Annotated in this window: 49 protein-coding genes and 2 pseudogenes (1 of these 51 cut by a window edge); 8 read left to right on the forward strand and 43 right to left on the reverse strand. The window is 51.6% G+C overall.

The window, feature by feature from the left end:
• Positions 1-160: 160 nt before the first annotated feature.
• The 8 genes from BQ7364_RS03805 to BQ7364_RS03840 all read right to left on the reverse strand — a co-directional run bounded on the left by BQ7364_RS03805 (position 161) and on the right by BQ7364_RS03840 (position 6,672).
• On the reverse strand, positions 161-1,474 hold the full coding sequence (locus BQ7364_RS03805; protein ID WP_072683488.1) for a sensor histidine kinase: 1,314 nt from the start codon (positions 1,472-1,474) through the stop codon (positions 161-163).
• 15 nt (positions 1,475-1,489) lie between these two features.
• Entirely contained in the window at positions 1,490-2,161 is a 672-nt protein-coding gene (locus BQ7364_RS03810) for a response regulator transcription factor (protein ID WP_072683489.1), read from the reverse strand.
• A 3-nt stretch (positions 2,162-2,164) separates the two neighbouring features.
• The gene (locus BQ7364_RS03815; protein ID WP_072683490.1) at positions 2,165-3,112 is read right to left on the reverse strand and encodes a PhoH family protein; all 948 of its coding nucleotides are present in this window, start codon (positions 3,110-3,112) and stop codon (positions 2,165-2,167) included.
• A 17-nt stretch (positions 3,113-3,129) separates the two neighbouring features.
• Positions 3,130-4,080 carry a sporulation protein YqfD gene (locus tag BQ7364_RS03820; protein WP_072683491.1) on the reverse strand — a complete coding sequence of 317 codons (951 nt, stop codon included), beginning with the start codon at positions 4,078-4,080 and terminating at the stop codon, positions 3,130-3,132.
• On the reverse strand, positions 4,070-4,267 hold the full coding sequence (locus BQ7364_RS03825) for a YabP/YqfC family sporulation protein (RefSeq protein ID WP_006060198.1): 198 nt from the start codon (positions 4,265-4,267) through the stop codon (positions 4,070-4,072). Before BQ7364_RS03825 ends, BQ7364_RS03820 begins: the two co-directional genes overlap by 11 nt.
• A gap of 126 nt (positions 4,268-4,393) precedes the next feature.
• Positions 4,394-5,359, reverse strand: coding sequence for a DUF6930 domain-containing protein (locus BQ7364_RS03830; protein WP_139248548.1), 966 nt, complete (start codon positions 5,357-5,359; stop codon positions 4,394-4,396).
• A 221-nt stretch (positions 5,360-5,580) separates the two neighbouring features.
• Positions 5,581-5,760, reverse strand: coding sequence for a 30S ribosomal protein S21 (gene rpsU / locus BQ7364_RS03835; RefSeq protein WP_020223152.1), 180 nt, complete (start codon positions 5,758-5,760; stop codon positions 5,581-5,583).
• Between the two features lie 258 nt (positions 5,761-6,018).
• Positions 6,019-6,672 carry a cyclic nucleotide-binding domain-containing protein gene (locus tag BQ7364_RS03840; protein ID WP_072683493.1) on the reverse strand — a complete coding sequence of 218 codons (654 nt, stop codon included), beginning with the start codon at positions 6,670-6,672 and terminating at the stop codon, positions 6,019-6,021.
• Positions 6,673-6,732: 60 nt separating this feature from the next.
• Between BQ7364_RS03840 and BQ7364_RS03845 the strand changes: the two genes are divergently transcribed.
• The gene (locus BQ7364_RS03845) at positions 6,733-7,701 is read left to right on the forward strand and encodes a DMT family transporter (RefSeq protein ID WP_200798756.1); all 969 of its coding nucleotides are present in this window, start codon (positions 6,733-6,735) and stop codon (positions 7,699-7,701) included.
• A 206-nt stretch (positions 7,702-7,907) separates the two neighbouring features.
• Here the strand turns inward: BQ7364_RS03845 and deoC are convergent, their stop codons facing one another.
• The 6 genes from deoC to BQ7364_RS03875 form a co-directional block, all read right to left on the reverse strand.
• Positions 7,908-8,576, reverse strand: coding sequence for a deoxyribose-phosphate aldolase (deoC, locus tag BQ7364_RS03850; protein WP_139248550.1), 669 nt, complete (start codon positions 8,574-8,576; stop codon positions 7,908-7,910).
• On the reverse strand, positions 8,554-10,029 hold the full coding sequence (locus BQ7364_RS03855) for a UDP-N-acetylmuramoyl-L-alanyl-D-glutamate--2,6-diaminopimelate ligase (RefSeq protein WP_072683496.1): 1,476 nt from the start codon (positions 10,027-10,029) through the stop codon (positions 8,554-8,556). The genes deoC and BQ7364_RS03855 overlap by 23 nt, the downstream gene beginning before the upstream one ends.
• Positions 10,026-11,327, reverse strand: coding sequence for a tRNA (N(6)-L-threonylcarbamoyladenosine(37)-C(2))-methylthiotransferase MtaB (gene mtaB / locus BQ7364_RS03860; protein ID WP_229100638.1), 1,302 nt, complete (start codon positions 11,325-11,327; stop codon positions 10,026-10,028). Before mtaB ends, BQ7364_RS03855 begins: the two co-directional genes overlap by 4 nt.
• Before the next feature lie 95 nt (positions 11,328-11,422).
• Positions 11,423-12,187 carry a hypothetical protein gene (locus tag BQ7364_RS03865; protein ID WP_139248551.1) on the reverse strand — a complete coding sequence of 255 codons (765 nt, stop codon included), beginning with the start codon at positions 12,185-12,187 and terminating at the stop codon, positions 11,423-11,425.
• Between the two features lie 3 nt (positions 12,188-12,190).
• Positions 12,191-12,904, reverse strand: a complete 714-nt coding sequence (locus BQ7364_RS03870; protein ID WP_072683499.1) for a 16S rRNA (uracil(1498)-N(3))-methyltransferase — start codon at positions 12,902-12,904, stop codon at positions 12,191-12,193.
• A gap of 200 nt (positions 12,905-13,104) precedes the next feature.
• The gene (locus tag BQ7364_RS03875; protein WP_072683500.1) at positions 13,105-14,409 is read right to left on the reverse strand and encodes a uracil-xanthine permease family protein; all 1,305 of its coding nucleotides are present in this window, start codon (positions 14,407-14,409) and stop codon (positions 13,105-13,107) included.
• 173 nt (positions 14,410-14,582) lie between these two features.
• Here BQ7364_RS03875 and BQ7364_RS17920 point away from each other — a divergent pair, with 173 nt between their 5' ends.
• The gene (locus BQ7364_RS17920; protein WP_159432750.1) at positions 14,583-14,729 is read left to right on the forward strand and encodes a hypothetical protein; all 147 of its coding nucleotides are present in this window, start codon (positions 14,583-14,585) and stop codon (positions 14,727-14,729) included.
• On the opposite strand, the gene BQ7364_RS03880 is transcribed toward BQ7364_RS17920, so the two are convergent.
• The 6 genes from BQ7364_RS03880 to BQ7364_RS03905 all read right to left on the reverse strand — a co-directional run bounded on the left by BQ7364_RS03880 (position 14,723) and on the right by BQ7364_RS03905 (position 22,442).
• A complete protein-coding gene (locus BQ7364_RS03880; protein ID WP_072683501.1) occupies positions 14,723-17,308 on the reverse strand; it encodes a M56 family metallopeptidase in 2,586 nt (861 codons plus the stop codon). The two genes, BQ7364_RS17920 and BQ7364_RS03880, sit on opposite strands and share 7 nt — an antisense overlap.
• Entirely contained in the window at positions 17,305-17,685 is a 381-nt protein-coding gene (locus tag BQ7364_RS03885) for a BlaI/MecI/CopY family transcriptional regulator (protein WP_072683502.1), read from the reverse strand. Before BQ7364_RS03885 ends, BQ7364_RS03880 begins: the two co-directional genes overlap by 4 nt.
• A 239-nt stretch (positions 17,686-17,924) precedes the next feature.
• The gene (locus tag BQ7364_RS03890) at positions 17,925-18,473 is read right to left on the reverse strand and encodes a hypothetical protein (protein WP_072683503.1); all 549 of its coding nucleotides are present in this window, start codon (positions 18,471-18,473) and stop codon (positions 17,925-17,927) included.
• 76 nt (positions 18,474-18,549) lie between these two features.
• A complete protein-coding gene (locus BQ7364_RS03895) occupies positions 18,550-19,227 on the reverse strand; it encodes a GNAT family N-acetyltransferase (RefSeq protein WP_072683504.1) in 678 nt (225 codons plus the stop codon).
• 46 nt (positions 19,228-19,273) lie between these two features.
• A complete protein-coding gene (locus tag BQ7364_RS18565) occupies positions 19,274-20,173 on the reverse strand; it encodes a GGDEF domain-containing protein (RefSeq protein ID WP_072683505.1) in 900 nt (299 codons plus the stop codon).
• 283 nt (positions 20,174-20,456) lie between these two features.
• Positions 20,457-22,442, reverse strand: coding sequence for a PASTA domain-containing protein (locus BQ7364_RS03905; RefSeq protein WP_072683506.1), 1,986 nt, complete (start codon positions 22,440-22,442; stop codon positions 20,457-20,459).
• Positions 22,443-22,597: 155 nt separating this feature from the next.
• Between BQ7364_RS03905 and BQ7364_RS03910 the strand changes: the two are divergent.
• Positions 22,598-23,296, forward strand: a pseudogene (locus tag BQ7364_RS03910) (Tex-like N-terminal domain-containing protein); the annotation flags it as partial.
• 123 nt (positions 23,297-23,419) lie between these two features.
• Here the strand turns inward: BQ7364_RS03910 and BQ7364_RS03915 are convergent.
• The gene (locus BQ7364_RS03915; RefSeq protein WP_072683000.1) at positions 23,420-24,622 is read right to left on the reverse strand and encodes an IS110 family RNA-guided transposase; all 1,203 of its coding nucleotides are present in this window, start codon (positions 24,620-24,622) and stop codon (positions 23,420-23,422) included.
• Positions 24,623-25,012: 390 nt separating this feature from the next.
• Between BQ7364_RS03915 and BQ7364_RS03920 the strand changes: the two are divergent.
• The 3 genes and pseudogenes from BQ7364_RS03920 to BQ7364_RS03930 form a co-directional block, all read left to right on the forward strand.
• Positions 25,013-26,473, forward strand: a pseudogene (locus BQ7364_RS03920) (helix-hairpin-helix domain-containing protein); the annotation flags it as partial.
• Positions 26,474-26,654: 181 nt separating this feature from the next.
• Positions 26,655-27,287 (forward strand): TetR/AcrR family transcriptional regulator, encoded by a 633-nt coding sequence (locus BQ7364_RS03925; protein WP_072683508.1) that lies wholly within the window; start codon positions 26,655-26,657, stop codon positions 27,285-27,287.
• A 175-nt stretch (positions 27,288-27,462) separates the two neighbouring features.
• Positions 27,463-27,801, forward strand: a complete 339-nt coding sequence (locus tag BQ7364_RS03930) for a hypothetical protein (RefSeq protein WP_072683509.1) — start codon at positions 27,463-27,465, stop codon at positions 27,799-27,801.
• Positions 27,802-27,924: 123 nt separating this feature from the next.
• On the opposite strand, the gene BQ7364_RS03935 is transcribed toward BQ7364_RS03930, so the two are convergent.
• From BQ7364_RS03935 to BQ7364_RS03945, 3 genes are all read right to left on the reverse strand, one after another.
• Complete coding sequence (locus tag BQ7364_RS03935; RefSeq protein WP_072683510.1) at positions 27,925-31,176, reverse strand: glucosaminidase domain-containing protein; 3,252 nt, start codon at positions 31,174-31,176, stop codon at positions 27,925-27,927.
• A gap of 15 nt (positions 31,177-31,191) precedes the next feature.
• Complete coding sequence (locus BQ7364_RS03940) at positions 31,192-32,196, reverse strand: hypothetical protein (protein WP_072683511.1); 1,005 nt, start codon at positions 32,194-32,196, stop codon at positions 31,192-31,194.
• A gap of 75 nt (positions 32,197-32,271) precedes the next feature.
• Entirely contained in the window at positions 32,272-33,630 is a 1,359-nt protein-coding gene (locus BQ7364_RS03945) for an MATE family efflux transporter (protein WP_072683512.1), read from the reverse strand.
• A gap of 185 nt (positions 33,631-33,815) precedes the next feature.
• Here BQ7364_RS03945 and BQ7364_RS03950 point away from each other — a divergent pair, with 185 nt between their 5' ends.
• Both BQ7364_RS03950 and BQ7364_RS17665 read left to right on the forward strand, forming a co-directional pair.
• Complete coding sequence (locus tag BQ7364_RS03950) at positions 33,816-35,693, forward strand: FAD-binding protein (RefSeq protein ID WP_072683513.1); 1,878 nt, start codon at positions 33,816-33,818, stop codon at positions 35,691-35,693.
• Complete coding sequence (locus BQ7364_RS17665; protein ID WP_139248552.1) at positions 35,656-35,868, forward strand: hypothetical protein; 213 nt, start codon at positions 35,656-35,658, stop codon at positions 35,866-35,868. The genes BQ7364_RS03950 and BQ7364_RS17665 overlap by 38 nt, the downstream gene beginning before the upstream one ends.
• On the opposite strand, the gene BQ7364_RS03955 is transcribed toward BQ7364_RS17665, so the two are convergent.
• The 19 genes from BQ7364_RS03955 to ylqF form a co-directional block, all read right to left on the reverse strand.
• Complete coding sequence (locus tag BQ7364_RS03955) at positions 35,865-37,130, reverse strand: S41 family peptidase (protein ID WP_072683514.1); 1,266 nt, start codon at positions 37,128-37,130, stop codon at positions 35,865-35,867. The two genes, BQ7364_RS17665 and BQ7364_RS03955, sit on opposite strands and share 4 nt — an antisense overlap.
• A gap of 369 nt (positions 37,131-37,499) precedes the next feature.
• The gene (locus BQ7364_RS03960; protein ID WP_072683515.1) at positions 37,500-38,402 is read right to left on the reverse strand and encodes a LysR family transcriptional regulator; all 903 of its coding nucleotides are present in this window, start codon (positions 38,400-38,402) and stop codon (positions 37,500-37,502) included.
• Positions 38,403-38,451: 49 nt separating this feature from the next.
• Positions 38,452-40,479: an FAD-dependent oxidoreductase gene (locus BQ7364_RS03965; protein WP_159432751.1), complete on the reverse strand. Its 2,028-nt coding sequence runs from the start codon at positions 40,477-40,479 to the stop codon at positions 38,452-38,454.
• Between the two features lie 220 nt (positions 40,480-40,699).
• Positions 40,700-41,713 carry a UDP-glucose 4-epimerase GalE gene (galE, locus tag BQ7364_RS03970; RefSeq protein ID WP_072683517.1) on the reverse strand — a complete coding sequence of 338 codons (1,014 nt, stop codon included), beginning with the start codon at positions 41,711-41,713 and terminating at the stop codon, positions 40,700-40,702.
• 55 nt (positions 41,714-41,768) lie between these two features.
• Complete coding sequence (rseP, locus tag BQ7364_RS03975) at positions 41,769-42,815, reverse strand: RIP metalloprotease RseP (protein WP_072683518.1); 1,047 nt, start codon at positions 42,813-42,815, stop codon at positions 41,769-41,771.
• 3 nt (positions 42,816-42,818) lie between these two features.
• Positions 42,819-43,973, reverse strand: a complete 1,155-nt coding sequence (locus BQ7364_RS03980; RefSeq protein ID WP_072683519.1) for a 1-deoxy-D-xylulose-5-phosphate reductoisomerase — start codon at positions 43,971-43,973, stop codon at positions 42,819-42,821.
• Between the two features lies 1 nt (position 43,974).
• The gene (locus BQ7364_RS03985; protein ID WP_072683520.1) at positions 43,975-44,739 is read right to left on the reverse strand and encodes a phosphatidate cytidylyltransferase; all 765 of its coding nucleotides are present in this window, start codon (positions 44,737-44,739) and stop codon (positions 43,975-43,977) included.
• Positions 44,736-45,437 (reverse strand): isoprenyl transferase, encoded by a 702-nt coding sequence (locus tag BQ7364_RS03990; RefSeq protein ID WP_072683521.1) that lies wholly within the window; start codon positions 45,435-45,437, stop codon positions 44,736-44,738. Before BQ7364_RS03990 ends, BQ7364_RS03985 begins: the two co-directional genes overlap by 4 nt.
• Positions 45,438-45,484: 47 nt before the next feature.
• The gene (gene frr / locus BQ7364_RS03995) at positions 45,485-46,033 is read right to left on the reverse strand and encodes a ribosome recycling factor (protein WP_072683522.1); all 549 of its coding nucleotides are present in this window, start codon (positions 46,031-46,033) and stop codon (positions 45,485-45,487) included.
• An 18-nt stretch (positions 46,034-46,051) separates the two neighbouring features.
• Positions 46,052-46,753, reverse strand: a complete 702-nt coding sequence (gene pyrH, locus BQ7364_RS04000; protein ID WP_006060154.1) for a UMP kinase — start codon at positions 46,751-46,753, stop codon at positions 46,052-46,054.
• Positions 46,754-47,115: 362 nt separating this feature from the next.
• Positions 47,116-48,726 carry a carbohydrate-binding domain-containing protein gene (locus tag BQ7364_RS04010; protein WP_072683524.1) on the reverse strand — a complete coding sequence of 537 codons (1,611 nt, stop codon included), beginning with the start codon at positions 48,724-48,726 and terminating at the stop codon, positions 47,116-47,118.
• Between the two features lie 172 nt (positions 48,727-48,898).
• The gene (tsf, locus tag BQ7364_RS04015) at positions 48,899-49,789 is read right to left on the reverse strand and encodes a translation elongation factor Ts (protein WP_072683525.1); all 891 of its coding nucleotides are present in this window, start codon (positions 49,787-49,789) and stop codon (positions 48,899-48,901) included.
• A gap of 2 nt (positions 49,790-49,791) precedes the next feature.
• Positions 49,792-50,733: a 30S ribosomal protein S2 gene (gene rpsB, locus BQ7364_RS04020; RefSeq protein ID WP_039865011.1), complete on the reverse strand. Its 942-nt coding sequence runs from the start codon at positions 50,731-50,733 to the stop codon at positions 49,792-49,794.
• A 182-nt stretch (positions 50,734-50,915) separates the two neighbouring features.
• Positions 50,916-51,896 carry a site-specific tyrosine recombinase/integron integrase gene (xerA, locus tag BQ7364_RS04025; protein WP_083538424.1) on the reverse strand — a complete coding sequence of 327 codons (981 nt, stop codon included), beginning with the start codon at positions 51,894-51,896 and terminating at the stop codon, positions 50,916-50,918.
• The gene (trmFO, locus tag BQ7364_RS04030) at positions 51,881-53,191 is read right to left on the reverse strand and encodes a methylenetetrahydrofolate--tRNA-(uracil(54)-C(5))-methyltransferase (FADH(2)-oxidizing) TrmFO (RefSeq protein ID WP_072683526.1); all 1,311 of its coding nucleotides are present in this window, start codon (positions 53,189-53,191) and stop codon (positions 51,881-51,883) included. The genes xerA and trmFO overlap by 16 nt, the downstream gene beginning before the upstream one ends.
• A complete protein-coding gene (gene topA, locus BQ7364_RS04035; protein WP_039865010.1) occupies positions 53,181-55,208 on the reverse strand; it encodes a type I DNA topoisomerase in 2,028 nt (675 codons plus the stop codon). Before topA ends, trmFO begins: the two co-directional genes overlap by 11 nt.
• A gap of 81 nt (positions 55,209-55,289) precedes the next feature.
• Entirely contained in the window at positions 55,290-56,072 is a 783-nt protein-coding gene (gene dprA, locus BQ7364_RS04040; RefSeq protein WP_072683527.1) for a DNA-processing protein DprA, read from the reverse strand.
• Between the two features lie 263 nt (positions 56,073-56,335).
• Complete coding sequence (locus BQ7364_RS04045) at positions 56,336-56,959, reverse strand: ribonuclease HII (protein ID WP_072683528.1); 624 nt, start codon at positions 56,957-56,959, stop codon at positions 56,336-56,338.
• Positions 56,956-57,671: the 3' portion of a ribosome biogenesis GTPase YlqF gene (gene ylqF, locus BQ7364_RS04050; protein ID WP_072683529.1), read on the reverse strand. Its footprint extends 130 nt past the window's final position; 716 of the gene's 846 nt are visible here — the last part of the coding sequence; the start codon falls outside the window, past its right edge — the gene reads right to left on this strand; its stop codon occupies positions 56,956-56,958. The genes BQ7364_RS04045 and ylqF overlap by 4 nt, the downstream gene beginning before the upstream one ends.

The raw sequence follows: 57,671 nt of genomic DNA on the forward strand, positions 1-57,671 counted from the left end.
TTCAGCCGGCAGGCTGGCTGCCAAATCATGAATCAAGGCTGAAAAACGGAGGCTTCCTGTCAGGACATTCCTTTTTTTCCCATCCACCGCTCCCAACGAAAAACAAGCACAAAAAAAAGCCAGGGAATCCCTGACTGAGGACGATCTTTCTGGCTGGCTTTCAGCTTGAAGCGCCGGCGTTTGTATTCTGCGGCGAAGGTTCTGGAGGGCGTGAGGAATGTTCCGCAGGCGAAGGGTGATCCGCCGCGTCAGAACGAACCGGCAGCCGGATGACGAAGCGGCTTCCGCGGCCAACCTCGCTGTCAACCTCAATCTCGCCCTGATGCGCGCTCACGATTGCCTTGACGATCGCCAACCCCAAACCGCTGCCCCCGCTGGCTCGGGACCGGGATTTATCTACCCGGTAAAAACGCTCAAAAATCCGATCCAGATGTTTGGCGTCGATCCCGCAGCCGTCATCGCTGACCATCAGCACCAGCCAACTGTCCTGACGCCGCGCCTGCATGCGGATATGCTCTGGCTGGCTGTGCGCCAGCGCATTGTTCAATAAATTCGCCAGCGCCTGATGGATTTTCTGTTCATCCAGCCAGAACGTTTCGTGCGTTTGATCCTCCGCCTCCACGATCACACCCTGACTTTTTGCCTGCGGCGCAGCCTCCTTGATCAGACTGTCAAACAGTCCGCTGATCTCACAGGGCGACAGCTCCAGCGCCAGCGTGCTCATGGATAAGCGCGACAGCTTTAACAGATCGGCGACAATCATTTCCAGCCGTTTTGTTTCCTTTTCAATCTGGATATGAAAGTCCTTCATCGTCTTGGGATCATCAAAATCATCCCGGTTCAGAATTTCAATCATTCCCTTGATCGCCGCAATCGGTGTTTTCAGCTCATGCGACGCGTCGGCGATGAAGCGTTTCTGCATCCGTTCCTTTTCCATCGCCTGCGTAATATCCTGAAACACCAACAGACATCCGGTAAACCGACCGTTCTCCTGAATCGGCACGGACAGGCACTGGAAGTCGACATTGTTATAGCACAGATTGCGCACGATCGCATTCTCGCTCAAATACGCTTCCTTCAGAAACAACTGCACCTCAGGAGCAATCCGCTCGTCGCGATACGTGAATTCTTCCTCACCCTCTTCGCTCAGAAACCGGCTGAATCCTTCATTGTATAAAATCAGATGACCATAGGAATCCATCATGGCTAAGGGGGAGGGGATATTCGTCAGGATCGTCATGATCTGCTGCTGCTTCAGCGAAGCATCCTTGGCCGAGCTGCGAACCTGCGTTTTTAACGTCTGTTCTTTCGTCCGCATCGTTTCGCGCAATGTGTCCTGACTGTGCCACAGCAGCGCCATCGCGACCAGTCCGAGCAAGACCAGCGCGCTCCAGGCTTCCAATAAGCCCTGGGCGCAGAACAGCGCCAGACCCGCGACGGTGACAATCAGAATTAGAGCTTCACTCGTTTTCATGCCTGTCCCCGCCGTTTATGCCTGGACTTCAAGTTTATAGCCGACCCCGCGCAGGGAGGCAATCTTCACACCGCTGCCCTGCAGCTTATTGCGCAGCTTGAAAATGTGGACGTCAACGATCCGGGTATCCCCGTCGTAATCAAAATCCCAGATCTCGTTGAGAATGTTATCGCGGGATAAGACGATCTGCGGATTGCGAAGCAGATATTCCAGCAGCTCAAATTCCTTTTTCGTCAGGCTGACCGGCTGACCGTTGACCGACACTTCCCGGCTTCCCAGATCCATCGTCAGACCACCCATTTCCAGCACCCGCCGGCTTGTCTTGACGATCCGTTTGACATGGGCCTGGATCCGCGCCAGAAGCTCGCGCGGGGAAAATGGTTTAGTGATGTAATCGTCGACGCCGGCCTCGAAGGCTTCCAGAATGTCTTCTTCCTCATCCTTCGCCGTCAGCATCATCATGACGCTGTCAATACCTTTGCCGCGGAACAGCCGCACCAGCTCAATCCCGCTGATTTCCGGCAGCATCCAGTCGATGATCATGATATCAAAGCTTTCGTTCAGCCCCTTTTCCCGGGCGCTGGCGCCGTCTGAGCAGCCGGTGACGTCAAACCCGGCGTTTTTCAAATCGTAGCTGATCAGGTGGCGGATGCTGTCCTCATCCTCAATTAAAAGAATCCGCGGCATGCTCTATTCCCCCTTTTCACCATAGCGGTCAATGATTTTCTGCACCAGCGGATGCCGTACGACATCGTCGCTGGACAGCTGCAGTACGCCGATTTCCTCAATTCCTTTCAACAGGCCGACGGCGTCCATCAGACCGCTGCGCTGGGATTTCGGCAGATCCACCTGCGTCACATCGCCGGTGATGATCATCCGCGACTGAAAGCCCAGCCGGGTTAAAAACATTTTCATCTGGGCCGGCGTCGTGTTCTGCGCTTCGTCCAGAATAATCACGGCATCATCCAGCGTCCGCCCGCGCATATAAGCCAGCGGTGCGATCTCAATCGTGCCTTTTTCGATCAGCTTCTCTGTCGTTTCCGCACCCATCAGATCATGCAGCGCGTCATACAGCGGGCGTAAATACGGATCGACTTTTTCCTTCAGATCGCCGGGCAGAAATCCCAGGCTCTCCCCCGCTTCCACTGCGGGCCGGGTCAGAATGATCCGGTGAATCTCACCTTTCTTCAGCATACTGACGGCGTAGGCCACAGCTAAATAGGTCTTGCCCGTGCCGGCGGGGCCGACCGCGAAGACAATCGTTTTCTTTTCCATCGCTTCGATAAAGCTGCGTTGACCCTCGGTTTTCGGCGATATCGCCTTGCCGCTATGGGTGCGGGCCAGCACCTTGGACTTCAGATCGCCCAGATCGACCGCCTGCTGCTTGCGCTGCGTGCGGACTAAGTATCGGATTTCCTGCTCGCTGATCTGTTGGGAACGCCGGATCATCTTCAGCATTTCCTGCAGAATCTCCGCCACCGCTTCGGGATCCTGGCAGCGGATCGTAAACTGATTGTCGCGGAAGACAATCTCCGCCCCATACAGTTCGCATAAGCAGTTCAGGTTGCGGTCCTGGTAGCCGATCAAATCAGCCGCTTCCGACGCGCTCAGATGTTCCATCGACAGGACATAGGTCATGGTTTTCCTCCTCGAATTTAAGGTCGTGTCAGATCCTCCAGTAACGTATAGTGGATCTTCATCGTTATTGTACCCGCATTCCTGTCAAAAAGTAAAACATTTTCTTTGATAATTTTCTCATCCTCCTGCAGCTGCTCAGCGATCTGACTGCGGCAGTCCATCAACAGACGAAAAAACGCCAGCGCGTCATGCAGCGGGAAATCCGGTGCATCTGACAGCGAGCTTTCCACGGTGTACCAGGTGTAGCCGTAAACCTTGCCCTTGACATAGAGCGGTTGAGGCACCTCAAAGGCATCTTTCAGTTCATTGTCGATCAACAGATCCCCGGGGTGAACGATCTGGTTGATTTTTACCTTTTTCTCCCCATGCTGAACGTCAAAACGCACAACCATGCCTTCCTTCTGCGCATAAATCGGATCGTTGGTCAGCTGCGGAGTTTCAACGTATTCCTTATCCGTAAACTGAAGCTGCAGCCGCGAGCCTGTGCGAATGACCTCAGTCCAGCCCAACCGGTCCTCAAAGCTTTCCTTGATCAGAAATTCAATCGTTTCCGCCAGATTCTGATCGGCGGTGAAAAACGGCGCGGCATAGCCGTTCTCCGCCAGCTGCTGCTCGATCTGGCGCTGCAGGGTTGGATCCGTTCCGGTTACGCTGACCTGAACAATGCAATGGGAATAAAACATCCACAGCGCCGCCGCCAGCGCAACAGAAAACAACCGCAGCGGCTGCTGGAACTGGTGCAGCAAAAAACCGGTGACGCCGCTGGTCCGCAAACATTCCGCGTCCTGAAACAAACCGGTGATCCGCCGCCGGCTCGTCACCGGCGTCCAGAAAACCAGCCCTTCCGGGGTCTGCTTGAGTTCCATGACCTCGATATCCTGGCGCAGACATTGATTGAGAAAAAACGTCAGCGGTATTTTCAGCCGCCAGCAGTCCATGCCGAACAGAAAAGGCAGTCTATTCCGCATCGAACTTCACCCGCCTGATCTGCCCGGAAAGAATGATTTCGTCGGCGCTGAACACCCGGATATGAAGGCCGCTGCCTTCGACGATCATTCTGCCCTGTTTGGACTCGGTGATAATTTGTTCGGGGCTGACGAGGATCAGCCGCTCGAAGTCTTCGATCATGGCCTGTTTTTCACTGACTGTGATCATCGCGCACACTCCTTCCTCTGATGTAGGTTATGCGCCAGCACAGGCAAACATGAAAAAAGCGTCCGCAAAGGGACGCTGAGGCGTTATGATCCTGTCAGATCAAAATGACAACGAGGCGAAAGCGCGCTAATTCATTGACTCGGGAGTTGTCAGCGGCGACAGGGCGGCCGCCAGTTCTTCGCTGAGCTGTTCCGTCAGAATCAGATTCTCCACATGAACGATCCGGATTCCCAGCCGCTGCGCCAGATCGGCCAGAATGAATTCATACAGCCCGTGGTTGACCTGCAGGCGGGCAGGAATCCCGGCGATCAGGATAAATTCACGCAGGGCTTCTACCAATGCTGTGCACAAATCTTCCCGTTTGCGGAAACTGAATTCAATATGTGTCTGATGCCGGTTGGAGCACACCAGCACCAACATCCGAAACGCCACCGCAGTGCCATGTTCCGCTTCCAGCGGATCGAGCAGGCTGACCACATCCAGCTGCGCGGTTTCCCGCGTATGCTTGAGCTGACTGAGCTTGTCGGCTGCCGCTTCGTCGATCATACAGGCTGGACCTTCGATCCGCACAGCGCCCTCTTTCGGCACTAAACGCCAGCTCTGATCACTTAATCGTGCCGCTTCCACCCATTGTTCATCCGTCGTTTCCGGACCGTTGTACGCTGCCAGGATTTCGCTCAGCGCTTCAACGAGCAGCCGGGTTTCCTCAATCCAGCGGGAGGAAGGACGCACCTCCAGCAGACCGCAGTGAATATCGTTGATAAAAACCTGCAGTCCATCCTGCTGAAATAAAGCAACCTCCGCTTCCTCCGCGCAAAACGGCCGCCACATGATCCGCCGCGACGCCTGAACCGCCATGTGGTAGGAATCCTCCTGGGCCAGCGAATTGCCGACCAGCTGATCCCAGTCGTCATCACAGATTTCCAGCACCGTTTCCTCGCCCATCTGTAAAAACGAAGCGCATACCGGCGCGTCAAACAGCGGCAGCTCCAATTTGATGTTCATCATTTCCCATTGCTTATCCCGCCACTGCTGATAAACCTGTGCTAAGGCCCGCTTAAACTGCTGGAGTGCTTGTGTTGAACTTTGCATTGTGACCGTCTCCTCCTTCATTCTGATGCTTTCCTGCATCATCGCGCTGATCGCTTTTTCCGATCCGCTTTGATTTCAGTCTGTTCTTTAATTTACTGCTTTCGGATTTCCCTTTGATCCTTCGCTGGCCGTTACTGAGGATTCAAGGATTCAGCGATCATCCGCCTGTCCTCATTTCAGCCAGAAAAGCTCATCCTACGAAAAAAGAAGCTTGCGCTTCTTTATTTTGAACGTCTAGCCTTTCTTGCAGCCTCCGACTTCAATTTACGACGGACGCCTGGTTTTACATAAAACTCTCTTTTGCGAGCCTCAGCAAGGGTTCCGTTGCGAGAAACCTGACGCTTGAAACGACGTAATGCGTCATCCAATACTTCGTTCTCTTTTAAGACAACTCTTGGCATACTTACCCTCCCTTCTGATGCAAGCAGATATATTATAACCAAACCATCCGAAAAAAGCAACCTTTTCGGAACGATTTGAGGAATGTTTTTCAAGAATTTTCATTCGTTATTTCTTACAGGAAGACTGCACTGCACAGCTGCGAAATTGACAGCGCTTTCATTCGGACAGATCCCACTTTTTATTCATCCTGTTAAAAAAGAGCCCAATCTCAAAAGAACCCGATGAAACAGAAGCCGGGATGAATCATGCTCGATCTTTTAAAAAGAGGAACGTCGCTTTAATTCAATGTTATTCAGAATGTAGTACCCACTTTCTCTCTTCTCCAGAATTCCATCGCGGCAAAGCTTGCCTAAAATACGGAACAAATGCCGATAACTCATCCCCACTGAGGCAGAAACATCAGTAAGAATATCACTAAATACATTTTTATGCGAATTTTGCAGGATGTACGTACATAGACGATGCTCGCCGGAACATAGCGCTGATAATGTATAATTATCTGAACTTTTAGACAACTTGGCTGCCAGTTCGCCGCCTAAAAAATTAAGAAATCGAAGATTTACTGATAATTCGTCAGCACATGTCGGATAATTCACGGCGATACAGTCCAGGGCGGTGATCGCTTTAACCGTCGTTGTGGCATTTTTCTGTCTCATCATGAGTTCAATATCACCAATCAGACCGGAAGAAATGTAATAACACAAAATCAAGCTTTTTCCGTCGGGCGTTGTCCGGCAAACCTTCGCACTGCCGCTGATCACAATGAGGATCCATGGCATGGAAACACCTTCTTGACAAACATTTTCCCCGGGCGCAAAACGCAGGCAGCCGCAAGATTGAAGCGGAACATTTTCCAGGCCATATTCTGCGAGCTTATTTTCATGGGCTTTAGTAAGGGGTATATTCTCCATATCAATCACCTCAAATCAATTATATACGAATGCGTTTGAAAGCACTATGACCTATGTCCTATGCAGGATAAACAGAATTTTGTTATTCTCGAAGTAAAGAGGTGGTCTGAATTGTATCCGATTTTAGCGCTGGTTAACGGTATACTATTAGCCATTATGGTTTCAATAAACGGAGAATTATCGAAACAATATGGCGTATTCTCAGCATCCATATTGATTCATATCGCAGGCACGGCTTCCGCATCTCTCTGCCTTTTGAAAAAAGGAAAAAAGCCACTGTGGACGCATCATCCAAAATGGATTTATCTGGGCGGAGCGATCGGGGTCTGCACTACTGTATTTCAATGTATTGCGGCAGAGTCGATGAGTATAACCAGCGTCGTTGCACTGGGATTGCTGGGGCAGACAATTGCCTCCTTGTTCATTGATAAACTGGGTTTGTTGGGGATGAAGAAAAGACCGTTTCCACAATCAGCACTGATCAGTCTGTGTCTTTCAGTTCTCGGAATCTTCATGATGTTGGATGATGAAAATGCAGTCGTTGCGATTGGAATTGCGTGTGCCGCAGGCATATCCGTGGTCTTATCCAGAACCATCAACGCATATCTGGCAGAAAAAACAGGAGCGCTGCAGGGCGCGCTGATCAACCATCTGATCGGACTTCCTATTACAATACTGCTCGCCGCAGCCACCGTGAAATGGAGTGATCTTGTCCAAAGAGCACCGTTAAGCGGAACGTCTCAACCCTGGATTTATTTTGGCGGAGTCCTGGGTGTGGGGGTTGTGATGTTATTTAACATCATTGTTCCCAAACTCTCTTCATTTTTGCTGACCTCACTGGTCTTTATTGCGCAGATATTTACGGGAATTATCTTAGACAGTATGCAGGGGCTCTCCTGTTCTGATGCCTCTCTTTACGGTGGGCTTGTCATTGCTTTCGGCGTTGTTGTCTACATGGCCGCGGATCGCATTAACCCTTGCAAAAGAACAAAAGCGTCAGGAAAGTGTGGCAGAAACAAAACGGATTGAAGAAGAATACCAGAATGGCTTAAAAGAGAAACAGGTTAAAAATTGATTTATTTCATGGAACAACTCGAGATTTTATGCTGGATGATATAATCAGACACCTCTAAAATCTTCTTTGCATGCAAAAAGAGGAAGTTTTCAGCTTCCTCTTCGTTGACCGGCAGTGCCGGTTTTTTATTTTTCTTTTTTACGAATTCCAAGAGCAGCGGTTAATACCCCGCGGCTTCCTGGCCCGCCAGCAACGCGACGCCGCTGGAGGTTCCGATCCGGTCGGCTCCCGCTTCGATCATTGCCTTTAAATCATCAAAGCTGCGCACGCCGCCGGCCGCTTTCACCTGGCAGACATCGCCGACCGTCTGTTTCATCAGACGCACGTCTTCCACCGTTGCGCCGCTGGTAGAAAATCCTGTCGAGGTTTTTACGAAATCCGCGCCGGCTTCCATGCAGGCCTTGCAGGCGAAGACCTTTTCTTCATCGCTCAGCAGGCAGGTTTCAATGATGACTTTCAGCGTATGTGCGCCCGCCGCTTCCCGGACCATTTTGATATCCCGGACAACGCCGTCATGATCGCCGTCCTTCACGCCGCCGATGTTGATGACCATGTCAATTTCATCCGCGCCTTTTTCAATCGCGTCGCGGCATTCAAACGCCTTGGCTTCGCTGGTCATCGCGCCCAGCGGAAAGCCGATGACGGTGCAGACCTTGACGTCGCTGCCTGCCAGCTGCTGCTTGCAGAAGGGAATCCAGCAGGGATTGACGCAGACGGTCGCGAAATCATGTTCGCGGGCTTCGGAACACAGCTTTTCCAGCTGGCTGCGGGTACTGGCAGGTTTTAGCAGAGTGTGATCAATGTACTTATTCAACGGTTTCATCTTCATCTTCCTCCTCCGTTTCAAAATAATACTTGCGCAGGGCGTCGCGGACCGCCGCCGGATCGCTCATCCACGGTTCCCGGCCGAATTCCCGGTAAATAAAGGTTTCGTCGCCCTTGCCTAAAATCAGGATCGTATCTCCGACATTGGCCACTTCCACCGCCTGACGGATTGCGTCATAGCGGCTTTCAATGATAATGCGGTTGGTCTTCTGAATACCCGAAGCAATTTCTTCAGCGATCTGAATCGGATCCTCGTCGCGCGGATCGTCTTCGGTTAAGATAATCAGGTCGCAATATTTATCCGCAAGCTGACCGAAAACCGGTCGTTTCTTCGTATCCCGCTTCCCCGCGGAGCCAAACACGGAAATGATTCGTTTCTCCTTCGGCGTGATCGCGGACGCGAACTTGAAGATCTGTTCCAGGCCGTCCGGAGTATGCGCGAAGTCAACGATGATATTGAACGGCTGGCCTTCTTCAATCCGTTCCATCCGGCCTTCGATCTGCGGAATCGTATTGAGCTGTTCCAGAATCTGTTCCATGGGCAAACCGCCCTCATGCAGCGCGGCGATCACCGCCAACAGGTTATACAGATTGAACATCGCAACCAGATTGGTCTGGACCGGGTATTCATGGCCATTATAAACTAAGGTAAAGATGGTTTTGTCCGCGTTGAGCTGGATATCCTTCGCTTCATAATCCGCTTTTTCCAGCACGCCATAGGTCACAACACGGGCGGGGCAATCGGCGACGATCGCCATGCCGTGAGGATCATCCTTGTTGGTAATCGCTGTGCCATCCGGCTTCAGCTGGTCGAACAGGCGTTTCTTCGCTTCAAAGTAATTCTCCATCGTCCCGTGATAATCGAGATGATCATGCGTCAGATTCGTAAAAATCGCGATGTCGACGTCCACGCCGTCCGTGCGGTGCTGTTCCAGACCGATGCTGCTGATCTCCAGCGCGCAGGCTTTCATCCCGTCTTCCGCCATATCATGCAGAATCTGCTGCAGCGGCACGATGTCCGGGGTCGTCAGTAACGGCGGCAGCTTCGTGTCGCCATACTCAATCGAAATGGTACCGATGTAGCCGCAGGCATAGATCGGATCCAGCAGGTTGCGGATCATGCAGGCGATTGACGACTTGCCATTAGTACCGGTCACGCCGTAGACCACCATCTTCTTTGACGGATAGCCATAGAAGCAGGCCGCGACCTGATTGAGTGCGGCGGTGACGTCGCGCACCTTGATGTAAACGACATTCGCGTTGTTGCGCTTGATATCCTCGCTGTGAACGACGCAGACCGCGCCGTTTTTCACGGCCGCGTTGACGTAGCGGTGACCATCATGGATCATCCCTTTAATACAGAAGAAGATGGAATTGGGCAGCACATCGCGGCTGTCCACCATCAGATTTTCAATTTCAATGTCCGGAGCGTTGTCAAACAATGCGGATAATTTCATTTTTCCTGACCTCCTTGTGCCTGCGCTGCCAGCTGATCCCCGATCATATGTGTACAGCGGGCCACAATCCGTTGTCCGCTGGCAAACTCGCCTTCAATTTGCACCGGCAGATACTCGCTGCTGTGTCCGAACGCAGCGCCGTTTTCACAGGTTTCGATAATTACGTCGACGTCCTTACCGATCCAGCTGCTTTTTACCGCGTAATAACTGTTGCGGGAGAATTCGCCAACCTGATGGGCCCGCTGCTTCTTCACCTCCGATGAAACCTGACCGCTCATCCGCTGCGCCGGGGTTCCGGTTTTCGGGGAGAAAGGGAAGACGTGGATGAAGCTGAAGTGGATCTGCTTCAGAAAGGCCATCGTTGCGGCAAATTCCGCCTCGCTTTCCTGCGGAAAACCAACGATCAGATCGGTGCTGATCGAAATTCCGTCAATCCGGCTGCGGATTTCTTCCACCCGCGCCAGAAACTGCGCCGTCGTATACGGCCGGCCCATCCGTTTCAGCGTGGCGTCGCAGCCCGCCTGCAGCGGAATATGCAGATGCCGGGCGATCTTCGGCTGCGTTTCCATCAGCGTCAGCAGCTCATCAGTGATCTCTGTAATCTCGATCGACGAAATCCGGATTCGCTCCAGCGGTTCAATCTGACACATCCCGCGGATCAATTCGCACAGGCTGGTGTCTCTATCTTTCCCATACCGGCCGGTATGTATCCCGGCCAGAACAATTTCCTTATGCTTCTGCGCCAGCCGCCGCGCTTCCTTCAGCGCTTCGTCCAACGGCAGCGAGCGCTCCCGGCCGCGGGCATACGGGATGATGCAGTAAGCGCAGAACTGGTTGCATCCATCCTGCACCTTTAAGTACGCGCGCGTCTGATGTTCAAATTCATCCAGCGGCAGCATTTCAAACTCGGCGGACGTCCGCACGTCATGCAGCTCGACAATCGGCTCGCGGCGCTGGCGCAGCGCTTCGTCGATCAGCTGCGGCAATTTGTCCTTGCCGCTGGAACCGACCAGAATGTCGATCTTTTCCTGCTCACACATCTGTTCCGCCTGAATCTGGACGTAACAGCCCACAGCGCACACCAGGGCGTCCGGGTTCTGCCTGCGGGCCTGATGGATTTTCTGCCGGCTCTTGCTGGCGGCGGTATTGGTCACCGCACAGGTAAATATGATGTAAACGTCGGCTTTCTCCTTGAAGTCCACCGTCTGATAGCCACGCTGCCGCAGCGCCTGAGCGGTACTTTCCGACTCGTAGGCGTTGACTTTGCAGCCCAACGTTGAAATTGCGACACTCGCCATGAATTCGTCCCCTTCCATGATGGATATTATACCAAACTTTTAACCCCGGAGGTAGTCTTTTAGCGGTCATTCTCACCCTGCCAAAGGAAAAGGCCTTACGGCCTTGAAATGCGGGCGATTTTTGATTTCAGTTTCGGCAGGATATAGCCGCTGGCGCAGCACGCATCGCGGATCTGAAGCGGATCCTGACTCAGCACCGCGGCCGCCAGCGGCGCGCCCTGAGCGGGATCAAGCTTTTCGCCGGTACAGACCAGCGAAAGCGGCAGCTCGGTTTCCGTGCCGTCAAACGCAAAAACTTCCAGACAGTGCACGCGGCCCTCGTAAACCGCGAAACCCTGCTCATTCTGAAAAATCACCTGCGGCGAGGCAAAGCCCGCGTCGTAGGGCAGTCGTCCATAGATTAACGGATCAACGATCTTATCCGCAAAGCTTTTGACCATTTTGAAAAACTGCGGCAGTTCCAGCACCGCGGTTTCGTGATCGTACAGCGCGTTGATCAGCGGATCGAAGAATGGGATCATCACCAGCTTGTCCTCAACCGTAAACTTCTTCATGTCCGCAATCGCGGCCTGAATTTTTGGCCGTACAAATTCATTGCGTTTGGGATAATCGATGATCTCCCAGATATCCAGCATTTCCGTCCGCGTCTGTTCGTACAGTTCCTCAATCTTCTGCTTGTTTTTCAAGCCCTCTTCCAGAATGCTCAGCGTATACACATCCCGCGCCGTTTTTACCGGACGATCGAGCTGATAGGGTTTCAGCCGGGCGTTGATGCGCGCGGTTTCCTTGCGGACCTCATTCAGTTTCAGAAATTCCCGATCGTTGCCTTTGCGCAGAATTTTAATCATTTTCGGATTCATCATTTAACCCTCCAGCACGGCTCCAGCCAGACAGACCGCCGCCACTGCCGCCGTTTCCGCCCGCAGAATCCGTTTGCCCAGCGAGCAGCAGCGATAGCCCTGTGCCTGCAGCCTTTCAATCTCAGCCGGACTGAAACCGCCTTCCGGGCCGATCACCAGCGTCACGCTGCGGCCCTTTTCCAGCTGAGCGCTCAGCAAACCACCGTGCAAAGCTTCATCTTCATACGCCACGAAGTTCTGCTCGCTCCGCCACGCGCCGGCGTCGGCCAATTCGATCGGTGCGCACACCTGCGGCCTTTGCGTACGCTTGCATTGTTGGCTGGCTTCCTGAACAATCTTCTGCCAGCGCTCTAATTTTTTATCTATTTTATCCTGTTCCAGCTTCACGACCGTGCGGCTGGATTGAAACGGAACGATCCGGCTGACGCCCAGCTCCGTGCATTTCTGCAGCAGCCAGTCCCAGCGCTCGCCTTTGATCAGACCGGCGACTAATGTCAGCGTTACCGGAAGCTCGCGGTCCTCGTCCAGCAGTTCTGTGATCTGAATCTGACCCGCGCCGTCCAGCACGCCGCAAAAAACGGTGCCTTCCGCGTCGATCACGCGCAGCGTTTCCCCTTCCTTCATCCGCAGGACACGCTGTAAATGATGGCGCTGCTGCGGATCCGGTTCGATCACGCTTCCGACGTGGGTTTTCTGTTGTATAAATATCTGCTGCATGTTATCACCGTGCTTTATTTTACCAGAAAACAGGCCGGAAGGGAATGAAAATCCCGCCTGGCAATCAGGAAAGCCGTTCCGGGCTAAAAAAGCAACGAAACGACCCAGCTCTTGTGAACCAATCCGAAACTTGGAATTGATCCCTCTTCGCCGTCAGAAAAAAAGCAGCGGCATGCTGCTTTCTGAGTGAGATCTGAGATTTATTTTGATTTTTCCGCAGTTTGTTTCTCCCGCGGCAGGATCAGGTTCAGCACAATGCCCACAGTCGCCGACAACGCGGTGCCCGACAGGGTGACCAGTTTGCCTAACGGCAGAACCGCGCCGCCCAAGCCGATGACCAGCATGGCCGAAGCGATGATCAGATTGCGCTGCTGCCCAAAATCGACCTGATTGTCGATCAGAACCCGCAGACCGTTGGAAGCAATGACGCCGTACAGAATGATCGACATTCCGCCTAATACGGCGTTGGGAATCGTTGAGATGAACGCCGATACAATCGGGACGCAGCTCAGCACGATCGCGATGCAGGCCGCACCGACAGTCACGTACACCGAGGACACCTTCGTCATCCCGATGACGCCCGTATTTTCGCCATAGGTCGTATTCGCCGGTCCGCCCAGCAGCGCCGAAATGGACGTCGCGATGCCATCGCCCATTAACGTCTTATCCAAGCCCGGTTCCTTCAGGAAATTGCGGCCGCAGATCTTGCCCAGCACGGTATGATCGCCGATATGCTCGGAAATGGTCACCAGCGCCACCGGCAGGATCGCGAACGTTTCCGGTCCGAAATACAGGTGATAGCTCTTAAACCCCGGAATAGCAATCGGCAGAATGAATTCCGGCAGCGATAAGAACCGCCCCGACTGCAGGACTTCCTGCAGCGGCGCAAAGTCCACGATGCCTAAAGCCAGCGCAAACACATACCCACCCAAGATTCCGCAAAGGAATGGAATGATTTTGAAAAAGCCTTTTGCCTTCGTGGAGATCAGAGCAGTGAGAATAAAGGTAAAGACCGCTGTCAGCATGACTTTCCAATCCCCGCCGGTCACAAAGCCGGCGTTGCCGACCGCATTGGCCGCCAGGCCCAGACCGATAACGGCGATCATCGGGCCGATGACAATCGGCGGAAGCAGCTTGTCAATCCAGTCCTTGCCGATGAAACGGACAAGAATCGAAACGACGACATAGACCAGACCGATCAGGATTAACCCGGTCTGCGCTGCGCTGACATCGCCGCTCATCGCGGCGACCGCAATCTGGACGGCGCTGATGTAGGCAAAGGAAGAACCTAAGTAGACCGGAACCTGAAACCGGGTGATGCAGCTGTAAATAATCGTTCCGATGCCGGAAGCAAACAAGGCGACGGAAATCGGAAAGCCGGTCAGCACCGGGACCAGGATGGTGGCGCCAAACATCGCAAAGACATGTTGGAAACTTAACAGAATCCATTGAGTCGGTTTTGGTTTTTCGTTGACGTCGAGGATCATTTCTACTCGCTGTGACATAAATACCCCTTTCCGGGCTTAAATAAAAAGCCCTTTTGATTTTGTGCAAAAGGACTTTCCCCTTAATGTAGTTCAGCCTTGCGATCTCTCTGGATCCGCTTAAAAGCCCTATGCGGTTTTCATTATAACATAACTAAGCGGCGATTTCATCCACTTCCGGTAAAAAGCCTGAAATGAATTTTCTGACATTCCCGAACATCTTTAATTTCAAACTGGATTCAGCGATGCCAAACAAGGGCGGACTAGTCAGAAATCCCGGCAGAGAGCCTGACCGGCAGTTGATCGTCAGTTTGTCAGAAGGCGAACTTCTGAATCAATAATTTTCCAGCATAGAATAAAACTCGTCGCGACCGTCTTTTTTCGCCTGCGTTCTGAATTTAGCGATATCCGCCGAATTCAATTCACAGACCACCATCTCGAAATAACGGACTTGCTGATCATCGTAGGCCTTCTGCGCCAGCGAAAGAACCTGATCGTGCGGAAGATCGTAAATCAGGTTTGACAGAATATCCAGATTCTGATTCTCATACGCCTGATTGGCATATTCTGCCTTTTGTTCGCTGGTCAAATCATTGCACAAATTCATAAACACATCCGTGCGATGATCGTTAAAGGCTTGATCAACCAGCGCCTTCAGGGTTTCGTTATCAACTTTGGAATAGAGCCGGTAAAGCACTTCTGTCCGATTGTCGGCATACGCCCGCTCAAGCAGCGTCTTCGCGGTTTCCTTGGAAAGGCCCCAGATAATTCGGTCAAACAGCTCATCCTGCTTTTCATCATAAGCCTGGATCGCCAGCTTATCCATCAGCTCGCCAGGCAGATCCCCGTCAAAGACAAACAGATAATCCCGGCAACGCTGATCGTCGATCACTCGCTGAGCATACGCCGCGACGCTCTCTTGTGGCAAATCATAGAAAGCTTCTTTAAAATATTCGACGCGGTTATCGGCATAGGCCTTTTCTGCCAAAGCTTTCCGCTGCCTGGAATTCAGCGAACTTGCAATCTCTTCAAAGAATTCAAGACGCTGATCAGCATAAACCCGGTCGGCCCACGCACCGAGCTGATCGGTTGTCAAATCGCGGATCGTTTCCATAAAATACGCCAACTGGTTATCCGCATAGGCTTTCTCCGCCCATTCAGACCGCTGCGGAGCCGGCAGGGAAAGCAGCGCGATTTCAAAATCATCAAGCCGCATATCCGCATAAGCCTGCTGCGCCAACGTCTCAATCTGATCCTGCGGCAGCTTCGGTACCAACAGATCAAACGCATCCTCATATCGACTCTGATAAGCCTGCCGGCTCAAATTGAGAATTTCGGATTCCGGAAGCGCGTCGGCCAGCACCGCAAAATAATCCATTTCCTTCGATGCATAGAAGGTGCGGGCCATGTTTACAGCCGCTTCCTCGTTCAGCTTCGCAGCCACGGCTCTGAACTGCGACATTTTCTTTTCCTTATGAAAGCGGACAGCCAGTTCCTCCGCAGATTCGGTGTAGGGACCTTCGATCGAGGTTAAAAGCGGCGTACGCGAAGCCAGTGAGCTGTTGTTGCGGACTAACCGCGCATGTTGTTCGGAAACCGCCTGACGGACGGCTTCCATCTGTTCCTCATTGTCCATGACCGCTTTCATGCTTTCGTCAAAGGCGACGCTGATCAGCGAATCCTGATACACGCTGCCCTCCTCCGACCGGTCGGCTCCCGCCCAGTTCAGCGTCACGATGTAGCCCTGCGTATAGACGCTGCCGGAAAAATAGAAGGTTCTCTGGTTTGTCGAGGTCGTGGCCGTCATCACCGGCGCCGCGGCCGGCGTCGGCGTTTTCCAGCTCAACGTAGAACCGCACAGAATACCGCTGGCAAACAATACAGCCCCGGCAGCCATCGAGATCAACGCCCGTGCAGTTCCTGACTTTTGTTCATCCATAATTGCACTCAGCCTTTCTTTTAACAAGCTCAAGTTTTCATTCAACGTAATTGATACGATGATATCGCCATAGGTTCCCTTATCCTTTAACGTGTGGATCAACGTGTCGCCGTAGCAGCGTTTTTCCCGCGCCGAGAGAGACCGCAGCACCTGTTCATCGCAGGCCAGCTCACACAGACTTTCCATATGGCGGCCGATCAGGCGAACAACAGGATTAAACCAGTGAATGCAGACCGCCAGCTGAACCAGCCATTTTGTAAAGATATCTTTGCGCTGATAATGCGTGAGTTCGTGGCGCAGAATCATTTGCATTTCCTCAGGGCCGCAATCCTCCGTAGTCAGAATGATCATCGGATGAAAGACACCGGGCAGCATCGGCGATACTGCCAGCTTGTTAATCCAGACTGGCAGCTGGCGGCGGATGCCCATTTTCTGGCGAACCTCGTCCAGACATTGCCGGGTCTTCGGGCTGGATGGAAAACTGCCGGCTTTAATAAACCGCAGAAATCCTTGATAGCTCGTGATCCGACGAACCATCAGCACCACGGCAACGCTTAACCACAGCACCCAGGCTGATCGGATCAGATCGTCCAGCCAGGCGGGCTGATCAACCTGGCAGGTTGATCGGGAAGGCTCCGGTGTTGGAAGGAATCGGATATCCTGAACCGGATCACTCTGGACTTCCTGTTCAGGATGTTTTGTTTGTTGATCCGCAACAGGATTCCTGATGGTTTCCGGCGTCCTTGCCGCAAGCTGAGCTTGCGGCTGCGGGTTCCAGGTTTCCTCAGAAAACAAAGTACCGACAACCCCGGCTACCGGCGATACCGGAATTAAAAGCCGCAGAATCACAACCAGCCAGAGTCCGTAGCGAAAACGGAAACTCAAATGATTTTTCAGCAGCTTTTCCAGCAGTACAACGATGCCGGCCATCCATAACGCGGAAACCGAAACTGAAAGGAAACCGATCATGAAGGTGTTCATTTCAATTTCTCCTTCCCCTGCTCCCAAAATTTTTCCAGTTCTTCAATGTCTTTGGATTCCAGGCATTGCTGCCCGAACAGCGACGTCAGCAGCGTACTGACATTTCCGCCAAACACCTGATTCACAAACTGAACCGACTGAGTTTTTAAATATTCTTCCTCGCTGATGCGCGCAACGTACAGCGCGCCCCGGCCTTCCTTCTGGCTGATCAGCATTCCTTTGTCGATCAATCTGGAGATAAAGGTCCGCACTGTCGTGCGTTTCCAATCATGGTCAGTTTGTTCTATCTGGTCCAGCAATTCACTGATCGTCATCGTACCCCCATGATCCCAGATCAATCTCATGATTTCCTTTTCAGAATCAGACATCAGTTCCATGTTCTCTTCTCCCTCCCTTTTTATTACATCTTGTAGTCAATTATCATACTACACTTCGTAGTCATTAATTGCAAGCTCTTTTGTTCAATTTCCAACTTATTTTCTCATTCTTCGAAAAATTTCTAACTTTTCTTGTTTTCACCCTTTATTTGGTCTTTTGCTTCAGTTCAAGGCAGCAACAAAAAAAACGAATTCTGACAGAGCGTGATCGTCCTGTCAAAATTCGTGGGCATGGCAGTTTAGTTCGATTGCCAGCGTTCCTCAAACCATTCCGGTTTTTTTAACCGTTGGAAGTCGCCGGATTCAAAAAGCGCATGGAAATGGCATGTCTGCGAAGAAGTTAACGTTTTCAAGCTGATCGTTCTGGTTTTCCAATTTAGAGATTCAGTTAACCCAAAATGATCCAGAATAGCGATCACGTCTTCCTTTTTCGGATCAAAGTCGGAAGCCTCAAAGTTAAAGTTATAGAAAACCACTCCGCCTTTTCCCGGATCCGTATAATGGACTAGAAAAAACGTTTCGGGATGTTCTCCGATTTCAAAGTAATCGCCGACGTCCAGCCCTTCCAGCCATGCCTTCTCCTTGTTGAGCTTCACAGCTTCCGACGGACTTACATTGGTAATAATAAGCATCCGTTGGACTTTTCCAGCTTTGACGCTGAGTTTTATGGAAGATTCCGACTGCGTATACCAGTAATAATGGATCGAAGCGCAGCTGACGAGGGACAGAGCGCAAAGAAACATCAAAGTTATCGCGGTTCCCTTTCTCTGCCATTTTCTTTTTATCATCGTTCAGTCCCCCTTTCTTCTATGACATCCCGGATTTTGACCTCTATATTCGTCATTCCTGTTTGTTGATTTTTATTTACTTCTTTGATTCTCTTCCTGATGATCCCGCTTTCTGCTTCGCCTGCAGCGTTTCCCGCCTGACTATCCAAATATCATCACCGGTAAAACCGCATTTTCGATAAAACAGCTCTGGGGAGCAGGGGCCATCCGCCCTGCCGCTGACTGTGGCGAAGCGTGCCCTGTCCTTCATGTTGGACAACAGCTGCATGACTAAACTTCTGCCGATCCCGCGGCCGCGCTTCCCGGGCAAAACCTGAATCCATTCCAGACTGATTTCCTGCATCTGCCGATCCAACGCCGCAATTCCGCAGGCCAGCGGTTTGCCGCTCTGGCGATCAAGAGCTACAACCCAACCCTCAGGGCTGAAACAGGCCTGCGCCTGTAATTGAAGCAGCTGCGCTTCGCTGACCCGCAGATCCGGATATGACGCATTGATGATTTCCGCGAATACGTTTACTTCTTTCCAAGCCGTCTGCAGCACAATTTCTGAATGAGAGTCTATGGACAAAGTATCGAGATGATGAAAAAGCCGGAAATAGCATTCAACCGCAGTGCTGACGTCTCCGATCCTTTTTCCAGCTTCTTTTTCGTGAATGACCTCAACACCTTCCGGCAGATTTCCAGCACAAAGTTTCCAATAGGGAAGCGCCGAAGCCCGGCATGGATTTTGAAGATATTCCTGCCTTGTCAACATCCTGCGTCCCTCCTTCTCGCTCTATGTTTTTATTGTAAAGGAGAGTCTAAGAATGGGCAAGTTTATTATTCTGATCCGCGCTCTGCTTGTTTTGATACATTGCCTGATCAGCCAATGTAAACCAGGTTTCCCAATCCTGAATTTCCGGTTTGTATTCTACGATGCCTACGCTGATCGACATGTGATAGTCTCGCGCCGCTTCGCTGAATTGAAGCTGCGCCATTTCCTGACGGAATGCCTGAATTACCTGCGCTGCCTGTTCTTGATTTAAACCGTTAAACGTAATCAGGAATTCGTCGCCGCCAACTCGGCAGGCCCAGCCGCCATGGCTCTCCGCACAGGTTTTCAATGCCTGCGACAGAGCTAAAATAACCCGGTCGCCCATCAAATGTCCGTACGTATCGTTGACCGCCTTGAACTGGTCAATATCTAGCAAGGCGATCGTCAGCGGCTTCTCTTCTTTCCACTCTGAAATATCCCGGTTCAGCTCATGTTCCATAAAACGCTTATTGTACAGTCCCGTATAGGAATCATGCGTCGAGAGTTCGTTCATTTTGTAAATAATGTCTGTCAACATGACGTTGTTTTTATGATCAGGATCGGTGAACAACAGATTATCTGTAACTTCACGGATCAATTCCAGCGCGTAATGATCACCCAGTTCAGTCAGCGGCACTGATTCAATCAGAAAAATCCGGTTATCCTGCGTCGTCTCCATTTTGATTATCGGCCGGTTTTCATCTACAGCCAAACGGGATACACAGTTGCGGCAGGCACAATTACGACTCCACACCTGAAAACAATGTTCGCCGTTCGCGACCAACTGTGACTTTCTCCATTCATGAACCTCATACGTATTCACGTCGACAATCCGGTAAAATTCAAATAACGGATGTGTCTGAATTTGTTTTTGTATAAACTGATCTGCTTTTTCCAAATCAAACATCGTATTTACTTCCTTTCCTTGAAACTTCCTGTGTTTCAGCATTCCACCCACAGTAAATCAATTTATTCATTTCAATCTCATCGTTTATGCGAATAACCTTTTCTGATCTTAAAATTCAGCTTTTAATCCTCAGTTATCAACAAGGTCAAAATATAATACCTCTTGGTTCTCATTATATCATTAAATTAATCGTGAAAGTTAAAAATTATCGCTTAATTTTCCTTTGCTTCGGAATAAGAAAAAGGATGAGCGTTTTGTCGCGCATCATCCTGATTTTCTATGTTTAGTTAGGTGAATAAATCTTGAATACTATTTCAGTTGATATATCTACCTCAGAACCAAATGCTACAGAAACATCTTCAAGAACACCATTTATTTTATCTGGATTATCAATTTCGCCCGAAATTTTAATAAAGGTCAAATTATAAAAACCAGCATTATTGAACGAAAATTTAATATTTTGTACTGTTTCATCATAACTGGCACCATTATAAATTGTTTTTGGCCCATCCGGAACCTTCGCCGTTGTAACCGGCTTCGGTCCTTTCGACAAAGTCAATGTAATTTCCGTTCCCGAAGAAACAACAGTACCGGCGCCAACCGACTGATCGACAACCTGTCCTGCAGGAACATCGCTGTAATCCGACTGATAAACCTGCTTAATCGTTACGCCGTCGACAGAACAGCTGTTTGTGGAACATGGCGCGGAACCGCCAACATAATTCTTAACCGTAATCCCTTTTCCTTTAGAAACCTTACAGGTTACCGTTTTACCCGAAATGGAACAGCCGAAGGTATTGCCGGAAGCAACGCTGTCGTTAAACTCGCTGGCACCTTCTGAGAAACTCCAGCCGGCCCCGGAATTATTGGCATTTTCAATAATCTTCCGGGCTTCCGCAACCGATTTATTTTCAAAGTCGCCGGCCACCGGACTGAACTGACCTAACGATACCTTGTACCAAACCGTAGATCCTGCGGCTTTCTTGCCGGTTTCATTTTCAAGAATCGTCCCGGCCGCCTTATCGGAATACGCCGTGGAACGGGTACCCAGACTTAAACCCAAGCCGCTGATATATTTCTTGAATTCATCTTCACTGACACCGGCTTTGTTTTCAACGGTGATTGATTTTCCCTTGGAAATCTGGAAGTTAACCGTTGTTCCCGGAGCCAGATAAGTTCCCCCGTCATATCCCTGGGAAACGATTGTTCCAACAGGCTCTGTGCTTTCTACTTCGCTGTACGTAAAGGTAAGATTGCCTTCCAGGTTATTGATCTTCTTTTTATAGCTTTCGGCATCTTCTTTCTTCTTGCCGACAAACGATTCCAGCTTGATCTTACCCAGCGAAATCTTGACTTTCACCGTGCTTCCCTGTTTCACGTCGCCCTTTTCCGGCGCGTTGGAAATGACATAGCCATATTCAATGGAGCCGCTGTACGCTTCGCTGAACTCACCGACAAGACCATTGTCATTCAGCCACTTCTTCGCTTCATCCTTGCTCATTTTCGCTAACGACTTCATCGTTACCGTTTTCCCTAACGACATCGTTACCGTGATCTTATCGCCGGTCTTGATCGTTTCCCCAGCCTTTGGATCCTGGGAAATCACTTTGTCTTTCGCAATCTTATCACTGGCTTCTTCCTTCCAGTTGATCGTCACTTTATTCGCTTTCGCCCAGTTTGTGATCTTCGCTTTGGTATAATCGCTGAAATCCGGGACGATGATCTGTTCACCCGTTCCGTCTTTTCCCTGGGAAATCGTAAACACCAGCATCGTACTGCGCTTGATTACGGTATCGGTCACATTGACCTTGATGAATTTTCCCTTCTCGATCTTTTCATCGACAGCGTATTCATACGTGACATCCAACAGTTTATTCGTTTCCACGAATTTCTCAATTTCTTCTTCGGTCATATCTTTGAAATCCGGCAGCGTTACTTCGACATCCGGATTCGGACCTTTCGAGAAGACAACCGTCAGAACGCTGTCTTTGTTCAGCTTCTGTTCTGAGGCAATACTCTGCGAAATCAGCTTGTCCTTATCAATGGTATCGCTGTATTCGTACTCGACTACCAACTGACTGTCACCCAGCTTATTCTCAGTCGCCCATTTTTTGATTTCTTCGACGGTCTTCCCTGAGAAATCTTCTACCTGAATCGCTTTGCCAGGCAGCGTCAACAAAACGACTACGGCTGCGATTGTCGCGATAGCTAATACACCGACGGCACTGAGCAGCGCAATCGTCTTTTTATTCGAAAAATCTATATTCATATTGCCCTCCTGTACTTTAACAAGTATATCATATTTCCAATCCCTAAAAAACGGCGTTTGTAGACTTTCTTTGGAAGTTACTGGTCTGAATTCTTACAAATTTTTGAAGCTATGAAAAGATTTTCGTGTTATGATAAAAATCATCACGAGGAGGAATGAATATGGAAACTGAACAGCTGATTCAGCCGGTGGCGGCTTCGCTCAACATTGAGCCAGCCCAGGTGCGAAATACATTAAAGCTTTTGGAAGAAGGCAACACAGTTCCTTTCATCGCGCGTTACCGCAAAGAAATGACAAAAGGATTGGATGAAGAACAAATTTTGTTCATTCAGCAGCAGGTCCAGTATTTAAGCAATCTGGAAAAGCGCAAAGAAGACGTACTGCGGATTATTGAAACTCAAGGCAAGCTGACCGAAGAACTGCGTCAGCAGGTTTTAGCCTGCACCAAGCTTTCGCAGGTTGACGATATTTACCGGCCATATCAACAAAAGCGCAAGACTCGCGCGACGGATGCTGCGGGCAAAGGGCTGACGCCGCTGGCAGATTGGATTGCTTCCTGCCCGCGTTCGGGCGATCCAACTCTTCAGGCGGAAAAATATCTGAACGATCAGGTCCCGACAGTGGAAGAAGCGCTACAGGGAGCGAAGGATATCCTGGCTGAGCGCATCAGCGACCAGGCAAAGCTGCGCTGGAAGATCAAGGAACAAATTGAAAAATACGGCTTTATTCTCTGTAAGGAAAAGAAAAAGCACGAAGATGAAAACAAAGTTTATAAGATGTATTACGATTACAAAGAAAAGATCAGCACGCTGGCAAATCATCGGGTTATGGCAATCGACCGGGCTGAAAAAGAAATTAGATAATAAAAAACAAGAGTTTTTTGCGTGAATTTGAAAAATCTCAAAATCTCAAAAAACATCAATACAAAAAGATTGAATCTCTTCAACTTTTTGTAATTTGAGATATAATATAGGTGGTTAGCTGGTGAACACAGTACCCGTCTTGCACATCCCATGGATTGTGCGAATTAGCTTGGTGATACAAGCTACCTTGGCAGCTTTCGACTTTAGTGGGGTTGATTGTTGCCTTTTCTTTTGATAGAAAGCGTTAATGGGATTCTCTTTCCTTGATCGTATACTACAGGTTACCGCTAAATATAAAATGCATCTTAATCGTTTATTCCCTTTTTTGGAAATCGATAAATGATAGCCTTCTATGTCCCCTGATTCTGCTCTGTTGGGATCATTCCCCACATAGGCCACCATTGCACCTCTGGTTTTGAATTTGCTTATATCGCCAAACTCTGCGATGATTCTTGATGCCAGATTGGGACCGATACCATCAATACTTAAAATAATAGAGTAGTAGGGCGTTGCTTTCGCAAGCTCTATAATTTTATCGAGCTTCGCCTCTGCCTCTTCCATCGTATCCTGGAGATGATGAATGTCATCGACCAACACCGCAACCCAAGCATCCTCTTTATCACAGCCCGGATACGTTTTGTTCGCAAACTCAATCACCTTCTCTGCCGTTTTCAAACAAACTTCAAAACTATGATCAGTGTGCTTATTCAGTTTTTTTGCCACTTTCTCTGGCTGCTTGTTCTTCAACCTATCGGGATGGGGATACATTTCCAGTAACTGCAGCGAGATTTGACTGTATCCGTCTTGAAAGAGCTTCATATAGCCTGGAAACACGATACTCAGGTGACTTTGAAAGGTGACTTTATACTTTCTTAAATGAACAAGACAGTCTTCATATACACGATTGGCAGTACGCAATTCATGATAGAGATCCGCTTCTTTTTCATTCTCTCGGAGCTCTTTAATATAATAGACTTCCGCGATGGATTCTGGGTCTTTTTTATCTGTTTTCTTATTATGTATTTCTGTTTTCCTTTGTTTCGCTGACTGTAACGGCGAGATGGAGTATTGTTTGATTTCGTTCTTTTCTAAAAATCTTTCTAATGGCTTCGTATACACGCCGGTTGCTTCATAGACCGCAACCACTTCTTCGTTTGTTTTCTTCTCCAGTTCTTCTATTTTTGATTTTAAGAAGTTAAAGCCTTCTACGGTGTGAGAAATCCGATGCACCTTTCCCATTTTAGTGCCTCTTTGTGTAAAACATTGGAAGTGACTGTTTCCGTTGGATACATCAATACTAACGATAGGCCCTTTCATTGACAAAACCTCCTTTCACAAATAAGAGAGAGAATACTTCCATATTCAATTCAACTTTGTTTCGTAAGAAATCCAGACGATTCCACTCTTGTGGCGGATGCCTTTTTAGATTTAAACAAGCTTATGAATTTGAATAGGAAGAATGGCATTTTCTTTTACGAACTAGATTGTTCCAAAAAGTGCCAAGCCATTTCTTCTCTATGAGCTTCTCAACTTAGGTTGGCCCACAAAAGAAAAGAAGCTAAGAATATTATATCCTAACTTCTGATACCCTTGATGAGATACTAAGATTAACTGAACATCACCTGTATGATTTCTTCTCAATTTCAATATTTTATACTCATCTAATTCTATTTCGAGTAGGATACTTTATTCCTACTTTTATAATACGAAAAAGTCATCACGGTAACCCTGGACTACAACCAGACGTTTCTGATCAATTACGCGATCCGCGGTGTGACGCATGACCGCCCAACCATCTGTCAGAGTCTGATTGAGGAAGCGGCGCAGGATGGGTTAAAGCGGCTGGCATTTCCTAGCGTTGAGCGTGAAGTCCGCGGGGAACTGAGCGAAAAAGCGCAGGCGCAGTCGATTGAGATTTTCTCAATGAACGTTGAACGTCTGCTTCTGCAGCCGCCGCTGGAAGGCAAAATGATCCTCGGCGTCGATCCGGCGTTTAGGACCGGCTGCAAGCTGGCTGTCATTGATTCCACGGGTAAGATGCTGAAAATCGACGTTTTCTATCCGCATCCGCCGGTAAACAAAAAAACCGAAGCCAAAGCCAAACTTCTGTCGATTTTGAAAGAATATCCAATCGAAGTCATCGCGATCGGCAACGGTACAGCCAGCCGTGAAACTGAAAGCTTCATTGCCGAGATCATTCAAAAAGAAAACCTGAACGTCGATTACACACTGGTTTCCGAGGCTGGCGCTTCGGTATATTCCGCCAGCGAATTAGCGCGGAAGGAATTTCCGGATCTGCACGTCGAGCAGCGCTCCGCCGTTTCGATCGCAAGACGAATTCTGGACCCGTTGTCTGAACTGATTAAAATTGATCCGAAAAGTATCGGTGTAGGTCAGTATCAGCACGATCTGCCCGCAAAGGCTTTAAATGAGCGGCTTGATTTTGCGATTTTAAAAAGCGTCAACCGCGTCGGCGTCGACGTCAATACGGCTTCCAGCGAGCTTTTATGTCATGTTTCAGGTCTGACAAAAGCCTCCGCCAACGCGATCGTCGCCTACCGCAACGAACACGGCCGCTTTGAAAACCGGCGGCAGTTATTGGAAGTGCCGAAGCTGGGCGCGAAGTCTTTCCAGCAGGCGGCGGGCTTTCTGCGGATTCACGATGGAGAGGAACCGCTGGATCAAACGCCGATCCATCCGGAAAGCTACCAGGCCGCTCACCGCTTATGCCAACTGTTAGGCATCAGCCAGTTCGGCAGCGATGAATGCCGCGAAAAACTGAGCCAGTTAAATCTGGAAAAAACCGCCGAACAGCTGGACACGGACGTGTATACGCTTCAAGACATGATTGAAGCGATCTCCCAGCCGCTGCGCGATTACCGTGAACAATTCGACGGACCGATGCTGCGGCATGACGTCCTCACGCTGGAAGATCTGCATCCGGGCGATGAGTTGGAAGGCGTCGTCCGCAACGTCGTTGATTTCGGCGCTTTCGTTGATATCGGTCTGCATGAGGATGGTCTGGTCCATGTTTCCAAGATGGTACAGGGCCGGATCTCCCACCCCAGCGAAGTCGTATCCATTGGCGACATCCTCAAGGTCTGGGTTTACGGGATCGACGCAGAACGTCACCGGGTTCAGCTGACCATGATTGATCCGCATCATTAATCAATAGAACTGTCTTGACGGGTTCCCAATTCAGAAACAAGTCCAGGACAGTTCTTTTATGTTTAAAAAGATGAAATTAAATTAAAGCTACAATTTTCATTCCCGACGACTTTAACTTGACGCGGTTAACAATCCCAGATAAGATATATACAGACCAACCGTCGGTTTATAAGGAGAAGCTATGGCAAGAAATAAACATCCGGAACAAACGTTAGAAAAAATCATCGTTACCGCGGCCAGACTTTTTGTTGAAAAGGGCTATGAACAAACCAGCGTTCAAGACATTCTTGACGCGACCGGATTATCCAAGGGCGGACTTTATCATCATTTCAAATCCAAAGAACAGATCCTGAACGCGGTGATGCAGCGGCGAATTCAATACGTGAACAAGCGGTTTCAGGAACTGATCCGTGATACGCCGGGTAAAAACGCCAAAGAAAAACTGAAGAAGATCCTGGGACAACTGGCGGCGGATGCCGAAACACATGCGCTGGATCAGGCTTTAGCATCCCAGCTCGATCCGCATTTTGTCGTCAATGGAATTCAGACCTGCGTTCAACAAGATGCGCCGATCGTTGCCGGACTCATCCGGGAAGGCAACGATGATGGTTCGCTGCACGTCCAGCAGCCTGAGCTTTGTGCAGAAGTCTTCTTAATGCTGCTGAACTACTGGGCCAATCCCGTTTTATTTCATCGAAACAGCGAAGAAACTGAAATCCGGCTGCGCTATCTGCAATCGGTGATGATTCAGCTAGGCTTAGATTTAATTGATGATTCGCTTATCGCTGATTTGATCCAAGCCTATGTCCAGTAATCTGACTTCCCTGTGAAATTCGATCCAAGTAGCTTATAAACAGGCTGTAAAATGGCAGCCTGTTTCTTAGCAAGAATAAAGACCGACGGTCGGTTTTATACTTTGAAATCACTCTTCTCCGCTTCCATCTAAACCACGATCGTCCATTTAAAAAACAAAAAATCAGGAGGTATTTATGAATCAAGAAAAATCACCGAACACAGTCAGAAATTCCATCCCCTCGCCGACCGATCTGACTCAGACCGCCATGGAGCGAACACAAAAAGCGACGGCTAAAACATCCGTAATAACCCAATCCTTGATCGAGAAATCAAAGGCGCTGCGCACCCCTTCTCCGGCAGCGGATAAAATCGGAACGATGATCGGCGGTATTGCCAGCGTAGTTTTTCTTTTCGGCGGTGCAAGCCAGCTGATTCTGGGTTATACCTTAACGGGTATCGGCACAGCAGCCTTTGGCGCTGTCGCCTTGTTGTCCAACCGTTACCATTACCAGAAAATCAAAAAACGGGAATAAACAGACGGTCATTTTTTCTCTAAGACAATAATCAACCTGGAAAGACGTGCGATATCGCTATCATCCGACTTCATAAAATGAAAATGCAGAATCAGATTTTACTCTGTTTCTGCATTTTTTTATTTATTCAGCAGGTGTTTCGTCTTCGTTGTTTTCCCCGTCCGGTGTAGCGCTCGGGGTTGGAACAACCAGCGAACTTGGCCTCGGAGCTTCAACCGGCTGATCTTCAACCGGCAGCTCTGACGCCTGTACGGCATTCGCTGGCGGTGTATCGCCTTTATCGTCACCGCCGTCAGTGTTCGGTCCATTCTGTGTGATGCTCAGCACCATCCGATAGCGAACCCGAGAAATAAACAGAGCATAACTGCGATCGTCCACAGTAACCGTTTCAATCGCTCGTGAGTAAATGTCCGTCATTTCATAAATATCCCGATATCCTTCCGCACTGATATCCAAATACAGCCGGTAATTTCCTTCCGGCAGCTGACTTAAATCCGCAGCGCTGGTAAAGCAGGCATTCTTCATACTGAATTTCGATCCCAGCATCTCCGCATAGTCAACCGAGCAAGCCTGATTTTGCGCTTCCAACGGATAAGACACGCCATTTTCATCGACGGCGATCAAGGCATGAGAAGCTTGTGATTCTGCTTTGAACTGTGCGTTGTAAATCCAGGCCATACCGTTGAGATTCAGACGGCCGCCTTCCAGCGAAAGCTTCGTGTAATCAAACGCCGAATTGCGCTTTGTCGGTTTGTTAATCAGCGAATAATCCAGATCTGATTTTTCAATGTTGATCTCATACCGGTAGTTATACAGCTGATTTTGGACAATCTGCACGTGGTAATCCCCCAACGTCTTCATTTCCGGCAGAAAATTGGAATCAAAACTGGTCAGATTCGCGTACATCTTCACTTCGCCGTTGCGGATCTGAATTTTAACCGAATAGCTGCCCGGCGTCAGCGCCGCCAGATCGACGGAAGCGCTGAAATTAATCTTGCTGTAAGTAAATCCGTCGTACAAGTTGATCGGATTTGGCGCCAGCAACGTGACCGCTTCAATCGTTGTAACTTCACCGGTTTCCAGATTCGTCAGAAGTAATTGATGCGAAACCTCGGAATCCTCCTTGAAATCATAACCATTGATAAACGCTGTCCCTTCGATAAGCAGTGTATGCTCATCCGCATATTCAAATTTGGACAGTGCCTGGCGTACAGTGCTCTTGAGATGATCGCCGGACTCGCCGCCCTCTTCACTGCCGCTCAACATGACTGACATGAACAGGACATTGTCCTTTACGCTGAAGCTGAAAGTCTTATTGCCCACTTTCTTTGTCTCCGGCAACGTCTCCAACGCGCCGATATAGAAGCTGTTGTTGTAATCGCTCAGCTCGCTGTATTCCGTTTGGATTTCAAAGAAGTAACTGCCTTCCGCCAGGGTCGTGAAGTCCAGTGCCTCCGTTTTAAAGCTGACCTGTTCCTTCTCAGCGACGGTACTTGTCAATTCAAATTCTTTCGTATCATAATACTGGTTATAAACAACCAGCTTCTGCGTCACTTTATTGGAATCTGTAACATAAATTCCCGGACGGTAGGCCTGTCCGTTCAAGGCAATCAGATTGTCCTTCCACGCCATCGCAGCTACTTTTTGCACCACATCCCCGGTCGGCACTTTACCGATCTGACTGTTGTCAAAGATTCCGGCGGACAGCTTGGAAATCTTTGAACTTTGCAGATAACCGACGCTGTTCTGCCAGTTATAAGCTTCGTAACCATTGCCCTTATGCGGCACTAACGCTCCATCCGAGCGGACGCCGTTGGTTGTCGGAAAACCCGTCCAGCCATTGCTTTCCGACTGCAGAATCACGGTGAAGTCATTCTGATAGGTTGCGCCATAGCGCGTTGTATACAGCGTCTGTGAATTTGCGTCGGCATAACGCTTAACCGCGGCGTCATATTGGTTGATAACGCCTAACGAATAGGTGCCGTAATCCGTCAGCGAACCATCGTTGCCGGAAACATATTTATCGACCTGATAAGCCAGTGCCGAAATTTTTAATCCCCAATATGGGTCAGACGCGTATTTGACGTTAAACCCGCTGCCCTTGTTGCCCAGATGAGAACCGAAGAATCGGGCGTCGTTAATATCCAGATACCCGCGCAGATTCACCGCCATGTGCTGCGTGACCGCAGATTCGATATTGTCATATTTATCAGCGCTGCCGCTTGGATTGGAATCCACAGCATTCCAGCCGAACAGATTGTTTTTATTGATCGCAATGGAAGAACGGCCCCAGCCGGATTCCAAAAGCCCCATACAGAAGGCCAAAAGCGCGTTGACACCGTAGGTTTCCTGCGCGTTGACAAAGAACCAGCCGGAATTCACCATCTTGGATTGATTGCTCTGAAGATGGTCATAATCATAAGCCACTTCGTTATAACCGCGGCTGTTCAGGAAGCCGTTGAGCTGATCGCCGTTGAATTTCGTACGGCTGCGCAGCGGCAGAAATTCGTAGTAGTTATAATACTTCGCCGGACTGCCTTCAACCATCACCGGATTCTGGAAATACCGATCCGTATACAAAGCATGCATATCATTCGTGTAATAAACTGCGCCGACGTTCATCCAGCTTTCAGCCGGTCCGATTGTCTGTGAATAATCCTGCGGCGTATCCGACTTGGCCCAATACGACCAGCAGTGATAGATCAGTTCTTTATAATTCCCGTTTTGTACGACCTCATAATAGCTTTGCCGCGGCCGCACCCAGAACGGCGATTCCCACGGACTGCCGTCGTTGTTGCCGCCTAACAAAATCCGCATGTTGTTAGTCAGGAATTTCGTCGGAATCAGATCGACCTGATCCAGATTGGTATACCCGTCAAAGCCAGTCAGATTCACGGCGATCCGGCCGGAACCATTGCCCGTATTGTAAGAATAAGTTCCTTTATAGATCATTTCACGGTGGCTGGTAACGTATGTCGTCTTTTCATTCGTTGTCGTCGACAGATACTGCGTAATATCCATCGTGGCGTAGGCCCGCCGCGAACTGCCGTCGGCATACCCGCGCCGGTAAGAATAGCTGGCCGCTACGCCTGAGGTCATCGCAATAATCTTTGTCGGTGATTTGCTGGAATTATGACGAACGACGGCGTCGTTGCCGTGCGCGTACATTTCATTTTTAGCCTGCGTAAAGTCATTATAGCAGCCAATCGTGCTGAAACCGCCGTTATCCGTAACATAAGCGACCTCGAAATTACCGCAGCCCATCGGATAAGTTTCATCTGCTTTCACATCCATTTTTCCATTAGCCGAGGGATAACCCTGAACCAACGTGACGGCCATTGCCAAAGCCAAAGCCATTTTCCAGATTTGTTTCATCGTCTTCCCCCTTTGTTATAAACTGACGGTAATTTCAATCCAGTTTTCCTGTCCCCTGATCTTCAGCTTCAGCTTGCCTTGATAAGTGATCGGTTCCTTCTCCGGATTATACGTAATGAAGAATAAAACGCCGCTGTCTTTTTCCTTGATCGTTTTACCCAGGATGTTATCATATTTTTCTGAATGGAAATTCGAGGAAAGCGCCTGGAATGTATTCCCGCTGCCCTCGACCTGATAAACCGCATCTTCAACGACCAGTTCGTCGCCCCAAAGGCTGACCGCGTCCAGGCGGAACACATAGACTTCAGCCGTTGACGGCAGACCCGCGGTCTCCACACTGCCATCGTCGAAGGTCCGATACATTTCCTCGCTGGCGATCTGGAAAGCGACGCCGACCAGCATCTGATATGTCTTGCCATCGGTGATCACGTCCTCCGCGACGTACCCCAGCATCTCGCGGGTGCCCGTCGCTTCCTTCAGATTTAGCTGGATCGGCGCGTTATCGCCGAAATCCACGTTAATCGCCGCCGACTGCGCCGTTTTATCCTTAATCGGCACAAAGATATTGGCAACGTAGCTGTTTTCCCTGGACACCAATTCAAACCAGACATTCTGCTTGCCGATATATAAACCATTCTTATCCAGCTGATCGAGATAGCTGTCGATTTCATTCAGCTTGACGCCTTCGGACGTTGCGAAATGCTCAAGCGAAATATTAATCGGTTCTTCCGCCTTCACCCGGATCTTCGCGATCGCAAACTGGAAGTCCAGTTCATCGAAGCGATAGACCGTCGCGTTGACCAGATCGACCTCGACGGCGTCCAGTCCCTGCGTTTCCTGCGGTTTTTCCTGACCGCCTTGCTCGACCATCACCGGCTTTTCCGTTTCTTCAGGCAGCTGCGATCCGGAACGATCTTTCACAATCATTCCGAAGTAAATTGCCGCTGCGGCAAAGAGAATCAAGACGACAGCCAGGCCGCCGGCCAGCAGCATCGTCGTTTTATTCTTTGTTTTTCTCATAAGTAACATTACCCCAGTCTAAAGGTATTCTACCATAAACCGGGGCGCGTTAAAACCTGTTTTTCCTTACCAATATTAACCTTTCATCAAATCGACAAATAAATGCCGGCATAAGAAGATCACCATCAGGATCGTCAGATAATCGGCGCAGGGCTGAGCCATGAAAATACCCAGTTTGCCCAACAGCGTTGGCAGAATCCAAATGATCGGAATATAAAACAAACCCTGGCGGGCGATCGACAGAAAGAACGCAGAACGCTTCTCTCCCAGCGCCTGCAGCAGCACCGCCGCGATATTATAAGCTCCGACCACCGGCATCGAAACCGCATAGCCATAAAGCATCATCCGGCCCATTTCGATGACCGCCGCCTCGCGGGAGAAGATCTGCACGATCTGCGGCGCCAGCGTGATATAGAAGACCGCCGCAAAACAGCCGTATACCGTTACCCACGTCAAGGCGCTTTTCAGCGCCTGCTTCAGCCGCGGCCGGTTGCCGGCGCCGTAATTATACGCCGCAAACGGCTGGAACCCCTGCGCAAAGCCGATGATCGCGAACATGACTAAATTCAGACATTTCTTGGCGATGCCGATCCCTGCCAGAAAATCGGTTCCATACACGCTGGCCTGCATTGCCAGACAGCTGTAAGTGACGCTCGGCAGCGCCTGCCGGGCAAACACTGCCACCCCCAGGCTCAGAATCTCCTGCACCGCCGTCTTATCCAGCATCCATACCCGCGGATTCCAGCGCACAGCCTCCGCTTTAAACAACAACCTCCCCATCAACATGACCAACGACAGACACTGGGCCGCAGCCGTCGCCCACGCCGCGCCGGCGATCCCTAAATTTAAGCCCCAGTCGAACATGAAAATCGGATCAAGGATCAGATTCGCCACCACCCCGGCAAAGATCGCGGCCATGGGAAAATTCACGTCGCCCTCCGCTCTTAACAGCTGGACAATCGTCAGCTTGATGATCTGCGAAAACGCAAAGACCAGTAAAATCGTCACATACTGAGCCGCATACATCGTGACATCACCTTCCGCCCCGAACATGCCCAACAACGGACCTAGGAAAGTAATAAACAAAATGGGCAGCACGATGGAGATCAAAACGACCAGCGTCATCGTCGTCTGAACAATCCGGCTGACCTGATCCCGATGGCCCGCCCCCAGCTGCCGCGAAATATAGCTGCCGGCGCTGACGCCGATCGACTCGCCGAACGCGTGCGTCAGCATCATGATCGGCATCGCGACCGTTGTCGCCGCAATCATCGCCGTGTTGTGCAGCTGACCGATGAAAAACGTATCCGCGATATTATAGATTGTTGTGACCATCGAGGCCAGGATGGAAGGAACCGCCAGGCGGATTAAAGCCTGCTTTACCGGCATGGAATCGAGAATCAGCGACCTGTCGGCATTTTTATTCATCGTCATAATATCATCACCGAATCAATTATCATGCAATCACTTCAGAAAGTCAAACTTTGTCGAAACTTCCAGGACAAACTTTTGAATACTAATTTACTCCAATAAACTATTGTGATAAGATATTCACAGATAAATTATTTTACTATGGTAAATATTTTATCTGATTAAATTATTATGAGGAAGGAGAACTTATGAGTTACAAAAAAGGAATTTCCCGTCGTGATTTCATTAAAGGCGCCGCTGCCAGTGCGTTTGGCGTCGCCGCCGCAGGTCTGTTAGCCGGCTGCAGCACGGAACCCACGACCCCTACCGCATCCCCGGACGCCTCGGCCACACCGTCCACGCCAACCGGTCGGATCACCGGTTATTCAGGCCCGGGCGACTGGCTCGGCGAAGCTCCGGTCATCAGCGATTATGCTAAGGAAGTCAATGTCGACGTCGTCGTTGTCGGCGGCGGTCACGCCGGCGTACAGGCGGCCTTAGCTGCTGCGGAAGCGGGATTGAAAGTCGCAGTCTTAGAGCGGATGGAGGAAGACCTGTTTACCTGGTATGGCGAAGATATCGGCGCGTTCAACTCCAAGCTCCAGCAGGAGATCGGCTTCGGCACCTATGATCTGGGCGAAGTCGTCAACGAATTCGTCACCCGTTCCGGCGGCCGCTGCTTCCCGGCGATCGTCAAGTCTTACGTCCACAATTCCGGCCCAACCCTCGATCACATGCTGGAAGTCGCCAAGGAAATGGGCGTTGATCCCAAGGCCTACACGTATGACAATACGCCAGAGGGCTGGCTGATCATGCAGGCGAACATGGATTATGAGAAAATTCAGGCCGGCAACGACATGTACGACTGCCTGCGCTACGATTACCCGATGACCCCGGGCACCAAAACCTGGGCGGCCACAGCGCAGTTTATGGGGCAGTACAACGACCAGCCGATCCAGGGCGTCGCGGCAAACTCGGTGCTGCCGCTGATCAACCAGGCCTGCATCGACAAGGCAAAGCAGCTGGGGGCTGAGTGGTACTACGGTACGGAAGCCATCGTCCTGCTTCAAAACGAGGCGAAAGACATCATCGGCGTCGCGGGCAAAGCGAGCGACGGCAGCTATATTAAATTCAATACGACCAAAGGCGCGATCCTGTGCGGCGGCGATTATGCCGGCAACGCGGATATGTGCTGGGCCTTATTGAACGAATACATGGAACGCTTTGAGCGGGCCGGCGGCGAACAGCCGGACTTCTTCTCCTTCATGGGCGGACGCAAGGGTGAAGCGGTCAAGATGGGCTGCTGGGCCGGCGGCATGATCGAACCGGCGCCGCGCGGAAGCATGCTTTTAGGCGGCGGTCCGAGCGGTCCTTGGGGCTGCAACGCGATGCTGTGGCTCAACAGCGAGGGCGAGCGCTTTACCAATGAAGGCAACCTCTCCGCGGCGCAAACCGCCTGCGCCCGTCAGCCGGAGGGCACCTTGTGCTTAGTTACCGATAAGAAATGGCTGAAATCGGTCTGTGCTTCGGGGCTGGAGCACGGCGGACCGAACGCCGGCCGGCCGCAGTATTACATTGATCTGATCAACGATATGGATGCGTTGGTCAGCGGACCGGAAGGCGGCACCATCCGCGGCTGCACCGTCGCTGAACGTATGGAATCAACCGTCATCAAGGCGGACACGCTGGAGGAGCTGGCGGACTACTTGGGCTATGCCGGGGCGGCGAAAGAAACCTTCCTGGCCTCGATCGAAGCCTATAACCAGCTTTGTTACGCGGGCAAGGACACCGATTACGGCAAAGACGCCTCCTGCATGATTCCAGTCGACGAAGCCCCGTTCTACGCGGTCAAGAGCGAGAAGAACGACAAGCCGACGCCGATGATGGTCACGATGTCCGGTCTGGTCACCGACAAACGCCAGAACGTGCTGGACATGAGCGGCAAGAAGATCAAAGGGCTGTATGCCGCGGGCAACTGCCTGGGCGGACGCTACGGCTTAGGCTACTCCACGCCATGCGCAGGCAACTCGATTGGCATGGCGGTGACGCATGGCCGGCTGGCAGGTCAGTTCATCAGCGAGGAATAAAATCTGGACGACGGAACAACGTGAACGGTTCCGGCGTCTTTTTATACAGAAAAAAGCCGGAAGCTGTGAAACGGGAATCCCGCCGCAGCCGCTGGCTTTTGTATTTTCTCCTGATTTATCTTCTCCTGTTCAATTTTCTCCTGTTGAATTTTCTCCTGTTTTAAAATTTTTTTAATTGTCCGTATCCTTGGCAGCCGCTTTGGCTTTGATCATCAGAAGATCTTCATCACATTCCCGCGGCGTCCATTCGATTTCAATATCGCAAGGCACGCCCGCCGGCTGATCTCTTGTCCACGCTTGGCGGCGGCTGATCGGATAATCCAGCTGAAACAAATCGTCAAATACGACGGAGATCAGATTGCAGGTTTGATAACGGCCGCTGCTTTGTCTTCCGACGAGAGTGCAGCGTGATGAACGGGAGGCCAGATCGGCCAGCTCTTCCGCGACCCCGGCGGTAAACAGATCGGTGATCAGCACCGTTCTGCGCTCCGGCTTAACCGGCTGAATCAGCGCGTCTTCCTCTGCGCCCCAATCAGCTTCTGTTTCCAGAACCCAGCCCAGATCCGCTTTCGCTTCCAGTTCTTCGATCATTTCGGATGCGATGGGAGCCAGATCCGGGTCCGTCATCATCGTCTTCAGCTGATCAATCCGGCGATGGCAATTTTTCCCGGTATAATGGGTCAGAAGTCCCTGCCCTTCCATGACCTCGCACACCGGTACCGGTTGATCCAAAATATACGGCAGCAGGCAGAACATCGACGATTCCCACCCTTCCTCACAGCGCCTGAGATCCAGAATGATCGAATCCGCCTTCGTCAGCAGCTCTCTGTTTTCTTCCACCAGTCGTTCCAGGGTTTCGTCGATCCGCTCGATTTTAAGCACCGCACTCCCCTCTTCAACGACTATCGTATTTGTTTTCAGCACTTCTGTCCTGGCAAAACGACGCAGCGGCATAACCCAGGTCTGTCCGTTCCGGCGCACCGTAATCTGATCGGCCATTTTCAAAAACCCCGTCCAGATCTGACGGTCATTCTGATCAGAATAGAACACCCGCTTTTTCAATGTTTCCGTATAAAAACACAGCGGCTGGCCGTTGATCGCGATAATCTCGTCCTTTGGCTGCAGCTGATCTTCCTGATGCACCTCGCTGACCATTAGTACCTCGCCTTTGCGTCGGGTGAAAAAGCCGTTGGTAAAGGGTTGGTAATCCGGGCCGGGATGCCGCAAAAAACGCAGGTTGCGGTCGCCGGTTTCCGCAAGATATTGATTGACCTGACGGAAAAACAAATCCGCATCCAATTCTTTTTTCATAAACGCCGTCCCGATGGTATGGACGTAAGGACGTGGATCGTGGTGATCCCGGCACATCGCAAAGCCGGCGTAATCTTCTTTGATCGTGTGGACAATTTCCTGAAACAACTGATCGTATCGGGGCATAAAACTCCTCCTTTGCCACTGGTATCATTGTACCATAGTCCTCATTTGGCAACAAGGTTTACTATGGTAAATTATTCATCTCGACACCGCCTTGTTTTTCTCTCCCCTTGTTTTTCTCTCCCCTTGTTTCTTTCCTCTTTGGATTTAAAAAAGCTTGCAAATCTGTTTCTTCATAAAATGAAAACGGTCAAAAAGACCGCCTTCTATGGAAAAAATGCCGATAACCTCCGTTTTTCAGTTCAAAATGTTCTGAGAAATTCTGAACTCGTCAACCTTTACCGCAAGCTTGATCTGACCATTTTTTCCGCTTATCCCTATTGCGCCGGGCCAGCTCATTTCAATTCCCTGCCCTTTTCCAGAATGATGGTATCAACACTTAACGTCGGTATTGATGAAAAAGCATTGCAGCAGCTCTTGCTTCAGCTGTTGAATCGCCTTATTTTTGCGCTGCCTGGGATGAATTAAAAGATTGATCTGACAGGTCGTCTTCTGATCCAGCACGGGAATCACCTTGTATTCTCCAATGGACTCCGTCGGATAACACAGATTGTTGGAAATCCCGATCGCCTTCCTGTCCTGATAACCGAACAGCGTCGCGGTTAAATTTACGGTATTCAACACAATTCTCGGCTTAAAGCCGCAGCTTTGACAGGCCTGCATCAAAATATCATAATTTCGGAAGTAACGGTTTACGGTGATGATCTTTTGATCCGCTAAATCCTGAATCCGCAGGCTTTTTCTATTTGAGAGAACGTTTTCCGGATGCACCAGGGCCGCCAGTGTTCCCTGATGCAGCACCGTGCAGTCGAAACGCACGTCATCCACCGGCCCGAACGTGATTGCGATATCCAGTTCTCCGCTTTCAATCTTTTCCTCACAATAGGAATCCCAGGCGTCGATCATGACGACGTTGCCATGCTTTCTCAGAAACTGATCGAGCTGGCTGCGAAAATTGACGAACGGCGTGTCGACGCCCATCGCCACACCGATGTGATAAAACTGATGGCGGCGGCGCTGGATCTGGTTTAAGGAAAGCTGGAGCGTCTCCCATTCGCTGACGATCCGCTTTGCGGCAGGATACAGTTCGTCGCCATATTCCGTCAGTTTGTAACCACTCCCCAGCTTTTCAAACAAGGGACAATCCAGCTCCGTTTCCAGGTTCTTGATCGACTTCGACAGACCTTGATAGGAGATATACAATTCATTGGCCGCTCTGGATAAGCTTCCTTGATCCGCGACCTTAATAAAATATTTCAGCTCATTAATATTCATGATTTCATTGTAACAAGAAAACGGCGCGAAAGCAAAGCGCCGTTTTCTGTTATTCTCCGCAGGCGGCCGCTGCCGCGTTGCGGGCCATGTGAATTGAATTGCCGATCGCCAAACCGCAGCTTGGATACACGTTGGCAAACACGCCGGTCAGCGCGACTTCTCCTGCCGCGTACAGACCGGAGATCGCCTGATTCTCCTGATTCAGGACATGCCCGGTTTCGTCAATAACCAACCCTCCGAAGGTCGCCGCCGCAACCGGATAGCGGGCAAAGGCATAGTAGGTATCACCTTCGACTGGAATCAGATAGTCGGAAGGCTTGCCAAAATCATCATCCGTTCCTTTTTCGCATAACTCGTTATAGCGCGCGACAGTGGCTTTCAGCGTTTCCGGATCGGCTTTGATCAAGGCTGCCAGCTCATCGAGGCTGGATGCTTTGACCGCGTTTTCCAGCGTGACGCCATACTGGACAGTAGGATAGCTTTCCGCGCAGACGCCGTCCCGCGTCGCTGTGATATAGTAATTCACCGCATTGTTTTCACGCTTAAAGGCTTCTGCGGAAACAGATTGATAACTGTGTTCGTTCGCCAGCCGGTTTCCCTTCATATCGACCACCAGTCCGGAGGCGGTACTGCCGGTTTCACCAGTATTGAAGTCGACATACTGCAGCTGCATGCCGTCGGACTCAAAGATCTGTGCGCCGACCTTGCCGGCCATCGTCAGACCATCGCCGGTGCTGCTGGCGGCAGAGTTGAAAATTGGATTAAACGCCGCGAACCGCGCTGTCATCTCTGGGTTTGAGCCATAGCCGCCAGTTGTCAGAATCACCGCTTTGGCTTTCACCGTTACGGTTTCGCCCGCCTGATTCACCGCCTGAACGCCGATGACTTCTCCCTGTTCATTCGTCAGAAGTGTTTCTGCGCGAGTCTCCAGCAGTAAAGTTCCGCCCTTTTCCAGCATTGACTTTGTCAGCGGCACGGTAATCCCGCCGCCAATCCCGGAAGCAATTTCATTCTTCGGGCTTGTCAAATGCAGGCGGTTCGGCGTCAGCGTCGGCTGGGCGGTGGTCACATAGGTAACGGCAACGCCGTTATCGGCCAGATAATCCAAGTCCTTGCCGATACCATAGGCATAGTCATGAATCATCTTTTCATTCAACAGATGGTCCTCATCATAGCTCATTAAAAACTGATAAAGCTCCTCAGCGCTGTCTTCCACGCCGTTTGCCTTCTGCGCCGCTGTCTCGGCAGCGAAAATATTGCCGCCGCTTTGCACGGTGGATCCTCCAGTGATTCCCGTTTTTTCAACCAGGAGCACCGATTTTCCTTCATCCAGCGCCGTATTGGCTGCCGTAAGTCCCGCAGCTCCCCCGCCGACGACCGCGATATCTACGGTATATTCGCTTTCCGTCGGATTCGCAATCGGTGCCGGTTCGCTGAACGCCGTTTCCTCAGCCCCGGCCTGAGTGAGACAGTCCCGGACGCCGGCCTTAATTGCGGAAGACGTCACGGTCGCCGCCGAGACGTTATCAACGCTGACTGTCTGATGTTTTACGATCCGCTCCGACAAGACTTCAACCGGCGTCATCACGGATCCATAGCCAATGCCAAACGTTTCTGTGTGCTCGATCACCCTGACTTCCTTGATCGACGTTTCATCAACGGTCGTTTCAATTGTCATTTCACCATTGTGACCTGTGACAACTGCGGAATAGGTGCCGGCATTCAAATGAACCGCCGTTTCCGTTTGTCCGTTTTTCTTGTTTACCGCCTGGCGCACGGCAGACTGGATCGCTTTGGATGTCATCGTCGCGCCGGCGACAACGTCCACGTCCGCGCTGTTGGCCGCAACAATTTTCTCCGGCAGTTCTTCGGCTGCCCGGGATCCGACGCCTTCGGTTTCATCCGGCGCCTTGACTTCAACCGCGATAATCTTGTCGGCTTTGAACGTAACCTTGGCAGTCACGGTTCCGCCGTATCCCTGCGCTGAGCCTTCAAAGGTTTCTTCCTTGGCTGACGAACACGCTGTGAGCGACACGGCCATCAATAAAGACAGAATACTAATGATCAATTTTTTCATTTTCCTTCCCTCCGTCTTCATGATAACATTTTCACATGATGTTATCCATCAACGAAAAGTTCAATTTCTTAAACTTTCTGATGAACCGGCAATCCTCAGGCGCTGCTCCCCCTTATTCCTCCCGAATTTTTTCTGACCTCCCTTCAGACCTACCGATCGTCTTCACCGCCAATTATCAAAAAAAAGCGGTCGTTTTGACCGCTTCCTCGCTCCTGTCTTGTTATTCGGTGATACCGTCCGGATTCTGCTGCTGGAAATACCAGGAATCCTGACACATTTCATCAATGCCATACTGGGCGCTCCAGCCCAGCAGTTTCTTCGCCTTGGTCGTATCGGCGTAACAGGTTGCGATATCCCCCGGCCGGCGCGGCATGATCTTGAACGGAATTTCTTTGCCGCTCGCTTTGACGAAGGCGTCCTTGACCTGCAGCACGGAATAGCCGTGGCCGGTTCCCAGGTTGACCGCTTCCACGCCCTTGTTTTTCAGCACGTATTCCACGGCTTTGATGTGGCCCAGCGCCAGATCGACGACATGGATGTAATCGCGCACGCCGGTTCCGTCGACCGTATTGTAATCATTGCCCCAGACCCGCAGGAATTCACGCTTGCCAGTCGCGACCTGGGCGATGTACGGCACTAAATTGTTCGGAATGCCGTTTGGCGTTTCTCCCAGCAGCCCGCTCTTATGCGCGCCGATCGGATTGAAGTAGCGCAGCAGCATGATGCTCCATTCCGTATCGGAAACGAACACGTCGCTTAAGATCCGTTCGATCATCAGCTTCGTCGACCCGTACGGATTGGTCGTCGACAGCGGGAAGTCCTCTGTGATCGGCACCTTATGCGGATCGCCGTAGACCGTAGCGCTGGACGAGAATACGATCTTCTTGCAGTTATGCGCCTTCATGACCTCGCACAGAATCAGCGTACCGGTCAGATTGTTATGATAATACGTCAGCGGAATCGTCACCGATTCGCCCACCGCTTTTAATCCGGCGAAATGAATGACCGCTTCGATTTCATTTTCTTCAAATACCTTTTCGACCGCGGCTTTGTCCAACAGATCGTTTTCATAAAAGCGCGGACGCTTGCCTGTGATCTTCTCAATCCGATCGATCACGCCTTTGCAGGAATTGACCAGGTTGTCGATGATGACAACGTCGTAGCCGGCGTTGATCAGTTCCACCGTTGTGTGGCTGCCGATGAAGCCGGTGCCGCCTGTGACTAAAATACTCATGTTCGTTCCTCCTGTTTATTTCTATGCCTTCCTCGCCTTTGAGGAAATGAAGCTATCAGATAAACAACCGCATCAGATCCTGCCATGTGACGTAGACCATCAAAAGCAGCACCAGCGCGACGCCGACCGCCGTGATTCCGGCTTCCAGCTTTTGATTCAGCGGCTTGCCGATAATCATCTCAACGATCACCAGCAGAATCCGTCCGCCGTCTAAGATCGGCAGCGGCAGCAAATTGAAGACGCCGACGTTCAGCGACAACAGCGCGATCAGCAGAATGTAGTTCTGTAATCCCAGACTGGCCTGCTGCTCAGTCACCTGATAAATTCCGACCGGCCCGGACAGGTCTTCAAAGCCGATCCCCTTGACTAAGCGGGTCAGAGCGGTGACCAGTTCTTTCACGGTCTGCCCCATATACTGAGCGCCGTAATAACCGCTGTTGAGCAGCGTGGTCTTGACCTGCGTCGCCGGCGGAATTTTGATTCCGACCAGCCACGATTGTTCTTGTTCGTTATACACCGGCGTCACCGTTTTTTCAAGCGTTTCATCGCCGCGCTTCAGCGTGTAGGTCACCGGCTCGGTATTGTCCATCGAATACGTCAGGATCTCATAAAAGTTGGACGGCTTGACGACGGTTCCGTCAGCGAACACGACCTTGGTGATCACATCGCCCTCGACAAAGCCCGCGGCTTCCGCCGGCGATCCTTCGACCACGCCGCCGACCACCGCTTTGGGCGCGATGTTGTAGCTGCCGTTGATCAGGATGATCGAAGCGAAGATCAGCCAGGCCAGCACGAAGTTCATGATCACACCCGCAAGCATGATGACAATCTGCTTCCAATGCGACACGCCCTTGATCGTCCGCTCGTGCGGCACGCCTTCAAACTCGCTGCCTTCCTCGCCTGCCATCGCGACGTAACCGCCGATTGGCAGCGCGCGCAGCGTGAAAGTCGTTTCCTTGCCCTTCCAGGCCCACAGCTTCGGTCCCATACCGATTGAAAACTCTCCGCAATAAACATGGAAACACTTCGCAGCGATCAGATGACCGCATTCATGCACGATGATAATGACGGAAAGCAGGATGATAAAATACAAAATTGCCATTGCTTAGGCTCCTTTCAGATGTGATTTCACAAATTCACGGGCCTGGCGGTCCGCCTCAAAAATCGCATCCAGGGATGGTGTTTCCGTGAAAGCGAGTGTGCGGCAGGCGTCGATCACCAGCTCCTCAATGTCTAAAAATGAAATTTTCCCCTCACGGAATGCAGCGTTGGCTTCCTCATTGGCGGCATTCATTACCGCCGGCATCGTTCCTTGTTTTCTTCCTGCTTCATATGCTAACCCCAAAAGCGGATAGCGGGCAAAATCGGCAGGGGCAAAATGCAGGGTTCCGACCGCGGCCAGATCCAGCGGCTGACTGTTGAACAGCTCCAGCCGTTCAGGGTAGCTCAGGGCATACTGAATCGGCAGCCGCATGTCAGCCGTGCCCAGCTGGGCGATCACAGCGTGATCCTGGTATTCGACCAGCGAATGGATCACGCTTTCTTTATGAATCAGCACGTCGATATGATCAAAATCGACGTCGAACAGCCAGTGCGCTTCAATGACCTCAAACCCCTTATTCATCATCGTCGCGCTGTCGATCGTAATTTTAGCGCCCATCGACCAGTTCGGATGCGCCAGCGCCTGAGCGACCGTCACCCCCCGCAGTTCTTCGCGCGTCTTATCGCGGAAGCTGCCGCCGGAGGCCGTGATGATCAGCCGGCTCAGCTGTTCCCTGCGGCTGCCCTGCAGACATTGGAAAATCGCGGAATGCTCGCTGTCGATCGGCAGCAGCGTCACGTGATGCTTACGGCAGGCAGCGTTGACAAAGGCTCCGGCCACGACCAGCGTTTCCTTATTCGCCAACGCGATATCGTGCCCGGCTTCAATCGCCTGCAGCGTCGGCTTCAGGCCGACAAAACCGACCAGCGCGTTGACCAGCACGTCGTAATCGTCGCGTTCGCTTAAGCGCAGCAGCCCGGTTTCTCCCCAGACCCATTCCAGATCAGGATATTCCTGAGCCAGGCGCTGACAATCCGCTTCCTCCTGCACGCAGACCGCCTTTAACTGCGGCAGCTGCGCGATCAGTTTTTTCAGCTGCGGGATGTTGCGGCCCGCGCTGATCGACGTGATTTGAAAGGCTTCAGGATGCGCTGTGCAGACGTCAACCGTCTGCACACCGATCGAGCCGGTCACGCCCAATACACAACAACGTTTCATATTACACCACCATCGCTAAAATCAGCGTAAAATACAATAAGTTAAACAGTAAGCTGTCGATCCGGTCCAAAATCCCCCCGTGTCCGGGAAGGAACGAACCGAAGTCCTTGATTCCGACATGCCGCTTGATCAGGCTGAACGCCAGATCGCCCAGCTGTCCGACAACCGCCATCGTCGCCGCTCCAAACAGGGCCAAGCCCAACGGCAGCTCCGGCAGCATCGCCCAGGCGAAGATAAACGCTCCTGCCGTCCCGCACAGCCAGCCGCCGATCGCGCCTTCAACCGTCTTCTTTGGGGAAATCCGTTCGATCAGCTTATGCTTGCCGAAGAAATAACCGCAGAAGTAAGCGCCGGTATCGGTCAGATAGGTTGCCAGAATCACATACATCATCAGCCACGAGTTCCGGTCATAAATCGAAATGATCGAGCGCACAGCCATGACGAACACCGTCAGCATCGCGAAAACCAGCGTGATATCGTTCAGATTCAGCTGCGGATCCGCAATGGACGCCGCAAACAGCAGCACCAGCGTCAGCGCCAGACCGGCACCCAGCCACTCCGGGCCGACTAACGCCAAACCGATCATGACCGCGATCATTGCGATCATCAATCCATTTTTCCGCGGTGTCTTCAGACAATGCGTGATTTCATACGCCCCCGTGACCAGACAGAACAACATCAACAGGTCGATCAGCGCCCCGCCCAGAATTAACGGCGGCAAAACGACCGCGATGATCAGCGCCGCCGTCAGGATGCGCTGTTTCACTTGACGCCTCCAAACCGCCGGTCACGCTGCCTGAACTGATCCAGACATTGCTTGAGCAGCTCCGGCGTGAATTCCGGCCAGGCTTCATCGACAAAGATCATTTCGGCATACGCAATTTCCCAAAGCAGGAAATTAGAAATCCGGTATTCCCCACTGGTGCGGATCAACAGATCCAGCGGCGGAAACTGCGCGCCCATTAAATACTGGCCGAACTGCTCATCGCTGATCGTATCGCTGGCCTTGCCGTCGCGCACGTCGCGGGCATACGCCTGGGCGGCTAACACAATTTCCCGCCGGCCGCCGTAATTCATCGCGAAGTTCAGGATCATGCCGGTATTGGCCTTCGTATCGTCGATCGCCGCCTGGAGCACCCTGGCGGTCTCCTTCGGGATCTGATCCATTTCACCGATCATCGTGATCCGGATGTTCTTTTCCATCAGTTCCTTAAGGAACCGTTTAAAGAAGACCGACGGCAGCTTCATCAGATAGCTGACTTCTTCCTCCGGGCGCTTCCAGTTCTCCGTCGAAAAGGCGAACACCGTCAGCACTTCCACTCCCAGATCGTTGGCAGCGATCGCGATGTTGCGCACATTTTCCACGCCCTGGTAATGACCGGCCGTGCGGACCTTGCCCTGCTTTTTCGCCCAGCGTCCGTTGCCGTCCATAATAATCGCTACATGTCTAATTTTTTCTTCCATACCGTTGCTCCTTATCAAAGAAGCTCACTACAAGGTGAGCTTTGCCGTTACACTGTCATGATTTCTTTTTCTTTTTCAGCCGCGATGGAATCAACTTTCTTAATCATTTCATCCGTCAGCTTCTGAATCTTTTCAAGACATTCTTTTTCTGCGTCTTCCGTCAGCGTGTCGTCTTTCTTCGCGATTTCATTCGCATCCCGGCGCAGGTTGCGGACCGCGATCTTCGCTTCTTCCGACAGCTTGGAAACCTTCTTGCATAATTCCTTGCGGGTTTCTTCCGTCAGAGCTGGAACGTTAATGCGGATGACAGAACCATCGTTCTGCGGATTTAATCCCAGATCCGACTTGTTGATCGCATGTTCGATCGCTTTTAACGAGCTCGAGTCGTACGGCTTGACGACCAGCTGGCGGCCTTCAACCACGGTGATCGAGCTGATCTGATTGATCGGCGTCGGACAGCCGTAGTAATCGGCTTCCACCCCCGCAAGCATGCCGGCGTTGGCGCGGCCGGTGCGGATGGTTTCCAGATGTTCGCTGAACGTGTCGATCGCTTTCTGCATTTTAGAACGGCTGTTATCCAGTATTTCTTTCATCATCGTATGATTCCTCCCTGTTTATTCTACGATTGTGCCGATGCTTTCGCCCATGACGGCGCGCTTGATGTTGCCTTCCTGATTCATATTGAAGACGATCAGGTCGATGTGGTTGTCCATGCACATGGAGGTCGCAGTCGTGTCCATGACCGCCAGTCCCTTCTGAATCAGATCCATATACGTCAGGCGATCATATTTAACCGCATTGGGATCCAGCTTCGGATCCGCGGAATACACGCCGTCAACGCCGTTTTTCGCCATCAGAATAACGTCCGCTTTAATCTCGGAAGCCCGCAGCGCCGCAGTCGTATCGGTCGAGAAGAACGGACTGCCAGTGCCGGCGCCGAAAATCACGACGCGGCCCTTTTCCAGATGCCGGATCGCCCGGCGGGCAATAAACGGTTCGGCGACCTTGTTCATCTCAATCGCGGTCTGCACACGCGTCGGCACTTCGATCTGTTCCAGCGAACTCTGAATCGCCAGCGCGTTGATCACTGTTGCCAACATGCCCATGTAGTCGGCCTGAACACGCTCAATCCCCATTTTTTCCGCCATTTTGCCGCGGATGAAGTTGCCCCCGCCGACGACGATCGCAATTTCAACACCCAGATCCTGAATTTCCTTGATCTGGCTGGCCAGCGATTTCAGAATTTCGGGATCGAAATTGGTTCCCTGTCCGGACAGAGCTTCTCCGCTGAGTTTGAGCAGGATGCGCTTGTACATAGTTATCTCTCCTTTTTCATCAGAAATTGATTCTGTGATTGCTTCTTTTTCAGTCGTTATTTTATCATATTCGCCTGTGTTTTCCTAGAGTCTGACGCCAAGTTCATCAAATTTAAGGAATCGCGCTCCCGCATAGAAAGTGTATGTCGCAAAACGGCGCTTTACATCCTTTTTCAAACCCCTGCGCAAATTTTTATTTTTCCTGCTTATCTTTATTGTAGGCGATTTCCTGCAGTTTGAAAAGCAGAACGCAGAATTTGTTGACAATCTTTCAGATTTGTTGTGTCTTTCGTTTCTTTCGCAAAACAACCGGCGCTTTTTCAAATAGAACGATCGAAAAGGCGGCATGCGCCGCCTCCGGCTTATTCTTCCTTCAAAGCCTGAATTTGGGAAAATATCGCGATCGTGGAGGAAACCGTGAACGTGGCGTTCAGCTCGCCGGACGAATCGTCGGCATGGTTCTGTGGCCCCCGGCCGTCTTCCGGTTTGCCGCCCATCGGACCTTCCTGATCCGCCGGCGGTCCGGCTTCCCGATCCGCTTCGTCAGCCGGGGATTCTCCTTGCGGGAATTCTCCTTGCGGCATCTCGCCCTGCGGGCCTTCGCCTTCCTGACGCTGACCAGGTTTTCGGCCTTCGTCTTCCGGAAATTCACCTCCCTGCGGGCGCATCCCCATGCCCCTGCTTAGCGCAGTTTTGGTATAGCTCAGCTCCGTCAGCCCCACCGCTGAGGTAACGGGAGTGATCAGACCGCCAAGGTCTTCGCCTTCGACGGTTTCCGCCTGAGCCAGCGTATAGTCCTGTTCGCTGAGCTGCGGACTGGAATAGACCAGCACTGTGTAGTCATTGGCGGCAGCCAAGCCGGCGACCGGCTGTCCCGCGTTGTCAGAAAGCACAAGCTTCCCGCCGGCATTCTGCGTCTGAGCGAAGCTGAATACCATCACATTCTGCGTGGACGCGGAATCCACGTCATCAAACATATTCCCGCTGGCCAGTACCGTGCCGCCATGAATCAAAATCCCGTTGTCAGAGTCCAAGCCGCTGTCCATGCTTACCGGGTTCGCCGCGGCGATGACCGTGCCGCCGTTGATGACAATCCAGCCGTTGGAATCAATGCCGTCGCCTTCCTGACCAGCGCCGGCATCACACCGCACAGTTCCGCCGTTGATCGTGATCACGGAAATACCGTCTTCATTGGCATTCAAACTGTCGTCAGCGGAATGAATGATCCAGCTGCCGCTGTTGATCGTCATGTGCATGGAAGTCTCAATGCCTTCGTTGCTTGCTTCGACCCGCAGGATACCGGTGCCCGCGGTTTCCCCGCTGAGGTTCAGCGAAACCTTGGATTCGATCGCGGCGTCGTACTTATGCAGCTTTTTCGTCGTGCCTTCCTTATAGATTCTGGCAACGTAAGCACCTGATACATAGTTCTCTGTTCCATCCGCGACAATCAGGTTAAAGCCGGCCGTTCGGGTATCCACCGTGCTGAGCGCTTCTTCCCCAGCACATTCATAGGCGTTATACACAATGATCGCCGGGGCGACGGTACAGGTAATCTCAGCCTGATCAAGAATCAGATTGACCACGGCGTTGGGATCGTCTTTGGCGTCCTCGCCTAAATCAATCGCGATCTGGCCGGCGCTGAGTTTTCCGCTGACGCGGTAGGTTCCCGGTTCGCGGATCGTGATTACGGTATGCGCCTGCGCTTCCTCCGCGCTGTGTTCATCTTCCGCACCCCCTTCGCCATAATCAGCGCCCTGACCGGCTTGATAATAGACAATGTCGTGCGAAAGCTGCACCGCACCGGTTTGATCAGCCGGCTGAGCGTTGATGAGAATCTGATCGTCGCTCAGCTGAATAAGCGTCGCTTCTGTTTGGGATACCGGAGTCTCTGTTGAAGAAGCGGAGGGAAAGGCGCTGCATCCGCTTAGGATCAAACTGAAGCCCAGCAGCGCCGCAAAATAATTTCGTTTCATGGGTTCACCTCATTTTCAGACGAAAATAGTATATTCCTTGAACACGAACGCTGCGTGAACAACAGGAGGTGTTTCTCTGAATTTTATCATTCCGCTTTGATTGGATCCGGGGAACGAAGAGTTTCTTTTTCAAAAAAAAGCGACTGATTGCTCAATCGCTTTTTAGACTCACTTATTTGCCGATCTGCTTGGCAACTTCTTCTGCGAAGTTTTCTTCGCGCTTTTCCAGACCTTCGCCGACAGCGTAACGAACGAAGCTTTCGACTTCCGTGTTCGCAGCCTTCAGGATCTGAGAAACCTTCTGGTTCGGATCCTTGAAGAACGGCTGGTCAACCAGGCACATTTCCTGCAAGGACTTGCTCAGACGGCCTTCAACGATACCCTGCAGCACTTTTTCCGGCTTGTTGGCCAGGGATTCATCGTTCTTCATGATTTCCATCTGAACGGTTCTTTCCTTTTCAACAACGTCTGCCGGCATGTGGTTGCGGGAAACATAGCTCGGGCTCATCGAAGCGACCTGCATCGCCATATCTTTGGCGACTTCCGCATTATCGCTGTTCTTCATGACCACGCAGGCGCTGATCTTGCCGCCCATGTGCATATACGTTCCAAAAATGTCGTTGTCTGCTTTTTCAACGATTTCAAAGCGGCGCAGCGTGATCTTTTCGCCGATCGTCGCGGTGGCGTCGATGAACTTGCTTTCCAGCGTCGCCCCATTGACATCCAGCGCTAAGGCTTCTTCCAACGTCTTCGGAGCCGCTTTCAGAATCACGTCGGCAGCGGTATTGATCAGATCCAGGAACTGTTCGTTCTTGGCGACGAAGTCCGTTTCCGAGTTCACTTCGATCAGGCACGCGCGGTTGCCGTCGGTGACGACGCGGGTCAGACCTTCAGCCGCGATCCGGCCAGCCTTCTTCGCCGCTTTGGCGATTCCCTTTTCGCGCAGCCATGTGATCGCCGCTTCCATGTCGCCGTCGCATTCGGTCAGGGCTTTTTTGCAGTCCATCATGCCTGCGCTGGTTCTTTCGCGCAGTTCTTTAACTAATGCAGCGGTAATTGCCATGATTATTCAGCCTCCTTCGCAGCCTCTGCCGGTTTCGCTTCGGCAGCCGGAGCCGCTTCCGCAGCCTTGGCGGCTTCTGCGTTTTCGCGTCTTGGTGTGAAACGCTTGTTATCGCCGTAGCGGTTGTTGCGCGGACGGCGTTCTTCGTTTCTCTGACGACGGCGGCGTTCGTTTTCTTCCGCCTGCTGTTCAACGTTGATGATGACTTCCTTCATCGTGATGTCTTCGGCTTCCTGATCTTCCTGGTAAGCATAGCTTAACAGACCGCCCTTGGTTTCAACGATCGCATCCGCCAGTACGCCGATGATCAGCTTTACCGAACGAATCGCGTCGTCGTTGGAAGGAATCGGGAAATCGACTTCTTCCGGATTGCAGTTGGTGTCAACCATCGCAAAGACCGGAATGTTCAGCTTCTTCGCTTCCGCAACCGCGTTGTGTTCTTCCTTCGGGTCAACAACGAAGATCGCATCCGGCAGCTTCTTCATTTCTTTGATGCCGCCTAAGAAGTTTTCCAGACGAGCCGCTTCCTTGCGGATCTGAGCGACTTCCTTCTTCGGATAGACGTTGATCGAACCGGAAGCTTCCATTTCTTCAATTTCCAGCAGACGCTTGATGCGCTTCTGAATCGTGCGGTAGTTCGTCAGGATGCCGCCCAGCCAACGCTGGTTGACATAGAAGGAACCAGAACGCAGCGCTTCGTCCAGAACGACGCTCTGAGCCTGCTTCTTTGTGCCGACAAACAGAACCTTGCCGCCCTTTTCCGCAATCGCCTTCATCGCTTCATACGCTTCGTCCAGCTTCTGCTGCGTCTTCGCCAGGTCGATGATGTAGACGCCGTTTTTCGCCGTGTAGATATACGGTTTCATCTTCGGATCCCAACGACGGGTCTGGTGTCCGAAATGAACGCCGCTTTCGAGCATTTTACGCATAGATACAACTGACATTTTTAATTTCCTCACTTTCCGTTATATCCTCCATCACTTCCAACACTGCAACTTGATCGCTCAAGCACGGAGCAGTGAATCCATGATGTGTGTAGTGCACCCTTTATTCGCGGATGCCATGTATTAATATATCATAAGGCACTCCTGGATGCAATCCAAAAGTGCCCTGTTTAAGCCTGATTTTAACTAATTTTGACAGTTTTCCGATTTTTTAGAATGGATTGTGAATGCGGATGCGCTGCGTCAACCGATTGCTTAAGCCGATCGACGGTCACATGCGTGTAAATCTGCGTCGTTGACAGCGAGCTGTGCCCCAGCAGTTCCTGGACTGTGCGCAGGTCGACGCCGTTGTCCAGCAGATGCGTCGCGAACGAATGCCGCAGCATGTGCGGATGCAGCGGCTGGTTCAGTCCCGCATCCTGCCCAGCCTGGGCCAGAATCAGCTGCACCGCCCGCGGCGTGATCGGCGCCCCGCGCTGCGATACAAACACAAAGCCGTGCTCTTCCTTGAGATACAGCGCCCGGGAATCCCGCAGATACCGCATCAGCAGTGTTCTCAAACGTTTATAGAACGGCACGATCCGCTGCTTGTCGCCCTTGCCGGTCACCGTCAGGATCCGCTCATTGAGATCCAGCTCGGCCAGGGTCAGCGAACACACCTCGCTGACGCGCAGCCCGCAGGCATACATCGTTTCCAGAATCGCGCGGTTGCGCAGCGCCGCGGGATCGTTCAGATCGAACGAATCGAACAGCGTCATCATCTGATCAAACGTCAGAAACTCCGGAATCGTGCGGTTAAGCTTAGGCGCACGCAGCCCCCGCGTCGGGTTGACCTTGACGCCTTTGTACCGGATTAAATAGTGATAAAAGGACCGCAGCGTCGACAACATCCGCGAAAACGAGCTGTCGCTGATCTTGCCGCGGGTAATTTTGCCGCTGCGCAGAAGCGTGACATAATCAAACATCACCGCTTTGTCGACCTGACCGAAATCCGTAATCTTTTTTTCAGCCAGATAGGCTGCGAAGCGTTCCAGATCACGGCCGTAGCTGTCGGCGGTGGCTGGGGAACCGCTGCGGCGGGCCACGATGAATTCAACGAATTCCTCAGCCACGCTCATCAGCTGTTTTTTCGCGGCTTCTTCCGGCGTTACTTCGTGTTCCATGACAGCGACTGCTGAAACTGCGCCAGCTCGTTTAACGCCTGGATGCCATACGCTTCCTTGCGTTCGCTCTTTTTCACTTTCTGCACTAACGGCAGAATGCCGAAGTTTGCGTTCATCGGCTGGAAATGCTTCGGGTCGGCATGCGTGATGTAATGCGCCATCGCGCCGATCATGCATGTCTGCGGAAACGGCTCCGGCGTTAACCCCAGCACAAGCCGGGCGCATTGGAGGCCGGCATTTAAGCCGCTGGCCGCCGATTCGATATACCCTTCCACCCCGGTCATCTGCCCCGCGAAAAACAGATCTTCGCGCTTGACGGTCTGGTAAGTCGGCCGCAGGCAAAGCGGCGAATTGATATAGCTGTTGCGGTGCATGACGCCATAGCGCAGGATCTCGCAGTTTTCCAGGCCCGGAATCATCCGCAGGATGCGGCGCTGTTCCGGCCATTTTAAATGTGTCTGGAAGCCGACGACGTTATACATGCTTGCGGCGGCGTTGTCCTGACGCAGCTGCACGACGGCGTAAGGCCGGCTGCCGTCGGGACGTTCCAGACCGACCGGCTTCATCGGGCCGAACAACAAGGTCTTTTCCCCGCGCCGCGCCATTTCCTCAAACGGCATGCAGCCTTCAAAATAAATCTCTTTTTCATGTTCGTGGACAGGCGCGCTTTCCGCGTGGATTAAGGCGTCGTAAAACGCCTCGAACTGAGCTTTGTCCATCGGACAGTTAATGTAATCCGCCTCGCCCTTATCGTAGCGGGATTTGTAATAGGCTTGGGTAAAGTCGATGCTGTCCTTGTCGATGATCGGCGCGGCCGCATCGTAAAAGTAAAAGGATTCCTGATTGAAAAACGCCTGAATCTGCCGGCTCAGCGCGTCGCTGGTCAGCGGGCCGCTGGCGATAATACACGGGCCTTCCGGAATTTCCGTCACCTCGCGATGAACGACTTCAATTAACGGATGGCCGCTGACTTTTTCCGTCACCGCTTCTGAAAACGCTTCACGGTCGACCGCCAGCGCGCTGCCGGCCGGCACTTTGTATTGATCTGCGACGCTCATGATGACGGAATCCAGCCGCCGCATTTCCGCTTTCAGCACCCCGACGGCGTTGGTCAGAGCGTCGGAGCGCAGCGAGTTGGAACAGACCAGCTCGGCAAACTTGCCTGTCTTGTGCGCCGGCGTCATTTTTTCCGGCCGCATTTCGACTAACGTCACCGCGATGCCCCGCTGTGCCAGCTGCCAGGCCGCCTCGCAGCCCGCCAGCCCCGCGCCGACGACCGTTACCCTACTCGTCATCCTTTTTCTTCCCTTTCCGGCGGAAGGTTGGTTTCTTCTCGCCTTCGATATTTTCAATATGCCGGCACTTCGGGAAATTGGAACAGCCCAGGAAATAGTTGCCATAGCGGCTTTTGCGCTTGAGCAGCTCACCGCCGCATTCCGGACAGATCTTGCCGGTCGGCTCCGGTTTTTCTTTTTCCGGCGCTTCGATTTTGCGCGTGTATTTGCATTGCGGATAGTTCAGGCAGCTGATGAACTTGCCGAAGCGGCCCTGGCGGATGACTAACTCGCCGCCGCAATCCGGACAGAGCTCGCCGATTTTTTCCGGCTCCATCTTTTCCATATTTTGATAGGCATTGTCGACCAACGGTTCAAATTTGTCGTAGAACTCCTTCAGCGACTGCACGTGATCACGCCCGCCCTCGGCGATTTCATCCAGCTCGGTTTCCATGTTCGCCGTATAGCGGACGTTGATGATCTCGTTGAAGAATTCTTCCAGCTTCTGCGAGGTCAGCTCACCCTGTTCAGTCGGGAAAAAGACTTTCGTCTTGCTTGATTCGCTGGCTTTCTTCAATTCGACGTAACCGCGCTGCTGGATCGTGTCGATGATCATCGAATAGGTCGACGGACGACCGATGCCCTCCTCTTCCATCTCCTTGATCAGCCGGGCTTCGGAATACCGCAGCGGCGGTTCCGTAAAGTGCTGATTGCCCAGCAGCGAAACCGGCGTGCATTGCTGGCCCTCGCTGAGATCCGGAAGCAGCACGTCCTTGCTGGACTCATAGTCGGAAACCATTTTTAAATAACCGTCGAACGCCAACTGCGTGCCGCTGGCGTTGAAGTCGTAGCCGTTAATCGACAGGACAACGCTGACGGTGTTGGATTTGCTCGGCGCCATTAACGAAGCCACGGCGCGGGCATAAATCAGCTTGTAGAGCTTGTACTGATCCGGCGTTAAGTATTTCTTCACCTTGTCCGGCTCATTTTCCAGATTTGTCGGACGGATCGCTTCATGCGCGTCCTGTGAATTTTCATCATTTTTAATCTTGTACTTGCCCCAGTATTCCTTACCAAAGCGACCGACAATAAAATCGTGCGCGGCTTCAATAAAGACGTTGCTTAACCGCGTGGAATCGGTACGCATATAGGTGATCAGACCTTCGCTGTGATCTTCCAGTTCGACGCCTTCGTACAGCTTCTGCGCGACCTGCATCGTCTTCTTGGCGGAAAAACTCAGCTTGGTGGACGCTTCCTGCTGCAGCGTCGAGGTGATTAACGGCGGCTTGGCTTCCTTTTTGCGGACCTGCTTCTTTAACGCGGTCACGGTCATCGGTCCCTGGCAGGCAGCCAGCGCCTCGTCGGCCTGTTCCTTATTTTTAATCTCCGCCTTCTTACCCTGAATCTTGGCTAACGCCGCGCTGAATTCCTTATCGTCCTCTTTGAACTTGGCGTCCAGCGTCCAGTATTCTTCCGGCACGAACGCTTTGATTTCTTTTTCCCGCTCGACGATCAGCTTTAAAGCGACCGACTGCACGCGGCCGGCCGACTTGCTGCGAATCTTGGATTTGAGCAGCTTGGACAGCTTAAAGCCGATGATCCGGTCGAGAATCCGACGGGTTTCCTGGGAATGGACGAGGTCCATATCAATTTTACGCGGATGATCAAACGCCTGCAGCACCGCATCCTTGGTGATTTCGTTGAACACGACGCGGTTGTCCTGGTCGACGTCCAGCTTCAATTCGCTGGCTAAATGCCAGGAAATCGCTTCCCCTTCGCGGTCGGGGTCGGTTGCCAGATAGACTTGATCGGCTTTCTTCGCCTTGGCTTTCAATTCTTTGACGGTTTCTTTTTTATCATCGCTGATGCTGTAAGTTGCTTTGAAATTGTCGTTGACGTCGACGCCCAGGCCATCCTTTCCTTTAATGGCCAGATCGCGGATATGTCCCTTGGAGGAAACTACTTCGTAATCCTTACCCAAGTATTTTTCGATTGTTTTTGATTTTGACGGCGACTCGACAATGACTAAATTTTTCATCGTCATCCTCCTTACTACTGAGTCCTTCTCAGTTCCAATAACCTATATTGCCATAACTTCAAGGAAATTACAAATGTCTTTTTAAAATTTCATGGTTTTAACACGGTTTTTACAGGCTTGACGCCGTTCCTGCGGCGTTCGCGTCAGCTGGGAGGGCTCCATTAGAATTTCCGCGCCCTGACTGATCAGCAGGTTGCAGCCCTCGCCTTCCTTATTCATTGCGGGATAGGGCAAACACCAGACCTCCCGGTTCAGCTCGATCGCTTCGTTGACCGTCAGCATCGTGCCGCTGTGAAATCCCGCCTGCATGACGACGATCCGGTCGCTCAGCGCGGCGATCAGCCGGTTGCGCCAAGGAAAGTGATGCTTCAGCGGCGGCGTCTGAGGCGGATATTCGCTCAGCAGCAGATTGGCTTTCGGCAGTTCCGTATATAAATCACGGTTATACGCCGGATAGGGCCGGTCCAGTCCGCAGCCGGCGATTCCGATCGTGCCCCGGCATAACCGCAAGGCTGCCCGGTGGGCTGCCCCGTCGATCCCCAGCGCCAGCCCGCTGACGATCACCTCGTCCTTTAACGCCCCGCAGCAGCGTTCCGTCATCGTTAAGCCATAGCGGCAGGCTCGCCGTGAACCGACGATCCCCGTCGCCGGCAGATCGGCTAGCGCCAGATTCCCCTGGTAAAACAGAATCCAGGGCGGAAAGCGCAGCTGCCGCAGCAGCGCCGGATACTCCGCATCCGCCCAGGTCACATACGGAACGGCAATCGCTGGGCAGGGTGGTTTCTCTCCCCGTTTCAGTCCTTCCGTGATCTTTTCCCATTCCCCCTGATAACGCAGGGCCAGCCCTAAAATTTGTTTCCGCATATCTTCACCGAATCCCTTCTATAAAAGATATACGCAGGATTTTCCAAAAATCCTGTTTTTTTTACCAACAGCCCGTTTTTTTTACCGTTAAGCCTAAATCACGTTAAAAATCGGCCAATGGCTGTTCCAAGGATTCCGCAGTTCCGGTCCGCCCTCCTCGAATCCCCGCGATCCTCAAAAGCAAAAAAATGATCCGTAAGAGGCAGACCATTTTCTTTCCTTGTTCAATCTCACTTATCTCAACGGTCGGGAAATGATCACGATCAATCCAAATCCAGCGTCATCTGATTCATCCGGGCAACCGGACCGTAGCTTTTGCGGTAGAATGGCAGCACGCCGTATTTCTCCATCGCTTCCAGATGCGCTTTGGTCGGATATCCCTTGTGCCTGGCAAAGCCGTAGTCCGGATATAAGCGGTCGTAGCCCAGCATGATATGATCCCGTACAACCTTCGCCAGAATACTGCCGGCCGCGATTGACAGGCTCTTCTGATCGCCTTTGATGATCGACAGCGTCGGCTTGGCGCAGTGAAGCAGGGGCATCGCATCGGTCAATACGGCTTCCGCGTTAATTTCACAGGCGATTTCTTCCATCGCTTTCTGCGTTGCGCGGTAGATATTGAGCGTGTCGATTTCTTCCGGGGTGACGATTTTAATCTTGTAGCAGCGGGCTTCCCGCAGGATCAGCGAAAACAGCTTCTCCCGTTTTTTCTCGCTCAGCGCTTTGGAATCGTAGATTTCAGAATTCGCGTAGCCGATGTCGAACACGGCTCCCGCCACGACCAACGGCCCGGCAATCGGTCCCCGACCCGCTTCGTCGATGCCGACGACATGCTTGCCCTGATCCCAGAAGCTGCGCTCATATTCCAATCCAGCCTGATGATTCATGCCGGACGCTCCCAGCTGATCGGTCCCAGCTTATCGTTGCGGATTTCGTTGATCACCATGTCGATCGTGCGCGTGAGGTCTGCCTCGCCCTGCTTATTCAAATGCTTGCGGGCAACGGCGATCTGCGTCAAAAGCGCATAGGGATCCGCGGCGAGGTTCTCCAGCGCGTAGCGTTCCTTTAACCGCTGAGGCTCGTTGACGCTGAGCCATTTCAGGGCATAGACCACGACCTCCTCCTTCGGTAAGATTTCATCGCGGATCGCGCCGGTCAGCGCAAGATGAAAACCGACGGTCGGATCTTCAAATTTCGGCCACAGCACACCCGGGGTATCAAGCAGCTCGACATCCTTGTTCAGCTTGACCCACTGCAGGGAACGGGTAACGCCCGGCCGGTCTGCGGTCTGGGCGATCTTCTTGCCTGCGAGCCGGTTGATCATCGTGGATTTGCCGACATTGGGCACGCCGACCACCATCGCGCGGATGGCGCGCGGCCGGATTCCCCGGCGGATCATCCGTTCGATTTTTTCCTTCATGACTTCCTTGCAGGCCTGCGTCAGCTTCGGCACAAACGAGTCGTGAAGCAGATCGGCGGCGATGACCAGCGTCGTATCGTCCTTCAGCTTCTCGATCCACTGCTGGGTGATTTCCGCTTCGCCTTTATCTTTTTTTGACAGCACGATCAAACGGGGTTTCATCTGGATGATTTCATCCA

Source organism: Holdemania sp. Marseille-P2844, assembly GCF_900120005.1.
GTDB lineage: Bacteria > Bacillota_I > Bacilli_A > Erysipelotrichales > Erysipelotrichaceae > Holdemania.

What these genes read in the sequence shown, in the direction of transcription:
- BQ7364_RS03915 (WP_072683000.1), bottom strand. Translation starts at nt 24,622, where the DNA reads ATGAAAGGGCCTATCGTTAGTATTGATGTATCCAACGGAAACAGTCAC.
- xerA (WP_083538424.1), bottom strand. Translation starts at nt 51,896, where the DNA reads ATGGAACACGAAGTAACGCCGGAAGAAGCCGCGAAAAAACAGCTGATG.
- BQ7364_RS03820 (WP_072683491.1), bottom strand. Translation starts at nt 4,080, where the DNA reads ATGCGGAATAGACTGCCTTTTCTGTTCGGCATGGACTGCTGGCGGCTG.
- deoC (WP_139248550.1), bottom strand. Translation starts at nt 8,576, where the DNA reads ATGAAGATGAAACCGTTGAATAAGTACATTGATCACACTCTGCTAAAA.
- BQ7364_RS03895 (WP_072683504.1), bottom strand. Translation starts at nt 19,227, where the DNA reads ATGTTGACAAGGCAGGAATATCTTCAAAATCCATGCCGGGCTTCGGCG.
- BQ7364_RS03875 (WP_072683500.1), bottom strand. Translation starts at nt 14,409, where the DNA reads ATGTCACAGCGAGTAGAAATGATCCTCGACGTCAACGAAAAACCAAAA.
- BQ7364_RS03980 (WP_072683519.1), bottom strand. Translation starts at nt 43,973, where the DNA reads ATGAAACGTTGTTGTGTATTGGGCGTGACCGGCTCGATCGGTGTGCAG.
- BQ7364_RS03880 (WP_072683501.1), bottom strand. Translation starts at nt 17,308, where the DNA reads ATGAACACCTTCATGATCGGTTTCCTTTCAGTTTCGGTTTCCGCGTTA.
- BQ7364_RS03870 (WP_072683499.1), bottom strand. Translation starts at nt 12,904, where the DNA reads ATGCAGCAGATATTTATACAACAGAAAACCCACGTCGGAAGCGTGATC.
- tsf (WP_072683525.1), bottom strand. Translation starts at nt 49,789, where the DNA reads ATGGCAATTACCGCTGCATTAGTTAAAGAACTGCGCGAAAGAACCAGC.
- dprA (WP_072683527.1), bottom strand. Translation starts at nt 56,072, where the DNA reads ATGCGGAAACAAATTTTAGGGCTGGCCCTGCGTTATCAGGGGGAATGG.
- BQ7364_RS03825 (WP_006060198.1), bottom strand. Translation starts at nt 4,267, where the DNA reads ATGATCACAGTCAGTGAAAAACAGGCCATGATCGAAGACTTCGAGCGG.
- BQ7364_RS03885 (WP_072683502.1), bottom strand. Translation starts at nt 17,685, where the DNA reads ATGGAACTGATGTCTGATTCTGAAAAGGAAATCATGAGATTGATCTGG.
- BQ7364_RS04010 (WP_072683524.1), bottom strand. Translation starts at nt 48,726, where the DNA reads ATGAAACGAAATTATTTTGCGGCGCTGCTGGGCTTCAGTTTGATCCTA.
- BQ7364_RS03945 (WP_072683512.1), bottom strand. Translation starts at nt 33,630, where the DNA reads ATGACGATGAATAAAAATGCCGACAGGTCGCTGATTCTCGATTCCATG.
- BQ7364_RS03845 (WP_200798756.1), top strand. Translation starts at nt 6,733, where the DNA reads ATGCAGGATAAACAGAATTTTGTTATTCTCGAAGTAAAGAGGTGGTCT.
- BQ7364_RS03935 (WP_072683510.1), bottom strand. Translation starts at nt 31,176, where the DNA reads ATGAAACAAATCTGGAAAATGGCTTTGGCTTTGGCAATGGCCGTCACG.
- BQ7364_RS03815 (WP_072683490.1), bottom strand. Translation starts at nt 3,112, where the DNA reads ATGACCTATGTCCTGTCGATGGAACATCTGAGCGCGTCGGAAGCGGCT.
- BQ7364_RS03950 (WP_072683513.1), top strand. Translation starts at nt 33,816, where the DNA reads ATGAGTTACAAAAAAGGAATTTCCCGTCGTGATTTCATTAAAGGCGCC.
- BQ7364_RS03805 (WP_072683488.1), bottom strand. Translation starts at nt 1,474, where the DNA reads ATGAAAACGAGTGAAGCTCTAATTCTGATTGTCACCGTCGCGGGTCTG.
- galE (WP_072683517.1), bottom strand. Translation starts at nt 41,713, where the DNA reads ATGAGTATTTTAGTCACAGGCGGCACCGGCTTCATCGGCAGCCACACA.
- BQ7364_RS03830 (WP_139248548.1), bottom strand. Translation starts at nt 5,359, where the DNA reads ATGCAAAGTTCAACACAAGCACTCCAGCAGTTTAAGCGGGCCTTAGCA.
- BQ7364_RS04045 (WP_072683528.1), bottom strand. Translation starts at nt 56,959, where the DNA reads ATGAATCATCAGGCTGGATTGGAATATGAGCGCAGCTTCTGGGATCAG.
- rseP (WP_072683518.1), bottom strand. Translation starts at nt 42,815, where the DNA reads ATGGCAATTTTGTATTTTATCATCCTGCTTTCCGTCATTATCATCGTG.
- BQ7364_RS03940 (WP_072683511.1), bottom strand. Translation starts at nt 32,196, where the DNA reads ATGAGAAAAACAAAGAATAAAACGACGATGCTGCTGGCCGGCGGCCTG.
- BQ7364_RS03840 (WP_072683493.1), bottom strand. Translation starts at nt 6,672, where the DNA reads ATGGAGAATATACCCCTTACTAAAGCCCATGAAAATAAGCTCGCAGAA.
- BQ7364_RS03810 (WP_072683489.1), bottom strand. Translation starts at nt 2,161, where the DNA reads ATGCCGCGGATTCTTTTAATTGAGGATGAGGACAGCATCCGCCACCTG.
- BQ7364_RS03955 (WP_072683514.1), bottom strand. Translation starts at nt 37,130, where the DNA reads ATGCCCCGATACGATCAGTTGTTTCAGGAAATTGTCCACACGATCAAA.
- trmFO (WP_072683526.1), bottom strand. Translation starts at nt 53,191, where the DNA reads ATGACGAGTAGGGTAACGGTCGTCGGCGCGGGGCTGGCGGGCTGCGAG.
- BQ7364_RS03865 (WP_139248551.1), bottom strand. Translation starts at nt 12,187, where the DNA reads ATGAATCCGAAAATGATTAAAATTCTGCGCAAAGGCAACGATCGGGAA.
- BQ7364_RS03855 (WP_072683496.1), bottom strand. Translation starts at nt 10,029, where the DNA reads ATGAAATTATCCGCATTGTTTGACAACGCTCCGGACATTGAAATTGAA.
- BQ7364_RS17920 (WP_159432750.1), top strand. Translation starts at nt 14,583, where the DNA reads ATGAATTTTCTGACATTCCCGAACATCTTTAATTTCAAACTGGATTCA.
- BQ7364_RS03990 (WP_072683521.1), bottom strand. Translation starts at nt 45,437, where the DNA reads ATGGAAGAAAAAATTAGACATGTAGCGATTATTATGGACGGCAACGGA.
- pyrH (WP_006060154.1), bottom strand. Translation starts at nt 46,753, where the DNA reads ATGTACAAGCGCATCCTGCTCAAACTCAGCGGAGAAGCTCTGTCCGGA.
- BQ7364_RS18565 (WP_072683505.1), bottom strand. Translation starts at nt 20,173, where the DNA reads ATGTTTGATTTGGAAAAAGCAGATCAGTTTATACAAAAACAAATTCAG.
- BQ7364_RS03930 (WP_072683509.1), top strand. Translation starts at nt 27,463, where the DNA reads ATGAATCAAGAAAAATCACCGAACACAGTCAGAAATTCCATCCCCTCG.
- mtaB (WP_229100638.1), bottom strand. Translation starts at nt 11,327, where the DNA reads ATGGCGAGTGTCGCAATTTCAACGTTGGGCTGCAAAGTCAACGCCTAC.
- BQ7364_RS03960 (WP_072683515.1), bottom strand. Translation starts at nt 38,402, where the DNA reads ATGAATATTAATGAGCTGAAATATTTTATTAAGGTCGCGGATCAAGGA.
- BQ7364_RS03905 (WP_072683506.1), bottom strand. Translation starts at nt 22,442, where the DNA reads ATGAATATAGATTTTTCGAATAAAAAGACGATTGCGCTGCTCAGTGCC.
- BQ7364_RS17665 (WP_139248552.1), top strand. Translation starts at nt 35,656, where the DNA reads ATGGCCGGCTGGCAGGTCAGTTCATCAGCGAGGAATAAAATCTGGACG.
- BQ7364_RS03890 (WP_072683503.1), bottom strand. Translation starts at nt 18,473, where the DNA reads ATGATAAAAAGAAAATGGCAGAGAAAGGGAACCGCGATAACTTTGATG.
- BQ7364_RS03925 (WP_072683508.1), top strand. Translation starts at nt 26,655, where the DNA reads ATGGCAAGAAATAAACATCCGGAACAAACGTTAGAAAAAATCATCGTT.
- frr (WP_072683522.1), bottom strand. Translation starts at nt 46,033, where the DNA reads ATGATGAAAGAAATACTGGATAACAGCCGTTCTAAAATGCAGAAAGCG.
- topA (WP_039865010.1), bottom strand. Translation starts at nt 55,208, where the DNA reads ATGAAAAATTTAGTCATTGTCGAGTCGCCGTCAAAATCAAAAACAATC.
- BQ7364_RS03965 (WP_159432751.1), bottom strand. Translation starts at nt 40,479, where the DNA reads ATGAAAAAATTGATCATTAGTATTCTGTCTTTATTGATGGCCGTGTCG.
- rpsB (WP_039865011.1), bottom strand. Translation starts at nt 50,733, where the DNA reads ATGTCAGTTGTATCTATGCGTAAAATGCTCGAAAGCGGCGTTCATTTC.
- rpsU (WP_020223152.1), bottom strand. Translation starts at nt 5,760, where the DNA reads ATGCCAAGAGTTGTCTTAAAAGAGAACGAAGTATTGGATGACGCATTA.